The organism is Streptomyces sp. NPDC050759 (assembly GCF_044456945.1).
Taxonomy (GTDB): Bacteria; Actinomycetota; Actinomycetes; order Streptomycetales; family Streptomycetaceae; genus Streptomyces.
This window is the reverse complement of sequence record NZ_JBITGI010000005.1, coordinates 78076-135746: the sequence shown is the minus strand read 5'-3', so window position 1 is coordinate 135746 and position 57671 is coordinate 78076. Positions and strand designations below refer to the sequence as shown.

General features: G+C 69.2%; 50 protein-coding genes, 1 tRNA gene and 1 riboswitch (1 of these 52 running past the window's edge). Of the genes, 22 read left to right on the top strand and 29 right to left on the bottom strand.

Annotation, left to right across the window (positions count from 1 at the left end; translation table 11 throughout):
• Positions 1-74: 74 nt before the first annotated feature.
• The gene (locus ACIBJB_RS17130) at positions 75-1412 is read right to left on the bottom strand and encodes an MATE family efflux transporter (RefSeq protein ID WP_398931232.1); all 1338 of its coding nucleotides are present in this window, start codon (positions 1410-1412) and stop codon (positions 75-77) included.
• Between the two features lie 459 nt (positions 1413-1871).
• On the opposite strand from ACIBJB_RS17130, the gene dnaB reads away from it, so the two are divergent.
• Positions 1872-3350: a replicative DNA helicase gene (dnaB, locus tag ACIBJB_RS17125; protein WP_398931230.1), complete on the top strand. Its 1479-nt coding sequence runs from the start codon at positions 1872-1874 to the stop codon at positions 3348-3350.
• Positions 3351-4160: 810 nt separating this feature from the next.
• Positions 4161-5546, top strand: a complete 1386-nt coding sequence (locus ACIBJB_RS17120) for a serine hydrolase domain-containing protein (protein ID WP_398931228.1) — start codon at positions 4161-4163, stop codon at positions 5544-5546.
• A gap of 83 nt (positions 5547-5629) precedes the next feature.
• Here the strand turns inward: ACIBJB_RS17120 and ACIBJB_RS17115 are convergent, their stop codons facing one another.
• Positions 5630-6082 (bottom strand): GNAT family N-acetyltransferase, encoded by a 453-nt coding sequence (locus ACIBJB_RS17115; RefSeq protein WP_398931226.1) that lies wholly within the window; start codon positions 6080-6082, stop codon positions 5630-5632.
• 233 nt (positions 6083-6315) lie between these two features.
• On the opposite strand from ACIBJB_RS17115, the gene ACIBJB_RS17110 reads away from it, so the two are divergent.
• Entirely contained in the window at positions 6316-7524 is a 1209-nt protein-coding gene (locus tag ACIBJB_RS17110) for an MFS transporter (RefSeq protein ID WP_398931223.1), read from the top strand.
• A gap of 82 nt (positions 7525-7606) precedes the next feature.
• Here ACIBJB_RS17110 and ACIBJB_RS17105 read toward each other — a convergent pair whose 3' ends face one another.
• Positions 7607-8473, bottom strand: a complete 867-nt coding sequence (locus ACIBJB_RS17105; protein WP_398931221.1) for a GNAT family N-acetyltransferase — start codon at positions 8471-8473, stop codon at positions 7607-7609.
• 208 nt (positions 8474-8681) lie between these two features.
• On the opposite strand from ACIBJB_RS17105, the gene ACIBJB_RS17100 reads away from it, so the two are divergent.
• On the top strand, positions 8682-9314 hold the full coding sequence (locus ACIBJB_RS17100; RefSeq protein ID WP_398931218.1) for an HAD family hydrolase: 633 nt from the start codon (positions 8682-8684) through the stop codon (positions 9312-9314).
• Positions 9315-9738: 424 nt separating this feature from the next.
• Complete coding sequence (locus tag ACIBJB_RS17095) at positions 9739-11358, top strand: globin domain-containing protein (RefSeq protein WP_398931216.1); 1620 nt, start codon at positions 9739-9741, stop codon at positions 11356-11358.
• Between the two features lie 12 nt (positions 11359-11370).
• On the opposite strand, the gene ACIBJB_RS17090 is transcribed toward ACIBJB_RS17095, so the two are convergent.
• The 5 genes from ACIBJB_RS17090 to ACIBJB_RS17070 all read right to left on the bottom strand — a co-directional run bounded on the left by ACIBJB_RS17090 (position 11371) and on the right by ACIBJB_RS17070 (position 15100).
• Positions 11371-11853, bottom strand: coding sequence for an NUDIX hydrolase (locus tag ACIBJB_RS17090; protein ID WP_326666891.1), 483 nt, complete (start codon positions 11851-11853; stop codon positions 11371-11373).
• Between the two features lie 88 nt (positions 11854-11941).
• Positions 11942-12862, bottom strand: coding sequence for a LysR family transcriptional regulator (locus ACIBJB_RS17085; protein WP_398931214.1), 921 nt, complete (start codon positions 12860-12862; stop codon positions 11942-11944).
• A gap of 226 nt (positions 12863-13088) precedes the next feature.
• On the bottom strand, positions 13089-14228 hold the full coding sequence (locus ACIBJB_RS17080) for a cystathionine gamma-lyase (RefSeq protein ID WP_398931212.1): 1140 nt from the start codon (positions 14226-14228) through the stop codon (positions 13089-13091).
• The gene (locus ACIBJB_RS17075) at positions 14225-14716 is read right to left on the bottom strand and encodes a low molecular weight protein-tyrosine-phosphatase (RefSeq protein WP_398931209.1); all 492 of its coding nucleotides are present in this window, start codon (positions 14714-14716) and stop codon (positions 14225-14227) included. Before ACIBJB_RS17075 ends, ACIBJB_RS17080 begins: the two co-directional genes overlap by 4 nt.
• A 6-nt stretch (positions 14717-14722) precedes the next feature.
• Positions 14723-15100 carry a phage holin family protein gene (locus ACIBJB_RS17070; RefSeq protein ID WP_057609145.1) on the bottom strand — a complete coding sequence of 126 codons (378 nt, stop codon included), beginning with the start codon at positions 15098-15100 and terminating at the stop codon, positions 14723-14725.
• 58 nt (positions 15101-15158) lie between these two features.
• On the opposite strand from ACIBJB_RS17070, the gene ACIBJB_RS17065 reads away from it, so the two are divergent.
• The 4 genes from ACIBJB_RS17065 (at position 15159) to ACIBJB_RS17050 (ending at position 17590) form a co-directional block, all read left to right on the top strand.
• Positions 15159-15476, top strand: coding sequence for a cupin domain-containing protein (locus tag ACIBJB_RS17065; protein ID WP_031039972.1), 318 nt, complete (start codon positions 15159-15161; stop codon positions 15474-15476).
• Positions 15477-15635: 159 nt separating this feature from the next.
• Complete coding sequence (locus ACIBJB_RS17060) at positions 15636-15848, top strand: DUF5326 family protein (RefSeq protein WP_398931206.1); 213 nt, start codon at positions 15636-15638, stop codon at positions 15846-15848.
• A gap of 471 nt (positions 15849-16319) precedes the next feature.
• Entirely contained in the window at positions 16320-17054 is a 735-nt protein-coding gene (locus tag ACIBJB_RS17055) for an IclR family transcriptional regulator (RefSeq protein ID WP_398931991.1), read from the top strand.
• 98 nt (positions 17055-17152) lie between these two features.
• Entirely contained in the window at positions 17153-17590 is a 438-nt protein-coding gene (locus ACIBJB_RS17050; RefSeq protein WP_069759570.1) for an SsgA family sporulation/cell division regulator, read from the top strand.
• A 287-nt stretch (positions 17591-17877) separates the two neighbouring features.
• Here ACIBJB_RS17050 and ACIBJB_RS17045 read toward each other — a convergent pair whose 3' ends face one another.
• Entirely contained in the window at positions 17878-19590 is a 1713-nt protein-coding gene (locus ACIBJB_RS17045) for a YibE/F family protein (protein ID WP_398931204.1), read from the bottom strand.
• A 71-nt stretch (positions 19591-19661) separates the two neighbouring features.
• Positions 19662-19851: riboswitch (TPP riboswitch) on the top strand.
• Here ACIBJB_RS17045 and thiC point away from each other — a divergent pair.
• On the top strand, positions 19844-21622 hold the full coding sequence (gene thiC / locus ACIBJB_RS17040; protein ID WP_398931202.1) for a phosphomethylpyrimidine synthase ThiC: 1779 nt from the start codon (positions 19844-19846) through the stop codon (positions 21620-21622). (Overlaps the previous riboswitch by 8 nt.)
• 111 nt (positions 21623-21733) lie before the next feature.
• On the opposite strand, the gene ACIBJB_RS17035 is transcribed toward thiC, so the two are convergent.
• From ACIBJB_RS17035 to ACIBJB_RS17025, 3 genes are all read right to left on the bottom strand, one after another.
• Positions 21734-22597 carry a hypothetical protein gene (locus ACIBJB_RS17035; RefSeq protein ID WP_057609153.1) on the bottom strand — a complete coding sequence of 288 codons (864 nt, stop codon included), beginning with the start codon at positions 22595-22597 and terminating at the stop codon, positions 21734-21736.
• Between the two features lie 193 nt (positions 22598-22790).
• Positions 22791-23858, bottom strand: coding sequence for a metallophosphoesterase (locus tag ACIBJB_RS17030; RefSeq protein WP_398931199.1), 1068 nt, complete (start codon positions 23856-23858; stop codon positions 22791-22793).
• A 199-nt stretch (positions 23859-24057) separates the two neighbouring features.
• Positions 24058-25170 (bottom strand): LacI family DNA-binding transcriptional regulator, encoded by a 1113-nt coding sequence (locus ACIBJB_RS17025; RefSeq protein WP_266562480.1) that lies wholly within the window; start codon positions 25168-25170, stop codon positions 24058-24060.
• A gap of 438 nt (positions 25171-25608) precedes the next feature.
• On the opposite strand from ACIBJB_RS17025, the gene hisC reads away from it, so the two are divergent.
• The 4 genes from hisC (at position 25609) to cydD (ending at position 32922) form a co-directional block, all read left to right on the top strand.
• Positions 25609-26688 (top strand): histidinol-phosphate transaminase, encoded by a 1080-nt coding sequence (gene hisC, locus ACIBJB_RS17020; protein ID WP_398931196.1) that lies wholly within the window; start codon positions 25609-25611, stop codon positions 26686-26688.
• Positions 26689-26874: 186 nt separating this feature from the next.
• On the top strand, positions 26875-28383 hold the full coding sequence (locus ACIBJB_RS17015; RefSeq protein WP_398931194.1) for a cytochrome ubiquinol oxidase subunit I: 1509 nt from the start codon (positions 26875-26877) through the stop codon (positions 28381-28383).
• A gap of 18 nt (positions 28384-28401) precedes the next feature.
• Entirely contained in the window at positions 28402-29406 is a 1005-nt protein-coding gene (gene cydB, locus ACIBJB_RS17010) for a cytochrome d ubiquinol oxidase subunit II (RefSeq protein ID WP_398931192.1), read from the top strand.
• Positions 29407-29418: 12 nt separating this feature from the next.
• On the top strand, positions 29419-32922 hold the full coding sequence (gene cydD, locus ACIBJB_RS17005; protein WP_398931190.1) for a thiol reductant ABC exporter subunit CydD: 3504 nt from the start codon (positions 29419-29421) through the stop codon (positions 32920-32922).
• 14 nt (positions 32923-32936) lie between these two features.
• Here cydD and ACIBJB_RS17000 read toward each other — a convergent pair whose 3' ends face one another.
• From ACIBJB_RS17000 to ACIBJB_RS16970, 7 genes are all read right to left on the bottom strand, one after another.
• Positions 32937-33803: a Cof-type HAD-IIB family hydrolase gene (locus ACIBJB_RS17000; protein WP_398931188.1), complete on the bottom strand. Its 867-nt coding sequence runs from the start codon at positions 33801-33803 to the stop codon at positions 32937-32939.
• 102 nt (positions 33804-33905) lie between these two features.
• Positions 33906-34808, bottom strand: coding sequence for an LLM class flavin-dependent oxidoreductase (locus tag ACIBJB_RS16995; protein ID WP_398931186.1), 903 nt, complete (start codon positions 34806-34808; stop codon positions 33906-33908).
• 128 nt (positions 34809-34936) lie between these two features.
• Positions 34937-35509, bottom strand: coding sequence for an RNA 2'-phosphotransferase (locus tag ACIBJB_RS16990; protein ID WP_398931184.1), 573 nt, complete (start codon positions 35507-35509; stop codon positions 34937-34939).
• Positions 35510-35631: 122 nt separating this feature from the next.
• Complete coding sequence (locus ACIBJB_RS16985; RefSeq protein ID WP_398931182.1) at positions 35632-36570, bottom strand: MerR family transcriptional regulator; 939 nt, start codon at positions 36568-36570, stop codon at positions 35632-35634.
• Complete coding sequence (locus tag ACIBJB_RS16980; protein WP_398931180.1) at positions 36567-37436, bottom strand: metal-dependent hydrolase; 870 nt, start codon at positions 37434-37436, stop codon at positions 36567-36569. The genes ACIBJB_RS16985 and ACIBJB_RS16980 overlap by 4 nt, the downstream gene beginning before the upstream one ends.
• Complete coding sequence (locus tag ACIBJB_RS16975; RefSeq protein ID WP_398931178.1) at positions 37433-39190, bottom strand: SDR family oxidoreductase; 1758 nt, start codon at positions 39188-39190, stop codon at positions 37433-37435. The genes ACIBJB_RS16980 and ACIBJB_RS16975 overlap by 4 nt, the downstream gene beginning before the upstream one ends.
• Entirely contained in the window at positions 39187-40029 is an 843-nt protein-coding gene (locus ACIBJB_RS16970) for a M24 family metallopeptidase (RefSeq protein ID WP_398931176.1), read from the bottom strand. The genes ACIBJB_RS16975 and ACIBJB_RS16970 overlap by 4 nt, the downstream gene beginning before the upstream one ends.
• A 247-nt stretch (positions 40030-40276) precedes the next feature.
• Between ACIBJB_RS16970 and ACIBJB_RS16965 the strand changes: the two genes are divergently transcribed.
• The 6 genes from ACIBJB_RS16965 to ACIBJB_RS16940 all read left to right on the top strand — a co-directional run bounded on the left by ACIBJB_RS16965 (position 40277) and on the right by ACIBJB_RS16940 (position 44454).
• Positions 40277-41242 (top strand): ABC transporter ATP-binding protein, encoded by a 966-nt coding sequence (locus ACIBJB_RS16965; RefSeq protein ID WP_398931989.1) that lies wholly within the window; start codon positions 40277-40279, stop codon positions 41240-41242.
• Positions 41232-42137 (top strand): ABC transporter permease, encoded by a 906-nt coding sequence (locus tag ACIBJB_RS16960; protein WP_398931174.1) that lies wholly within the window; start codon positions 41232-41234, stop codon positions 42135-42137. The genes ACIBJB_RS16965 and ACIBJB_RS16960 overlap by 11 nt, the downstream gene beginning before the upstream one ends.
• Entirely contained in the window at positions 42134-43045 is a 912-nt protein-coding gene (locus ACIBJB_RS16955) for an ABC transporter ATP-binding protein (RefSeq protein WP_062041169.1), read from the top strand. The genes ACIBJB_RS16960 and ACIBJB_RS16955 overlap by 4 nt, the downstream gene beginning before the upstream one ends.
• Before the next feature lie 10 nt (positions 43046-43055).
• Positions 43056-43775 carry an ABC transporter permease subunit gene (locus ACIBJB_RS16950; RefSeq protein ID WP_062041172.1) on the top strand — a complete coding sequence of 240 codons (720 nt, stop codon included), beginning with the start codon at positions 43056-43058 and terminating at the stop codon, positions 43773-43775.
• Positions 43776-43901: 126 nt separating this feature from the next.
• Positions 43902-44099: a hypothetical protein gene (locus ACIBJB_RS16945; RefSeq protein ID WP_069759589.1), complete on the top strand. Its 198-nt coding sequence runs from the start codon at positions 43902-43904 to the stop codon at positions 44097-44099.
• A 267-nt stretch (positions 44100-44366) separates the two neighbouring features.
• Positions 44367-44454: transfer RNA gene (locus ACIBJB_RS16940), tRNA-Ser, on the top strand.
• Between the two features lie 255 nt (positions 44455-44709).
• Here ACIBJB_RS16940 and ACIBJB_RS16935 read toward each other — a convergent pair.
• The 9 genes from ACIBJB_RS16935 to ACIBJB_RS16895 all read right to left on the bottom strand — a co-directional run bounded on the left by ACIBJB_RS16935 (position 44710) and on the right by ACIBJB_RS16895 (position 54484).
• Positions 44710-45513 (bottom strand): HAD family hydrolase, encoded by an 804-nt coding sequence (locus ACIBJB_RS16935; RefSeq protein WP_398931171.1) that lies wholly within the window; start codon positions 45511-45513, stop codon positions 44710-44712.
• A complete protein-coding gene (gene serS / locus ACIBJB_RS16930; RefSeq protein ID WP_398931169.1) occupies positions 45510-46787 on the bottom strand; it encodes a serine--tRNA ligase in 1278 nt (425 codons plus the stop codon). Before serS ends, ACIBJB_RS16935 begins: the two co-directional genes overlap by 4 nt.
• 530 nt (positions 46788-47317) lie before the next feature.
• Complete coding sequence (gene pheA, locus ACIBJB_RS16925; protein WP_398931167.1) at positions 47318-48250, bottom strand: prephenate dehydratase; 933 nt, start codon at positions 48248-48250, stop codon at positions 47318-47320.
• Between the two features lie 125 nt (positions 48251-48375).
• Positions 48376-49677 (bottom strand): iron uptake transporter deferrochelatase/peroxidase subunit, encoded by a 1302-nt coding sequence (gene efeB / locus ACIBJB_RS16920; RefSeq protein WP_398931165.1) that lies wholly within the window; start codon positions 49675-49677, stop codon positions 48376-48378.
• A gap of 8 nt (positions 49678-49685) precedes the next feature.
• The gene (locus ACIBJB_RS16915; protein ID WP_398931163.1) at positions 49686-51587 is read right to left on the bottom strand and encodes a copper resistance CopC/CopD family protein; all 1902 of its coding nucleotides are present in this window, start codon (positions 51585-51587) and stop codon (positions 49686-49688) included.
• Positions 51588-51600: 13 nt separating this feature from the next.
• On the bottom strand, positions 51601-52053 hold the full coding sequence (locus tag ACIBJB_RS16910; protein WP_398931161.1) for a copper chaperone PCu(A)C: 453 nt from the start codon (positions 52051-52053) through the stop codon (positions 51601-51603).
• Complete coding sequence (locus tag ACIBJB_RS16905) at positions 52050-52706, bottom strand: SCO family protein (protein WP_398931159.1); 657 nt, start codon at positions 52704-52706, stop codon at positions 52050-52052. Before ACIBJB_RS16905 ends, ACIBJB_RS16910 begins: the two co-directional genes overlap by 4 nt.
• Positions 52707-52804: 98 nt before the next feature.
• The gene (locus tag ACIBJB_RS16900) at positions 52805-53542 is read right to left on the bottom strand and encodes a YcnI family protein (protein WP_398931157.1); all 738 of its coding nucleotides are present in this window, start codon (positions 53540-53542) and stop codon (positions 52805-52807) included.
• Positions 53543-53677: 135 nt separating this feature from the next.
• Entirely contained in the window at positions 53678-54484 is an 807-nt protein-coding gene (locus ACIBJB_RS16895; protein ID WP_398931155.1) for a hypothetical protein, read from the bottom strand.
• A gap of 230 nt (positions 54485-54714) precedes the next feature.
• Here ACIBJB_RS16895 and ACIBJB_RS16890 point away from each other — a divergent pair, with 230 nt between their 5' ends.
• Together ACIBJB_RS16890 and ACIBJB_RS16885 are read left to right on the top strand one after the other, a co-directional pair.
• Positions 54715-55158: an ATP-binding protein gene (locus tag ACIBJB_RS16890; RefSeq protein WP_398931153.1), complete on the top strand. Its 444-nt coding sequence runs from the start codon at positions 54715-54717 to the stop codon at positions 55156-55158.
• A 101-nt stretch (positions 55159-55259) separates the two neighbouring features.
• On the top strand, positions 55260-56132 hold the full coding sequence (locus tag ACIBJB_RS16885) for an alpha/beta fold hydrolase (protein ID WP_398931151.1): 873 nt from the start codon (positions 55260-55262) through the stop codon (positions 56130-56132).
• Positions 56133-56346: 214 nt separating this feature from the next.
• On the opposite strand, the gene fxsT is transcribed toward ACIBJB_RS16885, so the two are convergent.
• A protein-coding gene (gene fxsT / locus ACIBJB_RS16880) for an FxSxx-COOH system tetratricopeptide repeat protein (protein WP_398931149.1) crosses the window boundary here: on the bottom strand, positions 56347-57671 show its end. It continues 2641 nt past the right edge of the window; 1325 of the gene's 3966 nt are visible here — the last part of the coding sequence; its start codon lies beyond the right edge, outside the window; its stop codon occupies positions 56347-56349.

The window sequence follows — 57671 nt, the reverse complement described above, 5'->3', positions numbered from 1 at the left end:
GGCGACCGGATCGCGGCCATGTTTCACGTGAAACGGTCAGTGCGGGCCGCCGGGGTGTGTTTCACGTGAAACGGTCACCGTGTAGCACCTGTCACCAACCAGTGGCCCGAGCGGGACCGCAGCCACAGGGTCAGCATCCGTATCGTCATCATCAAGGTCATGGCGGCCCAGAGAGCGGTCAGCCCACCGCCCAGCGTCGGGACGAGCAGGGCGACCGGGGCGAAGACCACCAGAGTCAGGATCATCGCCTTGGCCAGGTAGGGGCCGTCGCCGGCACCCATGAGCACGCCGTCCAGAACGAAGACGACACCGCATATCGGCTGTGAGAGAGCCACGATCACCAGAGCGGGTAGCGCGGCGTCCTTGACCGTGGAGTCACCGGTGAACAAGGGGAGGAACAACGGTCGGGAGAGGACGACCAGTACGCCGAGAGCGACTCCGACCGCGATCCCCCACTCCACCATCCGACGGCATGCCTGCCGGGCACCGTCGGTGTCATCGTCGCCCAGATAGCGTCCGATGATGGCCTGCCCGGCGATGGCGATGGCGTCGAGTGCGAAGGCGAGCAGACTCCACAGGGACAGGATGATCTGGTGGGCGGCGATGTCGGCGTCACCCAGGCGAGCTGCGACAGCCGTGGCGATCATCAGGATCGCTCTCAAGGAGAGGGTGCGGACCAGCAGAGGCACGCCGGCTTGGGCGGAGGCTCGGATCCCCAAGGCGTCGGGACGCAGGGACGCGCCGTGCCTGCGGGCACCGCGAACGACGACCACGAGATAGGCGGCGGCCATGCCGTACTGAGCGATGACCGTGCCCCAGGCGGAGCCGGCGATGCCCAGGTCGGCGCCGTAGACGAGGCCGACGTTGAGGACGGCGTTGGCTACGAAGCCGGCGATGGCCACGTAGAGCGGGGTCTTGGTGTCCTGTAGCCCGCGGAGTACCCCGGTCGAAGCGAGCACGACCAGCATGGCCGGAATCCCGAGGGCCGAGATCCGCAGATAGGTGGTCGCGTAGGGGGCTGCTGTGTCGGAGGCACCGAAGAGCTCCACGATCGACGGAGCGGTGGGCAGGACGACGGCGATGACGGCGGCACCGAGCAACAGCGCGAGCCAGATGCCGTCCATGCCCTGGCGGATGGCGGCCTGGAGGTCTCCGGCTCCGACGCGGCGGGCGACGGCGGCCGTGGTCGCGTAGGCGAGGAAGACGAAGACGCTGACGGCCGTCGTGAGAAGGGCGGAGGCGATGCCGAGACCGGCGAGTTGGGCGGTGCCCAGATGGCCGACGATCGCGCTGTCGGCCATGACGAACAGAGGCTCGGCGACGAGCGCACCGAAGGCCGGAACGGCGAGTGCGACGATCTCGCGGTCGTGCTGTCGCCGGGTGGCTTTGGGGGTCGCGGACGCCTGTGTCATGTGCACCAATCTAATCGTCCACAGGTAAGAGATGCAATGGAGAATAGACCCTTACCAAGGCTCGGGAGGGGTGCGCTGCTGTGTACAGTTCGAACTGATCTTGAGCCGACCGGGAAAGTTTTTCTTCTGCACAGCCGGTGGACGGCGAAGATGCAGGTCAAGTCACCCCTTCGAGGATGAGGCGCAGCTTGTTCACAGGCCTGTCCACCGAGTCGTGCACAGGTTTTGCGGAGTTCTCCACAGCATCAGGGCCGTCGTCCACATGGCCTGTGGATAACCAGATTGGCTGACGGTGCCGACGGGCCTACCGTGGTCCGGCGCCCACTCCGTTCGTCGGCTCGGAAATCATCACAAAACCGACGCGCTAGAACCGGAGTTGGGCGTCTCATTTGTCAGTGCCGTGCCGTAGAACTGAGAAGCACGGCGAGGTCCGCTCGGCGGACGGGAGGAGGTGGCTCGGTGAGCATTTCCGAGCCCTTGGACGACCCCTGGGCCGACAGCGGTCCCAGTGATCGTCTGCCTTCCTCGCGCCGCCGCGGCGACGGAGGCCGGGGCCGAGACGAACAGCACGACCGCGGCAGGGACACCAGCGAGTGGGACGGCGGAGGCACTGCCTTCGAGAGGGTCCCTCCCCAGGATCTGGATGCCGAACAGTCCGTCCTGGGCGGCATGCTCCTGTCCAAGGACGCCATCGCGGACGTCGTCGAGGTCATCAAGGGCCACGACTTCTACAAGCCCGCCCACGAGACGATCTTCCAGGCGATCCTGGACGTCTATGCCAAGGGCGAGCCGGCCGACCCCATCACGATCGCCGCCGAGCTCACCAAGCGCGGTGAGATCAACAAGGTCGGCGGCGCATCGTATCTGCACACCCTCGTCCAGACCGTGCCGACAGCGGCGAACGCCGAGTACTACGCGGAAATCGTCCACGAGCGCGCCGTCCTGCGGCGCCTGGTCGAGGCGGGGACGCGTATCACCCAGATGGGATACGCGGCCGACGACGACGTCGACGAGATCGTCAACCGCGCCCAGGCCGAGATCTACGCGGTCACCGAGCAGCGCACCAGCGAGGATTATCTGCCGCTCGGGGACATCATGGAGGGCGCACTCGACGAGATCGAGGCGATCGGCTCGCGCAGCGGCGAGATGACCGGTGTGCCCACCGGTTTCACGGACCTCGACTCGCTCACCAACGGCCTGCACCCGGGCCAGATGATCGTCATCGCCGCCCGCCCCGCCATGGGCAAGTCCACCCTCGCGCTGGACTTCGCCCGCGCGGCTTCCATCAAGCACAACCTGGCCAGCGTCATCTTCTCCCTCGAAATGGGGCGCAACGAGATCGCGATGCGTCTCCTGTCGGCGGAAGCGCGTGTGGCCCTGCACCACATGCGTTCGGGCACCATGACGGACGAGGACTGGACCCGACTGGCGCGCCGCATGCCCGAGGTGTCCTCCGCACCCCTCTACATCGACGACTCCCCGAACCTGTCGATGATGGAGATCCGGGCGAAGTGCCGGCGGCTGAAGCAGCGCAACGACATCAAACTCGTGATCATCGACTATCTGCAGCTGATGCAGGCCGGTGGTTCGAAGCGCTCCGAGAGCCGTCAGCAGGAGGTCTCGGACATGTCCCGTAACCTCAAGCTCCTGGCCAAGGAGCTTGAGGTCCCGGTGATCGCGCTCTCGCAGCTCAACCGTGGTCCCGAGCAGCGTACGGACAAGAAGCCGATGGTGTCCGACCTGCGTGAGTCCGGTTCCATCGAGCAGGACGCCGACATGGTGATTCTGCTGCACCGCGAGGACGCCTACGAGAAGGAGTCACCGCGCGCCGGCGAGGCCGACATCATCGTGGGCAAGCACCGAAACGGGCCGACGGCGACGATCACTGTCGCCTTTCAGGGCCACTACTCGCGCTTCGTGGACATGGCGCAGACCTGATCCCCCCTCCGGCCACGCGGTGGAGCCAGCCACCACACCGCCCTACGCACCGCTGACGAAGCCGAGGCTCTTCCCTCCATCCTCCGCAAAGCCTCTACCGGCCCATACGCACAACAGCGGCTCTGGCGCTGCCTGGCAGCCCAATCCCACGCCACCCTCACCGAAGCAGCCCGAGACGTCGGCATCCCCCACTCGACCCTGGCGATCCAGCCCAACCGACTCGGGCGGACCTCGGACACCACCTCTTCGAACGAGCCGAACGCGGTACGGCCATGAAACCGACCCGATTCGGGAAGCGAGTCGCCGCGGCCGCGTAGAGGATCCCGGCTGAGGAAATGCCACGACGGTGAGAGAACACCCAGCCAAGCTGTGAGACAACGGGAAGCTGCTCAGCGCCTCGTCTCGTACCTGGTCACTCGCCGCGCGCTGACCAGAGGCTTTCCTGGAGGCGAACCTCCTGCCACATCATCCCGACCACCCGGACCTGCTCGATTCCCTGGCCGCGACGGTGGTCGAGGTCCACTGCACTTGTGCACCGGAGGAACCCACTCGTCGCTATACCGAACAGGCGGCCACGACTCATCTCACCCGAGGTCCTGGTCCAGTACGAGCGACCCCTCGGCTACCGCCCCGGAATCACGGTGGACACCGTACGTCCGATCGGTCCACCGGTCATCGCCGTCCAGCTCCGCCGAGCGTTCGACGCGGAGATGACCACGGCGTGAGACGGGCGCCGGTGGTCGACCCCCTGCAAGGCCCACGGGGCTAAAGAAGTCGACGTCCGCCTCCGCGGCGGGATGGACTGGGGGCATGACGACATCTCAGGGAGAGCTGTTTCCCAGTACACGCAGGGCGTTGCTGCACCGCATCGCCGTGGCCCAGGCCGAAGGGCGGGCACCGTCGCTGGTAGCGGCGGTCGTGCGGGGCGGACGGGCGGTCTGGCACGGTACGCGTACCTCGGTGGACGGGCACGGCCCAGACGAGAGCGTGCAGTACCGCATCGGGTCGATCACCAAGACCTTCACCGCCGTTCTCGTCATGCGACTGCGGGACGAGGGACTGCTCGACCTCGGTGACCGGCTGGAGAAGCATGTGCCCGGGACGGGAGCGGGGGAGGCCACGGTGGCCGAACTCCTCGCCCACACCAGTGGATTGGCGGCCGAGTCTCCCGCGCCCTGGTGGGAGCGCACTTCCGGGGGACTGCGCCCGGACATCGCCGACGTGCTGGGCGAGCAGCCCTTCCTGCACCCCGTCGGACGCCGCTTCCACTACTCGAACCCCGGCTACACCCTGCTGGGCGCACTCGTCGAGAAGCTGCGCGGGGCTCCGTGGGAGGACGTGCTCCGACGTGAAGTGCTCGGACCTCTGAGCCTGGACCGCACAAGCGTCCGCCCGGAAGCACCGCACGCGGGCGGCTGGGCAGTACACCCGTGGGCCGATGTGATGCTGCCCGAACCCTCCGAGGACCTCGGACGGATGTCCCCCGCTGGCCAACTCTGGTCCACCACTGCCGACTTGGCCAGATTCGCGGTCTTCCTCGCCAACGGCGACGATCGCGTACTGAGCGCGGAGACCGTGAGGGAAATGCGCATGCCCGCGGCTCCGGCCGGGATGGGGGATCTCGCCGACGGCGCCTCTTACGGGCTCGGACTGCAGGTGCAGCACCGCGACGGACGACTGCTCGTGGGCCATTCGGGCTCTCTGCCGGGCTTCCTGGCGAATCTCACGATCGGTGTGGCGGACGATGTGGCCGCAGTGGTGCTGGCCAACTGCACCTCCGGCCCGCTGCTGTCCGTCGTAGGGGCCGATCTCGTACGGATCGTCGCCGAAGCCGAACCCAGAATCCCCGAGCCTTGGCGCCCGATGCGCGAAGCCGACTTGCCCTCAGTGGAGTTGGCGGGTCAGTGGTACTGGGGAACGAACGGATTCGCCCTACGGCTGACTGCGGACGGACTCGCCTCGCTGGAGCCTTTGTCGGGCACAGGTCGGCGCTCGCGATTCCGGGCCAACGGTGACGGTACCTGGACCGGGCTGGAGGGCTATTTCCATGGGGAGCTCCTGAAGGCCGTACGGCGGCCTGACGGGTCCGTGGACCACCTCGACCTCGGCTCGTTCGTGTTCACTCGGCAGCCGTACGACGAGGGGTCTTCCGTGCCGGGTGGGGTCGATCCGAAGGGGTGGCGCGGCATCGGCTAGACGCCTCCGTCAGCTGACCGGCGCCTTGTTTCACGTGAAACAAGGCGCCTGGCTGTGCCGCGAGCGAGTGGCCATGGGGGAGGTCACAAGGCCAGCTTGAAGCCCACATGCGAGGCCGTAAAGCCGAGCCGTTCGTAGAAGCGATGGGCGTCCGTGCGTGTGCTGTCCGACGTCAACTGCACCAACTGGCAGTTCTGACGCCGGGATTCCTCGATCGCCCACTCGATGAGCCGGGTCCCGAGCCCACTGCCACGCTCGTCGGCGCGGATGCGCACCCCTTCGATGATCGATCGGGTGGCACCACGTCGGGACAGTCCCGGAACGACCGTGAGCTGAAGTGTGCCGACCACACGACCCTCCCGCGTGGCGACGACCAGATGCTGGTTCGGGTCGGAGGAGAGGCGCTCCAGCGCGCCCACATAGGGCGCCAAGTCGTCCGGGGACTCGCGATGGGCGCCTAGGGGGTCGTCGGCGAGCATGCCGACGATCGCGGAGAGGTCGTCCAACGCGGCAGGCCGAATTTCAAGATCTCCCATGGCCGCACCCTATGCCGGGTGCTCTGGGTGGGGGTGAGTTCGCGGGTTGGTGACGTCCCGCCTCAGACGGCGATCGAGGCTCATATCGAGTGCCCTGCAGCCGGTACTCGCTGCTGTTGACCTGCCCAGGCGAGAGCACACCGAGATAGACGTCGCTTGCGAGTATAGAGCGTCTGCAATTATTGTTCCGGTGTGCAACACGCTCCTGCAATCTTCTGGAAGGTGTCACCCCCATGCCGCTCGCGCTTCTGGCTCTCGCGATCGGGGCCTTCGGAATCGGAACGACCGAGTTTGTGATCATGGGGCTGCTGCCCGAGGTCGCGGACGACTTCGGCGTGTCCATCCCCACCGCCGGCTTCCTGGTCACCGGCTACGCGCTCGGCGTCATGTTCGGCGCTCCGCTGATGACCGCCCTCGGTACCAAGGTCTCCCGAAAGCGGATGCTGATGCTGCTGATGGGGCTGTTCATCGTCGGCAATCTGCTCTCCGCGCTTGCCCCGGCGTTCAGCGTCATGCTGATCGGACGGGTGGTCGCCTCCCTCGCCCATGGAGCCTTCTTCGGCATCGGTTCGGTCGTCGCCGCCGACCTGGTGGCTCCGGACAAGAAGGCCGGAGCCATCGCAATGATGTTCACCGGCCTAACAGTCGCCAATGTCGTCGGCGTCCCGCTCGGCACCCTGATTGGCCAGACCGCCGGCTGGCGTCTCACTTTCACCATCGTCGCGGCCCTCGGTGTGGTCGGGCTGATCGGCGTCGCCAGGCTCGTCCCCGAGATGCCCAGGCCGGAGGGCGTGCGTCTGCGCCACGAACTGGCCGCCTTCAAGAATGCCCAGGTGCTGCTCGCCATGGCGATGACTGTCCTCGGCTTCGGCGGTGTCTTCGCCGCCATCACCTACATCGCGCCGATGATGACCCACGTGGCGGGCTTCGCCGACAGTTCGGTGACCTGGCTGCTGGTCCTTTTCGGGCTCGGCATGGTCGGCGGCAACCTTGTGGGCGGCAAGTACGCCGACCGCGCTCTGATGCCCATGCTGTACGTCTCCCTGGGCGCCCTGGCCGTAGTGCTCGCGCTCTTCACGCTCACCGCGCACAACAAGGCCCTGGCCGGCGTCACGATCGCTCTCATAGGTGCTCTTGGCTTCGCCGCCGTGCCGCCGCTCCAGAAGAGGGTCCTCGACCAGGCGCACGACGCCCCTACGCTTGCCTCAGCCGTGAACATCGGTGCCTTCAACCTCGGCAACGCCCTCTCGGCCTGGCTCGGCGGCCTGGTCATCTCTGCCGGCTTCGGCTACACCGCCCCCAACTGGGTGGGCGCCGCCCTGGCCGCAGGGGCTCTCCTCCTCGCGTTCCTCTCGGCTGCACTGGAGCGTCGGGACAGCGCTCCCAGCGCCGTGGTCGCAGGGACGACGCCCGCCGGACAGAGGACCGCAGCGCACCACTGAGCCGACCTGACCGGCAGCCAGGCACTACGACGCCGCCGGTTTCCCGGAGTCCGGAGAGCCGACGGCGTCGTACAGACGTGCCTCAGATCGCCGCCACGGTCAGCGGAGCGAACCGCCGCCTCCAGTCGCCCGGCAGCTCCGGGATTCCGTACGTCATGACGGAGTTGAGGCCTACCGGCGCCAGACCGCGTTCTCCGGCCCACGCCCGCAGCTCTTCGTGTCTTACGTCGATGTCGGTGCGCAGCGGACGGTCGGTGCCTGCGGCGAGCGTGGTGAGGAGTGCCTGTGCCGTCTCGGTGTCACGGGCGATCAGTGGGCCTACGACATGGGTGTTCATGTTGGGCCAGGCGGCCGCGTATCCGATGATCCGGCCCCGCTCCTCGGCTACACGCAACTGGTCGGCGAAGGCGGGCAGCCGGGTGATGAGGTGCGTGCGATCCGTGCCGAGCACCTCCTCGTCGAGCCGGAGGATCGTGGCGAGATCCTCAGCGGTGGCCGCACGCGTGCTCACCGTCGGCGCCGGGCCGCCCGGAGTGAAGTGCCCCTGGAGCATCTCCGCCCGGCCGGTGCGCTTGAAGCCCAGTTCCTCGTAGAGCGGACGGCCATAGGGCGTCGCATGAAGAGTCAGAGGGGTTGTGCCCATCGCGGAGAGAACGTGATGCATGAGCCGACGGCCGATGCCCTGTCGGGCGTGCCGCTCGGCGACCAGCACCATCCCGATCGCTCCCAGATCGGGCTCACTGTAGGGGCCGTACTCAGTGACCACGCAGGCGGTGACGAGCCCTCCGTGGGGGTCGTCGATGCCGTAGCCTTTTCCGGCCGCGAGCAGGAGGCCCCACTTGTGTTCCTCGCGCGGCCACCCCCGGTCCTCTGACAAGTCCGCGCAAGCGGTGAGATCACGAAGCGTCAGACGGCGGATGGGAAGAGCGGCGAGGGAAGGAGTCGGCACGCAGGTCAGGCTGTCCGATGGGTGCCCTCGGCGTCCACCTGTTTCCCGGGGTGCGTACGAGCTTTTGGCCATGTCGTAGCCAAGCGCACAACAGGCGATCAGATGCCGGGTGTTTCACGTGAAACATCGTTGAACGGCGACCGTCCGGTGATCGACCGGGAGCGCCCCTGACGCTTCACCGGGTTCATGGACCACTAGCCTCAAGACCATGGCGAGACTTCATCTCTTCGACCTCGATGGCACTTTGCTGCATGGGACCAGCGCGCCCGTGCAGATTTCCCGGCAGCTCGGGCTCGAGGCCGAGACGGTGGCACTCGACGAGGCGATCGGGGCCGGGCTGATAGGCCCGCCCGAATATGCGCAGCAGGTGTACACGCTGTGGGCGTCCCTGACCGAGGCACACGTCGTCGCGGCCTTCGAAGGTGCCCCGTGGCTGGCCCGCATTCGCGAGGTCTGGGCGGAGATCAGAGGGCAGGGCGACTACTGCGCGGTCGTGTCGCTCTCGCCGTCCTTCTTCGTGGAACGGCTCATCAGTTGGGGAGCTCATGCCGCATACGGGTCCCGATTTCCGGCCGTCCCCTTCACCGAGCCCGTGGATCCTGACGGAGTCCTCAGCGCCGCCGCCAAGGTCCTGATCGCGGACCGGCTGTGTGAGCAGTTCGGAGTGACACGGGCGGACTGCATTGCCTATGGAGACTCGTCCTCCGACAAGGATCTTTTCGCTGCGGTGCCGATCTCCGTGGCGGTCAATGCGGACCATCATCTGTCCGATATCTCGACCCACTCCTACAAGGGCATGGATCTGTGGGAAGCCTATGAATTGGTGCGCCACGTCCGGTAATTGAGTCAATTCACAGTTCGCCCCGCGAACACCCCGCGAGTAATTCGTGGAGGAGGAGGGGGGACTTGTGTGCGGGGGCGTGACCGGTAGGGTCGACTCCGGTTCCTGTCCGTACGGGGGTGCGACCACCCCTGTGCGGCCGAGAGCGGGGCAATGCAGCCTAACGGGACGGAGAGATCGAAGACCCGCATTTGGGGTTATACAGCCAGGGCATCCGTAGGCGGTGGGACGCTGCGGTGAGGGTGATGCGGCCAATGTCACACTCTCGCCTACTTGTCCGTACAGACGGCGAATACGGGTTGAATGTGGCCGTGTTGGCCGTGACGCCGAGCGGGGAAAGCAAGCCGTCTGCGGGGGAAAGCAGGCATCTTCCGACCGAGGAAGTGCGCAGACCGACCGAAAGATGTTCGAGGCGAGGCACACCATGGACGCTCCGACCACCATGTCGGCCGACAACGGCATATCCGGGGGCGGGGGCGGCTGGTTCACTTCACGCAATCAGCCGACGGCGGCGCCCGGCGCCGAACAGCAGGCGACGGAAGGAAGCAGGCTGGCCGCGCTGCGCCCGGTCCGCAGGCCGAGGTCGGGTAACTCGCCAGGGCCCTCGACAGCCACCGAGCCGGACCCGTCGGGCCAGGCCGCAGCGCCGCCCGGCACGCAGACCGAGCACGAGGAAGTGACACCGGCCGAGGAGATGTCCGCCCCGGCGGACGAAGCACAGCTCTCGGCGCGGCCGGAGGAGATACACCCCCCGGAGCAGACCTCGCAGACCCCGGGTTTCGCCCCCGCTCAGCCCCCGAACGTGCCGGACGACACCCCCTCCGCGGGCCTCCGAGTGCCCGTTCAGCGCTCCTCCCCGCCCCAGGACGCCACCACCCCGCTCGGCACCAACCCGCCGCAGTTCCCGGGCCTGTCCCCGAGAGACCAACCGCCCTCCCCGGACGCCGTCCGCATCCGCCGGACCATGGCCGAGGTCGGCCCTGTCGCCGAGAAGGTCACGTCGTACTTCTACGCGCTGCTCTTCGTACGCCACCCTGATCTGCGCCCGCTGTTTCCCGCCGCCATGGACGCCCAGCGGGACCGCCTGCTCAGGGCGCTCCTGACGGCGGCCGAGCACATCGACAACACTCCTGTCCTGGTCGACTACCTGCAGAACCTGGGCCGGGGCCATCGCAAGTACGGCACCCGGCCCGAGCACTATCCGGCGGTCGGGGAGTGCCTCATCGGTGCGCTGAGCAAGTACGCCTCCGGCATCTGGGACACGGAGACGGAAGCGGCCTGGGTCCGGGCGTACACGACGATCTCGCAGGTGATGATCGACGCGGCGGCCGCGGATGAGCTGCGCGCCCCCGCCTGGTGGTATGCGGAGGTCGTGTCACACGACCTGAGGACCCCGGACGTCGCCGTCGTCACTGTCCGGCCCGACCAGCCCTACCCGTTCCTCGCCGGCCAGTACACAAGCCTGGAGACGCCGTGGTGGCCGCGCATATGGCGGCACTACTCCTTCGCCTCGGCGCCACGCTCAGACGGTCTGCTGTCGTTCCACGTGAAGGCCATCCCGGCGGGCTGGGTCTCCAACGCCCTGGTGCACCGGGCCCACCCCGGCGACATCATCCGGCTCGGTCCGCCGACCGGGTCCATGACCGTGGACCACACCACCGACAGCGGACTGCTTTGTCTGGGCGGAGGCACCGGCATAGCTCCGATCAAGGCGCTGGTCGAGGACGTGGCCGAACACGGCGCACGACGGTCGGTCGAGGTGTTCTACGGAGCCCGCACCGACAACGACCTGTACGACATCGACACGATGCTCAGGCTCCAGCAGTCACATCCCTGGCTGTCCGTCCGCGCCATCGTCGACCAGCAGGCCCATCTTCAGCTCCCGGACGCCGTACGCGAGTACGGCCCCTGGCACGAGTACGACGCCTATCTCTCGGGCCCGCCCGGCATGATCCGCAGCGGTGTGGACACGCTCAGGTCCATCGGGATCCCCTCGGAACGCATACGCCACGACTCCGTGGAGGACATCGTCCTGGCGCAGTGACCCGGCGAGAGGTCAGCCCAGATCCGGCGCATGCATGGCCCGTACGCCTTCGATGTTGCCGTCCAGATAGTGCCGCAGGGACAGCGGGACGAGGTGGACGGAGGCGATCCCGACGCGGGTGAACGGCACCCGGACGATCTCGTACTCTCCGATGGGCTCGTCCACTTCGGGCCCGTGCCGCAGGGACGGGTCCATCGACTCCAGGTGGCAGACGAAGAAGTGCTGCACCTTCACTCCCGTAGCCCCGCCGTCGTCACCAATGTGCTCGACGGTGTCCACGAAGCAGGGCACCACGTCGGTGATCTTGGCGCCGAGCTCCTCGTACACCTCGCGGTGCAGGGCGTCGACGACGGTTGTGTCCGTCGGCTCGACTCCGCCGCCGGGAGTCAGCCAGTAAGGATCCATGCCGGGCTTGGTGCGCTTGATCAGGATCAGGTCGTCACCGTCCAGCAGGACGGCACGGGCGGTGCGCTTGACCACGGGTCGGACGGTCATGGGGGGAATGTGGCCCGGATGGTTCCACGTGAAACATCGCATGTGGTGACCGGCCGGGATCTCTGCGTGAAGACCGCAAAGTACCTGGTCAACACCAGTCGGCAGCCGCCCGCAGTAACCACTCGTGCGCCCGTGCGATGTGTGGCATGGCCAGCGTTCCGGTGCGCACCACCAGGAAGTAGGTCCGAAGCGGCGGCACGGTGGGCTCGTGGAGGGCGACGACGTCACCCCGTTCCAGGGCTGCCGCGCACAGATAGCGCGGCAGTACCGCAAGCCCGGCGCCCGCGACCGCGCAAGCGAGCACCGCACGCAGATCGGGGACGACCACGGTGCCCGGTGCGGGCGGGCAGGAGTCGAAGACGGAGGCCCAGTAGCGCGAAACGAAAGGGAGCGACTCGTGCACCTCGATCACGGGGACGTGCTCGAGCGCGGGGGCTCGTCTAACCGACCGAACAGTCTTGAGCGCCTCCCCTGAGCCGATCTGATCGGCCCACTTCGGGGCGGCGACCAGGACGTGTTCCTCGTCGCAGAGCGTGCTCGCCGTGAGCAGCGCGCCCCGTGGACGAGCCGTGCTGATGGCCAGATCGTGATGCCCGGCAGCCAGACCCTCCAGTGTTTCCTCGGCGTTCCCGAAGGACGCCCGCAGAGCGTAGCCCTGGCCGTCCTCGCCGGTCAGCGCGGTGAGGGCGGGCAGCGCCCGCTCGGCGGTGAATTCGGGTGGCCCCGCGAGATGCAGCGTCCGCAGGGACGACTCGTCGTCGAGGCCGGTCTCGGTGATCTCCACCAGGGCGTCGAGATGGGGGGCGGCCTTGTGGGCGAGTTCGTCGCCGATGGTCGTCGGGGTCACTCCGCGGGCCTGCCGCAGGAAGAGGGGACGTCCCAGCTGCCGCTCCAGGGTGCGGATCTGCGAGGTGACGGCCGGCTGCGAGAGGCCCAGCAGCGCGGCGGCACGGGTGAAGGAACCGGCCCGGTGCACCGTCACAAAGGTGCGCAGCAAAGCCAGATCCATCGCGATGCCCCCCTTCCCTGCCCTTCTCCCGGCCTCGAGGCAGGGCCCAACTATAAATATGTCGATAGGTCTCTGTCGCTACTGTGATTGGACACTGACAGAGAGTCAACTAGCCTTGGTCGCGCGGTTCTTCGCGCGCAGAACCGGGGCGGTCCGAGCCACGAGGGGGGAGGCTCGGACCGTCCGTTGTACGTAGTCGGACACCTGTGAAGTCCTGAGGAATCGGTCAGTCCGTCGACTCGTCCAGCGCACGCAGCACATCCGCCACCAGGTCCTCGGGATCTTCCGCCCCGACCGAGAAGCGGATGAAGCCCTCCGGCACGTCGTCCCCGCCCCAGCGCCGACGCCGCTCGGCCGTGGAGCGCACCCCGCCGAAACTCGTCGCGTCGTCCACGAGCCGCAGGGCGTCGAGGAAGCGGTCGGCACCCGCGCGCGTGGGCAGCGTGAACGAGACCACGCATCCATAGCGGCGCATCTGCTGCGATGCAATCTTGTGCGAGGGGTCGTCGGGCAGTCCCGGATAGCGCAGACCGGTCACCTCCGGCCGCTCGCGCAAGGCCTTCGCGAGCACCAGCGCGGTCGCGTTCTGCCGGTCGACCCGCATCTGGAGCGTGGCGATCGAGCGATGCGCGAGCCAGGCCTCCATCGGTCCCGCGATCGCGCCGACGATCTTCCGCCAACGGCGTACGGCGTCCATGGCCTCGCCCTCGCGACCGGCGACGTACCCCAGGAGGACGTCTCCGTGCCCCGTGAGCTGCTTGGTGCCGCTGGCCACGGAGAAGTCCGCGCCGAGCTCCAGCGGGCGCTGTCCGAGTGGAGTGGCGAGCGTGTTGTCGACGGCTACGAGCGCCCCACGCGCGTGTGCCGCCTCGACGAGCCGCCGGATGTCGCACACGTCGAGGCCGGGGTTCGACGGCGTCTCGATCCACAACAGCCGTGCGCCATCCAGGAGGTCGAGCTGGGCGTCACCGGCGGTCGGAGCGGTGCGCACCCCGATGCCGTACGCCTCCAACTGTGCCTGCACAAGGGGCAGTGCCTGGTAGCCGTCGTCGGGCAGGACCACGGTGTCACCCGCGCGCAGCTGGGAGAAGAGCACAGCGGAAATGGCCGCCATGCCCGAGGCGAAGACCAGCGTCTCCACGCCGTCCTGCCCCGGCGCCTCCAACTCGGCGATGGCGCTTTCCAACAGGTTCCAGGTCGGGTTCGTGTCGCGGCCGTAGGTGTACGGGCCGTCCACCTCCCCGGGCAGATGGAAGTGGGCGGCGAAGGCCGGACCGGGCAGGGTCGGCTCGTTCTTGGCCGCCTCGGGCAGTCCGGCCCGGACCGCGCGCGTGCCCTCTCCCTTGTCCGCAGTCCTGTCGCTCATGCCACCCGTCCTTCCGTCTGCTCGCGCACCTCGGCGAGCAGACCCTCGCTGGCCGCCTCCACCATCTCAAGGCACTCCTCGAAGCCGTCCAGGCCCCCGTAGTACGGGTCCGGAACGTCGATCTCGTCGCCCGCGGCGGGGTCGTACGAACGCAGCAGCCGTACTTTCGCGGCGTCCTGCGGGGTGGGTGCGAGGCGTCGCAGGGCCTTGAGGTGGCCGGTGTCGAGGGCGATGACGAGGTCGAGGCGGGAGAACCAGGACGGCTGGAACTGCCGGGCCGTGTGGCCGCCGTCGTAGCCGTGCTCCTCCAGGACGGACACGGTGCGCGGGTCGGCGCCGTCGCCCTCGTGCCAGCCGCCCGTTCCGGCGCTGTCGACCTCGACCAGACCGTCCAGGCCGGCCTCCGCCACACGGGCGCGGAAAACCGACTCGGCCATCGGGGAACGGCAGATGTTGCCCGTGCAGACGAAACAGACGCGGTAGGTCATCCCTCCTCAGTCCTCGTCGGGCAGGACGACGTGCAGGGCCCAGGCCACGATCGAGATGATCAGGCCGCCCAGGACGGCGGTCCAGAACCCCTCGACGTGGAAGCTCAGGTCGAGCTTGTCGGCAAGCCACGAGGTGAGCAGCAACATCAGCGCGTTGACGATCAGCGTGAACAGGCCGAGCGTCAGGATGAACAGTGGGAAGGTCAGTACCTTCACGACCGGCTTGATCAGGAAGTTCACCAGGCCGAAGACCAGGGCGACGAGGATCAGCGTCCAGACCTTCTTGCCGGTGCTGTCACCGGTCAGGGTGATCTTGTCGAGCAGCCACACCGCGACCGCCAGAGCACCCGCGTTGGCGATCGTCTTGACTACGAAATTCTTCATGTGTCTGATCGTGACAGAAGAGATCGGTTACGGGCACTGGCGAGGGTGGACTAAGTCGATGAAGGCATTCCGGTTGGATGAACTGGAGGCGGAGCGTGCCGCCAACGACGGTGCTTACCTGCAGTTCCTGCGTGAGCGGAACATGTCCGTCGGCCTGTACGCACTCGACGCGGGCGCCCAGGACCCGCAGCAACCGCACCGTCAGGACGAGGTCTACTTCGTGGTCAGCGGCCGCGCAGCGATCACCGTGGGCATGGAGACCACCCAGGTGTCGCGCGGCAGCGTGGTCTACGTGCCCGCCGGTGTCGCCCACAAGTTCCACCACATCAGCGAGGACCTCAGGGTCATGGTGGTGTTCTCTCCCCCGGAGAGCTGACCTGTGGCCTCGGGGTTCCCTAGGGGATCAGTCAGGGGAGGACAAGGGGTGCGAGGCCCCCGTGGAGGCACCTGTCGGCCCTAGCATCGAGTGCAGGACATTGATGGATCCGGTACCAGAAGGGCCGGACGGTGCAGGACTTCAGAGAGGTTGAGTGCGATGGGAGAGATCTTCGCGGGGTTGCCGTGGTGGGTGAAGTGGATCGCTGTGCCGGTCATTGCCCTGGTCGTGTTCGGCGGGCTGATAGCCACGGTCGTCGGCTTCGTCATCGGCCTGCTCTTCAAGCTGCTGGTCTTCGTGGCCCTGGTGGGCGGACTCGTCTACGTCGTACGGAAGTTCATGACGAGCTCCTCGTCGCGCAGCGACTGGTGAGCGTCCGGAGCGGGCGGGGCGACCGGTAACAGGAATCCCCCGTTCCCTCGGGGGAGGGAAGTTTCCCGGACGGGTCGTATACGCGCGGTGGCGGACCGTTAAAGTCCGGAACTCGACGCGGGGACGACCCCGCGAGCGGCGTACACCCCCTCCCGTGTTTCCCGCACGGGCTGCCCCCTCGCGCTCCGGGAGTGACCCTTGGCCACGGTTGACACCGCACCCGCACAGATCGACGCCCGTTCGACGACGGCTTCCGCACAGCCGACGGCCCCGGTACAGCCGACAGCTCCCGTACAGCCGTCTGCTCCGGTACGACCGTCAGCGCTGGTACGACCTCCGGCACGACCGTCTCCTCCCGTACGGCCGGCAGCTGCCGTACAGACATCCGCTCCCGTACGGCCGTCAGCCCCCGTCCAGCGCCAGGCGGCCCCCTCCTCCGAAGCGCCCGAACAAACCCACTCGGCGACCCTCATCGGGTCCGTCCAGCGTGCGATGCGCCTGCTCGAGTCCGTCGCGGAGCACGAGCACGGAGCCCCCGCCAAACAACTCGCCCGCGAGACCGGGCTTGCGCTCCCCACGGCGTATCACCTGCTGCGCACCCTCGTGCACGAGGGCTATCTGCGCCGCGACAAGGGCCTGTTCTTCCTCGGCGAGGCGGCCGAGCGGCTGAGCAGCAGTGGAGCCGAGCAGAAACGTCGCAGCACCGTTGTCGAGGCGCTCGCGCACTGGCGCGATCTGATCGGCGTGCCGGTGTACTACGCGCAGTACCGGAACGGCGAGATCGAGGTCCTCTGCGTCTCCGACAGCCCCGGCAACCCGGCGGTCGAGGAGTGGGCCGACTTCCGCGAGACCGGGCACGCGCACGCGATCGGACAGTGCCTCCTCGCCCAGCTGGACGACGAGGCCCGGCGCGACCACCTCGACCGGTACCCCGTGCAGTCCATCACCCCGTACACCGTGCGCGACGGGCACAGCCTGCTCCGGCGTCTCGAACGGACCGCGCGGATGGAGCCGGTGATCGAGCGTCAGGAGTACGCGCTGGGGACGGTGTGCGCGGCCATTCCGATCACATTGGGTAACGCCGCGGCAACGATGGCCATCTCCCTGCCCGCCCATCAGGCGGACCGGTTGTTGTCCGCAACCCAGCAACTGCAAGAGGAAATCGGGCGACTGATGGGCTCGCTGGCGATCTCTATCAGTATCTGAAAACTCACTCCTTGTGATCTGTCGTGCACGTTCAGCAAGATGCCACCAGTGTCAGAGGGATCATTCCCGGCCAACAAAGGCAGATGACGGGGTAGGCGATGCGCGAGTCCGTACAGGCAGAGGTCATGATGAGCTTTCTCGTCTCGGAGGAACTCTCCTTCCGCATTCCGGTGGAACTGCGCTACGAGGCCTGCGATCCGTACGCAGTCCGGCTGACCTTCCATCTCCCGGGCGACGACCCGGTGACCTGGGCTTTCGGCCGTGAGCTGCTGATCGACGGGGTGGGCCGGCCATGTGGCGAGGGCGACGTGCGGGTCTCGCCCGCCGGTTCCGACCTGCTGGGCGACGTCCTGATCAGGCTTCAGGTCGGCGGTGATCAGGCACTGTTCCGCTCGTCGACGGCGCCGGTCATCGCGTTCCTCGACCGCACCGACAAGCTGGTGCCGCTGGGGCAGGAGGCCGCCCTGGCCGACTTCGACACCCATCTCGACGAGGCGCTGGACCGGATCCTGGCGGAGGAACAGAGCGCGGGCTGACGCCTTACGGCAGTGAGGTGACGGCACGCTTCCTCGTGAGGCGGGAGGACGCAGGAACGCTTCTGCCGCTGCGGGACACTGGGCACGCACGGACGCTCGGGCACCGGGGAGCCCTAGGGTGCTTCTGGCGAGTCTCGAAGTCGCCCTCGCGCTGGAGTGGGTGGGCCTGACGGAGCAGTCGGCGCCTCATGAGACGCCCCGCGTGGGGCAGATCGGTCACTCGGTGCCCGTCCGACGGAGAGCGCCATCAGACGCGCCCCAGCCCCCACTTGGCCCCCGGGCCCATCTCAGCGCCTGCGCCGCCGCCCCTTGCCACTGCGTGCCACTGCCGGCCGGCTGTCGGCCGTACCCGCGCTCGCGCTTGTCGCCGGTACGGGCACGGACCCCCCTGCTCCCGCACCCCCTGCTCCCGCACCCACCGCCTCCGCCTCCGGCCGGTCCGCCGAGACCACCAGGGCCGCGAGGACCGTGGTGACCGGAACCGAGGCGACGAGGCCGATCGAGCCGACCAGCGTGCGCACGATCTCCTCCGCCACCAGCTCACTGTTGGCGACGGTCCCCACGCTGGACTGCGCGATGGAGAAGAGCAGCAGCAGCGGCAGCGCGGCACCCGCGTAGGCGAGGACGAGGGTGTTGACGACGGAGGCGATGTGGTCGCGACCGATCCGGATACCCGCGCGATAGAGCCCGCGCCAGCCCATCGTCGGGTTGGCCTCGTGCAGCTCCCAGACGGCCGAGGTCTGTGTGACCGTCACATCGTCGAGGACACCGAGCGAGCCGATGATGACGCCGGCGAGCAGCAGGCCGCTCATGTCGATCGACGGATACAGCCCGTGGATGAGCCCGGTGTTGTCGTCCGTGTTGCCCGTGAGAGCGGCCCAACCGATGAACTGCGATCCGAGGATGCCGATCAGAATCAGGGAGATCAGCGTGCCCAGCACCGCCACGGAGGTTCTGGCCGACAGACCGTGGCACATGTAGAGGGCGATCAGCATGATGGCGCTGGACCCGACCACCGCCACGAGGAGCGGGTTCGAGCCCTGCAGGATCGCGGGCAGGACGAAGAAGTTCAGCAGCAGGAAGCTGATGGCCAGCGCGACCAGCGCCATGACGCCGCGCATTCGCCCGACGATCACCACGGCGAGCGCGAAGATGCCGGCGAGCAGCCCCATGGGGAGCCTGCGGTTCACGTCGGCGACCGAGTACTGCAGATCCCTGGGGGCCGAGGGCTCGTACGCGACCACGACCTTCTGGCCCTCGTGCAACTGCCGGGACTGGTCCGGCTGGACGATCTCCGTGAAGGTGCGGCCCTTGTCGTTGCCGGTGTCGACCCGGATCGTCGCTTTCTTGCAGGTGCCGTTCGCCTGCTGCTCGGCGGAGGAGCCCTCGGCCGTGGAGGTGTCCCCGGTCGGGGCCTCCCCCGAGGCGTTCACCGACTTGCAGCTGACGCTCACGACCTTGCTGACCGTGGCCTGCTGGGTCTGCCGGTCGAAGCCGACCCCGGTGCGTTGGTGCGCCGGGGCTCCGCCGGGCCACAGCACGGCGAGCCCCACCACCACGGCTACGCCGAACGGGATGAGGATCGCCGCGATGACCTTGCGCAGGTGTTTGGAGACGGGAGCTGCCGGTCCGTGGCTGTGACTGTGGCCGTGCCCGCCACCGCTGCCGGACCCGGAACCGCCCCCTCGCCCGTGTCCGTGCCCGTGTCCGTCGCCGGGTTCGTGCCCATGGTCGTCACCACTGCTCCGGCCCCCGCCGCCCTGACCACCACCCTGGCCGCCGCCCAGGTCACCGCCACCGCCCTGGCCTTCACCACCGGCTCCGGGCCCATACCCGTAGCCCTGTCCACCGTGCCCGCCGTGCTCGTGCCAGCCGTCGGCGGCGCCGTTTCCGTAGCCCCCGCGGGAGCCGTTGCCGGGACCGAGCCGGGGGCCGTTTCCGGAGCCCGGCCGGCGCGGAGGCTCGGGAGGCGGGTACGGGGGCTGATGCGTCGTGGTCACCGACCGATCATCGCAAGAACGACAGGGGCCCTCTGTTCACCGCGCCCGAATTGACGCTAGCGTGGAGCCACCTTTGTACACGCGGGAGCTCGGAGCACCGGGCTGAGAGGGCGCTGACCTCCGTCCCAGCGATGTTTCACGTGGAACGTCATCTCAAGCGAGTGACGTTCCCCACGAAACGTCGGCAGACGGAAACCGCTGCGTCGACCGCCGAACCTGTTACCGGGTAATGCCGGCGTAGGGAGTAGGTCTCATGACCATCAAGGACGCGCGCACGCCTGCCTCCGATCAGCTCGACGGGGAGGCCGGGAAGTCCATCGGCTGGCACAAGGCGTACATCGAGGGCTCGCGCCCCGATCTGCGGGTGCCGGTTCGCCAGGTGCACCTCACCAACGGGGAGTCGGTCACGCTGTACGACACGTCCGGTCCGTACACCGATCCGCTCACCGAGACGGATGTCCGACGGGGCCTTGCGCCACTGCGGGACAACTGGATCATCGCCCGCGGGGACACCGAGGAGTACGCGGGACGTCCCGTGCGTCCCGAGGACGACGGGATCAAGCACACCTCACCGCGGGGTGGCCTCCGCAACCTCGACGCGGTCTTCCCGGGGCGGCCACGCCAGCCGCGCCGCAGCCGTGACGGCAACGCGGTCACGCAGCTCGCCTATGCCCGTCGCGGTGAGATCACACCGGAGATGGAGTACGTGGCCATCCGGGAGAACGTCTCTCCCGAGGTCGTCCGCGAGGAGATCGCGGCGGGTCGCGCGGTGCTGCCGGCCAACGTCAACCACCCGGAGATCGAGCCGATGATCATCGGCAAGCGGTTCCTGGTGAAGGTCAACGCCAACATCGGCAACTCCGCGGTGACGTCCTCCATCGAGGAGGAGGTGGAGAAGATGACCTGGGCGACCCGCTGGGGCGCCGACACGGTCATGGACCTGTCCACCGGCCGCAACATCCACACCACCCGCGAGTGGGTGCTGCGCAACTCCCCCGTCCCCATCGGCACGGTGCCGCTCTACCAGGCGCTGGAGAAGGTCGACGGCCGCGCCGAGGAGCTGACCTGGGAGATCTACAAGGACACGGTCATCGAGCAGGCCGAACAGGGCGTGGACTACATGACGGTCCACGCGGGCGTGCGCCTGCCGTACGTACCACTGACGGCCAACCGCAAGACCGGCATCGTCTCGCGCGGCGGCTCGATCATGGCGGCCTGGTGCCTCGCGCACCACAAGGAGTCGTTCCTGTACGAGAACTTCGAGGAGCTGTGCGAGATCCTCGCCGCCTACGACGTCACGTACTCGCTGGGCGACGGCCTCAGGCCCGGTTCGATCGCGGACGCCAACGACGAGGCACAGTTCGCGGAGTTGCGCACGCTCGGGGAACTCAACCGGATCGCGAAGCGTTTCAACGTACAGACCATGATCGAGGGCCCCGGGCACGTCCCGATGCACAAGATCAAGGAGAACATCGACCTTCAGCAGGAGATCTGCGATGAAGCTCCGTTCTATACGCTCGGCCCGCTGACCACCGACGTCGCGCCGGCCTACGACCACATCACCTCCGGCATCGGCGCCGCGATGATTGCCTGGTGGGGCACGGCGATGCTCTGCTACGTCACGCCCAAGGAGCACTTGGGCCTGCCCAACCGGGACGACGTCAAGACGGGTGTCATCACCTACAAGATCGCCGCCCATGCGGCCGACCTGGCCAAGGGACACCCCGGTGCCCAGGAGTGGGACGACGCCCTCTCCGACGCCCGCTTCGAGTTCCGCTGGGAGGACCAGTTCAACCTGGCCCTCGACCCCGACACGGCCCGCGAGTTCCACGACGAGACCCTCCCGGCCGAACCGGCCAAGACGGCTCACTTCTGCTCCATGTGCGGGCCGAAGTTCTGCTCGATGAAGATCTCCCAGGACATCCGCCGCCGCCACGGCGACAGGCAGGGGGAGATCGAGGAGGGCATGGCCCAGAAGTCGAAGGAGTTCGCGGCGGCGGGCAACCGGGTGTATTTGCCGATCACGGACTGACATGGGCGAATCGCCGACGGGCGTGGCGAATCGTCGGCGGTGGGCCCGCGGCCGGGTCTTCGGCTTGCGCTCCCCGTGGTGGGGGCGCAAGCCGAGGGGCTGTGCCGGGTGCTACTCCGGCTGGTGTTCCGGCCCCCCGAAGTCCGGGCTGGTGTAGTCCGGGCTGCTGAAGCTCGGGCGGGCACCGGACGCTCCGTCGTCCGGGCTGCTGAAGCCCGGGCGGTCGTAGCCGAGGCTGGGCATCCGGCTGGTCGGTGCGGGCGGAGCCGTGTGGTGCAGTGCGGCGGTGCCGGGGTCGGCCAGGGCCTCCCTGAGGAAGGGGAGGATGCCCCGTTCCAGCAGGGCCTCGCGCCAGGCGTCCCTGGCCCGTGCCACCTCCTCGCTCAGTTCGCCGTACCCCGCGTCCGGCGAGGGCCGGTTGCGCAGGGCGGTGAGCAGCAGCCCGACGGCGGCGACCAGGATCGCGGCCGCGGTCAGGGCACCGAACACCCATCCGATGGTGATCATGGCGTGGGCGAACGCCGGCGGTGGGCTGAGCATCTGGAGGATGTAACCCACGAGCAGGAAGATCGCCGCGGCTATTCCGGCGAGGACGGGCGTCAGGACCGCGGCGACGGCGACGGCGCCCGCACCGGCGGTCTCGGCGACCTCTCCCATGGTGGTGGCGAGCCCCATCGCACCCGTGCCCGACTCGGCGGGACCGGGTTCATGCACGGACGACAGGGTGGACGGCGCCGCCGGGCGGCGCTGTTCCTCGCGGACCTTCACGTAGTGCTGGTACTCGGTCGCCGCGGCCGCCGTGACGAGTGCGGTGGCGTTGAGCGCCATGGTGCGCAGCTGTTCGGGATTCAGCCGCTGTCCGACAGCGGCCAGTTCGGGACGGTGTGGTGCGGAGCGCAGCGCCTCATCGAGGATCCGCTCGTACTCCTGGCGGTCCTCGCTGTGCAGGTGCTGCGGAACGCTGTTCATGTGCATCCCCCGATGCTCCGTAGGGCTTGGGGCTCGCATGCCAACGAGCCGTCGGGCAGAAACGGAGGGGAGCCTGCTACGGATAAGCCGATGGTAGAGCGGTGACGGCACAGGGTGACAGGGGGTTTCCAGAAATTGGCCTCTGGCCTGCGCGGTCGACGGTCGGTCCGTCCTGCGGGAACGACTGCCCCGCGAACGTTCAGATATCCAGGGGCAGTTGCTGGACCAGCAGTTTTCCGGCCATGGTCACCCCGCCGTCCATCGCGATGGCCAGTCCGTCGGCGTAGACGTGCGGTCCCTCGACCACCGGACCGGATTCGTCCTCGTCGTCCTCGGAACCCACTTCGCCGAGCAGATAGGGGATCGGGCTGTGGCCGTGAACGATGCGGATGCCGCCGTACGTGTCGAGCAGTGAACGCACATGGTCGGCGCCGCCCTCGTCGCGGAAGGAGAAACGCTTGGTCAACTTGCGGAACAGATCCCACACCTCGTCCGCGTCGTTGCGCGTGAGGGTCTCGCGGATGGTGTCGTTGACCGCCTCGATCGAGTCGCCGTAGTCGAGGTAGGCGGTGGTGTCGGAGTGGACGAGCAGATGTCCGTCGACCTCCTCGACGGCGTCCAGCCGTGCCATCCACTGCAGATGGTGGTCCTGGAGGCGGTCCATGTCGGTCTTCTGTCCGCCGTTGAGCAGCCAGGCCGCCTGGAAGGTGGCGGTGCCCGCGCCGGAGTTGACGGGGGTGTCGCCGAACCGTTTGGCGCCGAGCAGCAGCAGTTCGTGGTTGCCCATGAGGGCCTTGCAGTAGCCGCCGGCCGCGGCGGCCTCCGCGGACAGCCGCATCACGAGGTCGATGACGCCGATGCCGTCGGGCCCGCGGTCGGTGAAGTCGCCGAGGAACCACAGCCGGGCGGTGCCCGCGCACCAGTTGCCGGCCGCGTCGACGAGGCCCTTCTCCTGGAGTGCGGACGTCAGTTCGTCGAGGTAGCCGTGGACGTCGCCGACGACGAACAGCGGGCCGGGACCGTCCACCGCCTGTGACGCGGGGTCGGCGGCCGCCTGGAGCTCGTCGTCACCGGGATGGATGACGGGCAGGTCCTGTTCGGTGGGGGTGTACCCCTCCGGGTAGGCCTCCTCGGCGGCCGGTACGACGTCTCCGGGGTGCGTGCTGTGGCCGTACGGACCGGTCTCGTTGACGTACGCGGGCACCCGGAAGTCGCGCAGCACCGCCGTGCGCTCCACCTCGGGTCCCTGACCGGCCCCCTGAGTCATCAGACCCCTCCACCATCGCGCCGCATCTGCACCGCTTCGGACTGCCTGGTCGCAGCGGCCCGCGGTGTCGTGGGCCCATCATAGGAATGCGGATCGCGCCGTGTGATGACCCAGGGGTAGTGAATCGGAGCAAGACTCCCGTTCACCGCGGCATTCGCCCCGATTGGCCGGGCTTGGACCCTCGCCCGGCCGCTTCCTGTTACTTCTCCTCGGGCGACCGCGGTGAGCTGACCGTCGTGCGCGGGGCTCGCCGCTGGGAGGAGGTGCGCACGATCAGCTCGGTCGGTATCACCTGCTCGACCGGTTGGTCCGATTCGACCCCCTCGATGGCGTCGATGAGGAGTTGGACCACCGCCGTACCGATGCGGCGCGGCTTGAGGGAGAGCGTGGTGACGGGCGGCTCGGTGCTGGCGTACACGGTGGACTCGCTGCAGCAGACGATCAGCAGGTCGTCGGGGACGCGCAGCCCGTAGCGGCGGGCGGCGGCCAGCAGGTCGGTGCCGTTCGGGTCGAACAGTCCGTAGACGGCGTCCGGCCGGTCCGGGCGGGCGAGCAGCCGGTCGGCGGCGACGGCGCCCGCGCACGGATCGTGCGCGGGATAGGCCTCGTACACCGGGTCCTGCCCGACCCGCTCGCACCACCGCAGATACGCGGTGGTCGACAGATGGGTGTACGTGTCCGTCGTCGTCCCTGTCAGCAGGCCGATGCGGCGGGCGCCGGCGTCGGCCAGATGGTCGAGGATGCCGAGGACGGCGGCCTCGTGGTCGTTGTCGACCCAGGCGGTGACCGGGAGGGCACCGGCCGGGCGGCCGTCGGACACCACCGGTAAACCCTGCCGGACCAGCTCGCTGACGACCGGGTCCTGGTCGGACGGGTCGATGACCACGGTGCCGTCCAGGGCGACGTTCGACCACACGTCGTGGCGCGAGGTCGCGGGCAGGATGACGAGGGCGTAGCCGCGGGCGAGCGCGGCGGAGGTGGCGGCCCGCGCCATCTCGGCGAAGTACGCGAACTCGGTGAAGGTGAAAGGTTCATCCCCGTATGTCGTCACGGTCAGGCCGATGAGTCCCGACTTGCCGGTACGGAGGGTTCTGGCCGCGGCCGAGGGCCGGTAGCCCAGCCGGTCTGCGACCTCCCTGACATGGCGGCGGGTGGCGTCCGGGAGCCTGCCCTTGCCGTTCAGGGCGTCGGAGACGGTCGTGATGGAGACTCCGGCGGCGGCGGCCACGTCTCTGATGCCCGCCCGGCCCGGCCGGCTGCCTCGACGGGAGGTTTCCGCGCGGCTCACCTGGTGCTTCCCTGCTGCTGTCATGGCGAGCCGATAGTAGGGCTCATGCGGTGGGGTAGGGCGGACGCATATGCACGCGTTGACAGGCACGTTTCTGCAAGGTCATCTTGCGTCAACTACCTTTGAAACAAAGACAGTTAAACGATCCCATGGCATTACGTGACTTGTCGGCACGCATGGGCCTGCCAAGTCCTCGATGTTTCGAAGAGGTCTCAACTCACCTTCACGGGTGACGCGCGCCACGGCGCGAGCCACCGGCGCATAGATATATGTGACCGCGCCCCCTGATTCGTCTGCCTTCGTACGGTGATGCCCCTGATGCCTGTGGGACGGACGAGGTTCGCTCTGACCTGTACGCAGTGGCGCTCAATCCTCATAAGGTGAGCAGTATTGGATGCCGGCTGCCGGAGTCGGACGCCAGGAGTCGGTGGTCATGAATCGGTGGTCATGAGGAGGACTGCGGTGAGCGAGACGAGCCCCAAGCTGCGCGCCGAGCTGGAGGGTATCCCCACGTACAAGCCGGGCAAGCCCGCCGCTTCCGGCGGTCCGGTGGCCTACAAACTGTCCTCCAACGAGAACCCCTATCCGCCGCTGCCGGGGGTGCTGGAGACCGTGACGGCCGCCGTCTCCTCTTTCAACCGCTACCCGGACATGGCCTGCACAGGGCTGATGAACGAGCTGTCCGACCGCTTCGGCGTCCCGCTCTCCCATCTGGCCACCGGCACCGGCTCCGTCGGCGTCGCCCAGCAGCTGATCCAGGCGACCTCGGGACCGGGCGACGAGGTGATCTACGCCTGGCGCTCCTTCGAGGCGTACCCGATCATCACGCAGATCAGCGGTGCCACCTCGGTGCAGGTGCCGCTGACGGCGGGTGATGTGCACGACCTGGACGCGATGGCGGAAGCGATCACCGAGCGGACCCGGCTGATCTTCGTCTGCAACCCGAACAACCCGACGGGCACGGTCGTGAAGCGGGCCGAGCTGGAACGGTTCCTCGACCGGGTGCCGAGTGACGTGCTGGTGGTGCTCGACGAGGCCTACCGCGAGTTCATCCGTGACCCCGAGGTGCCGGACGGCGTGGAGCTGTACCGCACGCGGCCGAACGTCTGTGTGCTGCGCACCTTCTCCAAGGCGTACGGCCTCGCGGGCCTCAGGGTCGGCTTCGCGATCGCCCACGAGCCGGTGGCCGCCGCGCTGCGCAAGACTGCGGTGCCCTTCGGGGTGAGCCAGGTCGCCCAGGAGGCGGCGATCGCCTCGCTGCGGGCCGAGGACGAACTCCTGGGCCGGGTCGGCTCGCTGGTCTGCGAGCGCAACCGCGTGGTGGAGGGACTTCGAGCCCAGGGCTGGACGGTGCCCGAGACCCAGGCCAACTTCGTCTGGCTGCGGCTGGGGGAGCGCACGGTCGACTTCGCGGCGGCATGTGAGCAGCACGGCGTGGTCGTCCGGCCGTTCCCGGGCGAGGGCGTGCGGGTGACGGTCGGGGAGACAGAGGCGAACGACATCTTCCTGAAGGTGGCGGAGGGGTTCCGCAAGGAGCTCTAGCTCACACCGACCGCGCATCTGTGCAGGTCAGCGCAGTCCATCAAGGGGGGTTCCGGTGGTAACCGGGACCCCCCTTCATCTATCGAAAGCAGGTGCGGCATACTGGGCTTGTGAATGTGAACGCTTTCACAAGCGGTCGCTTCGCACGCATTTGTTCCACAAGCCTGTGAGGTAAGGAGCGGCGACGTGGACCTGGCTCTGGCGCCGGAGACCCTGGCGCGCTGGCAGTTCGGCATCACCACCGTCTACCACTTCCTGTTCGTCCCCCTGACGATCTCTCTGGCCGCCCTCACGGCAGGCCTTCAGACCGCCTGGGTGCGCACGGAGAACGAGAAGTACCTCAGGGCCACCAAGTTCTGGGGCAAGCTCTTCCTGATCAACATCGCGATGGGTGTGGTCACCGGCATCGTGCAGGAGTTCCAGTTCGGCATGAACTGGTCCGACTACTCGCGCTTCGTCGGCGATGTCTTCGGCGCCCCGCTCGCCTTCGAAGCCCTGATCGCCTTCTTCTTCGAGTCCACCTTCATCGGCCTGTGGATCTTCGGCTGGGACAAGCTGCCCAAGAAGATCCACCTGGCCTGCATCTGGATGGTCTCGATCGGGACGATCCTGTCGGCGTACTTCATCCTCGCGGCCAACTCGTGGATGCAGCACCCCGTCGGCTACCGGATCAACAAGGAGAAGGGCCGCGCCGAACTCACCGACTTCTGGGCGGTGCTGACCCAGAACACCGCGCTCACCCAGGTCTTCCACACGATGTCGGCCACCTTCCTGACCGGTGGTGCCTTCATGGTGGGCATCGCGGCCTTCCATCTGTTCCGCAAGAAGCACATCGCCGTGATGAAGACCTCGCTGCGCCTCGGCCTGGTCACCGTGGTCATCGCCGGCATGCTCACCGCGATCAGCGGTGACACCCTCGGCAAGGTCATGTTCAAGCAGCAGCCGATGAAGATGGCGGCCGCCGAAGCCCTGTGGGACGGCCAGGACTCGGCACCCTTCTCGATCTTCGCCTACGGCGACGTGGAGAAGGGCCACAACAGCGTGGCCATCGAGATCCCGGGCCTGCTGTCCTTCCTCGCCGACGACGACTTCACCTCGTTCGTCCCCGGCATCAACGACGTCAACAAGGCCGAGCAGCAGAAGTACGGGCCGGGTGACTACCGGCCCAACATCCCGGTCACCTTCTGGGCCTTCCGCTGGATGATCGGCTTCGGCATGGCGTCCTTCGCCATCGGCCTCGCCGGACTCTGGCTGACCCGCAAGAAGTTCATGCTCCCGCAGCACCTGCGCGTCGGCGAGGACGAGGTTCCGCATCTGGTCCTCTTCAAGAACAAGGCCCTCAGCCCCAAGCTCGGCCGACTCTACTGGCTCGTGGCGATCTGGACCCTTGGCTTCCCGCTGATCGCCAACTCCTGGGGCTGGATCTTCACCGAAATGGGCCGTCAGCCATGGGTCGTCTACGGCGTCCTGCAGACCCGGCACGCGGTCTCACCCGGCGTCTCCCAGGCCGAGGTCCTCATCTCGATGCTCGTCTTCACGACGCTGTACGCCATCCTCGCCGTCGTCGAGGTCAAGCTGCTCGTGAAGTACGTCAAGGCCGGCCCGCCCGAACTCACCGAGGCCGACCTCAACCCGCCCACGAAGATCGGCGGCGACACCAGTGACGCCGACAAGCCGATGGCCTTCTCGTACTAGGCCGAGGGAGATCGAGTCATGGAACTTCACGACGTCTGGTTCGTGCTCATCGCCGTGCTGTGGACCGGCTACTTCTTCCTGGAGGGCTTCGACTTCGGGGTCGGTGTCCTCACCAAGCTGCTCGCCCGCGACCGGGCCGAGAAGCGCGTCCTGATCAACACCATCGGTCCCGTCTGGGACGGCAACGAGGTGTGGCTGCTGACGGCGGGCGGTGCGACCTTCGCCGCCTTCCCCGACTGGTACGCCACGCTCTTCTCCGGCTTCTATCTGCCGCTGCTGGTCATCCTGGTCTGCCTGATCGTCCGCGGGGTCGCCTTCGAGTACCGGGCCAAGCGGCCCGAGGAGAACTGGCAGCGCAACTGGGAGACCGCGATCTTCTGGACCTCGCTCATCCCGGCGTTCCTGTGGGGCGTGGCCTTCGGCAACATCGTGCACGGGGTGAAGATCGACCAGCACTTCGAGTACGTCGGCACCCTCTGGGACCTGTTCAACCCGTATGCGCTGCTCGGTGGACTGGTGACGCTGACGCTGTTCACCTTCCACGGAACGGTCTTCACGGCCCTGAAGACCGTCGGGGAGATCCGGGAACGGGCGCGGAAGCTGGCGCGCTGGGTCGGTCTGGTGACCGCAGGTTTGGCACTGCTCTTCCTGCTCTGGACTCAGGTCGACAACGGCAACGGCAAGAGCCTGGTCGCGATGGTCGTGGCGGTCGCCGCCCTGGTTGCCGCGCTGGTGGCGAACCGGGCCGGACGGGAAGGCTGGTCGTTCGCGCTGTCCGGCCTCACCATTGTGGCCACGGTCGCGATGTTCTTCCTGACGCTGTTCCCGAACGTCATGCCGTCCTCGCTCGACGCGGACTGGAGCCTGACGGTCACCAACGCCTCGTCGAGCCCGTACACCCTGAAGATCATGACGTGGCTGGCGGCCATCGCCACTCCCCTCGTGATGCTCTACCAGGGCTGGACCTACTGGGTGTTCCGCAAGCGCATCGGCACCCAGCACATCGCTGAGACCGCGCACTGAGGTGTGTTTCACGTGAAACCAATCGATCCGCGCCTGCTCCGATACGCCCGGGCCACCCGCCTCTTCCTGGTGGCCGTGGTCGGCCTGGGCGGCCTCGGTGCCCTGCTGGTCATCGCCCAGGCGATGCTCGTCGCCGAGGTCGTGGTCGGCGCGTTCCAGCATGGTTCTGCGGTCGCGGAACTCAGCACTCCCCTGCTGCTGTTGGCCGCCGTCGCTGTCGGGCGTGGGCTCGTCTCCTGGCTCACCGAGCTCGCGGCGCACCGCGCGAGTGCCGCAGTGAAGTCGGAACTGCGGGGGCGGCTGCTGGAGCGGGCCACGGCGCTGGGGCCCGGTTGGCTGAGCGGGCAGCGGACCGGGTCGCTGGTCGCCCTTGCCACCAGGGGGGTCGACGCCCTCGACGACTACTTCTCGCGCTACCTCCCGCAGTTGGGACTGGCGGTGGTCGTGCCGGTGGCGGTACTGGCGCGGATCGTGACGGAGGACTGGGTCTCGGCGGCCATCATCGTCGGGACCCTGCCACTCATCCCCGTCTTCATGGTGCTGATCGGCTGGGCCACCCAGTCCCGGATGGACCGTCAGTGGCGGCTGCTGTCCCGGTTGTCGGGGCACTTCCTGGACGTGGTCGCGGGACTGCCGACGCTGAAGGTGTTCGGCCGGGCCAAGGCGCAGGCCGAGTCGATTCGACGCATCACCGGCGAGTACCGGCAGGCGACCATGCGGACGCTGCGGATCGCCTTCATCTCCTCCTTTGCCCTGGAGTTGCTGTCGACGCTGTCAGTGGCGCTGGTCGCCGTGACGATCGGGATGCGGCTCGTCCACGGCGAGATGCACCTGTACGACGGCTTGGTCATCCTCATCCTGGCCCCTGAGGCCTATCTGCCCCTGCGGCAGGTCGGCGCGCAGTATCACGCGGCGGCGGAGGGGCTGGCCGCCGCCGAGGAGATCTTCTCGGTGCTGGAGACGCCGGTGCCGACGTCGGGTACCGCTGCGGTGCCCGAGGGTGCGCTGGCCTTCGAACAGGTCACGGTCACCTACCCTGGGCGCTCGGATGACGCCGTCGCGGACGTGTCCTTCGAGGTCGCGCCCGGGGAGACGGTCGCGTTGGTCGGGCCCAGCGGCGCGGGCAAGTCGACGCTGCTGAACGTCCTGCTGGGATTCGTGCGGCCGGCCGGGGGACGGGTGCGGATCGGGGGAGCCGATCTCGCCGAGGTCGATCTGGCGGAGTGGCGGTCGCGCATCGCGTGGGTGCCGCAACGGCCGCAGCTGTTCGCCGGGACGATCGCCGAGAACGTACGGCTGGCCCGGCCCGACGCCGACGAGGCCGCGGTACGAGGGGCTTTGGGGGACGCGGGGGCGCTGGAGTTCATCGACGCGCTGCCCCTGGGGGCCGACACCGTGCTCGGCGAGGACGGGGCCGGGCTGTCCGCCGGGCAGCGGCAACGGCTCGCGCTGGCCCGGGCGTTCCTCGCGGATCGGCCGGTGCTGCTCCTCGACGAGCCGACGGCGGCGCTCGACGGAGGCACCGAGGCGGAGGTCGTGGCGGCGGTACGGCGACTCGCGGCCGGGCGGACGGTGCTCCTGGTGGTGCACCGGCCGGCGCTGCTGGGGGTGGCGGACCGGGTGGTGCGGCTGGCGGAGCCGGCGGTACCGGCTCCGGTGGAGGCCATGGTCAAGGCGTCCGCGGCACGTACGGTCGAGGTCAGCAGCCCTGCTTCGGCGGAGCCCGGGACGATCGAGCCGCCGGCAGAGGCGCGCGGCGTTCTCTCCCGTGTCCGCGCCATGTCCGGCCCCCGACGAGGCCGACTCGCGCTCGCGCTGCTGCTCGGGAGCCTTGCGCTCGGCAGTGCCGTGGGTCTGATGGCCACCTCCGGGTGGCTGATCTCGCGGGCCTCGCAGCAGCCGCCCGTGCTGTATCTGATGGTGGCTGTGACGGCGACCAGGGCCTTCGGGATCGGCCGGGCCGTGTTCCGGTACACGGAGCGCCTGGTCTCGCATGACGCCGTGCTGCGGATGCTCGCGGACACCCGGGTCGCCGTGTACCGGCGCCTGGAGCGACTCGCGCCGGCCGGTCTGCGTACGGCCCGCCGGGGTGATCTGCTCTCACGGCTCGTCTCCGACGTGGACGCCCTCCAGGACTACTGGCTGCGCTGGCTGTTGCCCGCCGGTGCCGCCCTCGTGGTGTCCACGGCCTCCGTGGGGTTCACGGCCTGGTTGCTGCCGGAGGCAGGTGCCGCGCTCGCCGTGGGCCTGCTGGCCGCCGGTGCCGGTGTCCCGCTCGTCACAGCAGCCGTGGCTCGCCGCGCCGAACGCAGGCTCGCCCCAGCCCGCGGGGAACTGGCGACGCGGGTGACCGATCTCCTCACCGGGACCGCGGAGCTGACCGTCGCCGGTGCTCTGCCCGCCCGTACCGCCGAGGCACGTCGGGCGGACGGCGTCCTCACCCGGATCGCCTCCCGCGCCGCCACTGCCACCGCCCTCGGTGACGGACTCACCGCTTTGATCTGCGGCCTGACCGTCACCGCCACCGCCCTCGTCGGCGCCCAGGCGGTCGCCTCCGGGCGGCTCGGCGGGGTCGCCATGGCCGTCGTCGTGCTCACTCCACTGGCAGCCTTCGAGGCCGTGCTCGGGCTGCCGCTCGCCGTGCAGTACCGGCAGCGGGTGCGCAGGAGCGCGGAGCGCGTCCACGAGGTGCTGGACGCGCCCGAGCCGGTACGGGAACCGGAGACCGCCGGGCAGGCGCCCGCCTCCCCGTTCCCGGTCGTCCTCGAGGGACTGACGACTCGGTACGAGGGCCAGGACCGGGACGCGCTCACGGGCCTCGACCTGAGCCTGACGGAGGGCCAAAGGATCGCCGTCGTCGGCGCATCCGGCTCCGGCAAGACCACGCTCGCGCAGGTGCTGCTGCGCTTCCTGGACGCGGACGCCGGCACCTACACGCTGGGCGGCGTGGACGCCTACGGGCTGCACAGCGACGACGTACGGCGGCTGGTGGGGTTGTGCGCGCAGGACGCACATCTCTTCGACAGCTCGGTGCGCGAGAACCTGCTCCTCGCCAAGAAAGACGCGACCGAGGAGGAGCTGTGGGACGCGCTGAAGCGGGCCCGCCTGCTCGACTGGGCCGAGAGCCTGCCCGATGGGCTCGACACCCTGGTCGGCGAGCACGGGGCGTGGCTGTCCGGCGGGCAGCGGCAGCGGCTCGCGCTGGCCCGGGCACTGCTCGCCGACTTCCCGGTCCTCGTCCTGGACGAGCCCGCCGAGCACCTCGACCTGCCCACCGCCGACGCGCTCACCGCCGATCTGCTGGCCGCCACCGAAGGCCGTACGACACTCCTCATCACGCACCGGCTGGCAGGACTCGAGTCGGTGGACGAGGTGGTCGTACTCGATGAGGGACGGGTCGTGCAGCGGGGTCCCTACGCGGAGCTGACGCGCGTGGCGGGGCCGCTGCGGGAGATGGCCGAGCGGGAGGCGGAGTCGGAGTTGCTGGTGGCGGCACGCGGGGCTCTGGTCGGCTGAGCCGCAGCAGCCCCCTACAGCCGTTCCAGCATCCTCTCGATCACGACGGCCACTCCGTCGTCGTTGTTGGCGACGGTCCGGCCCGAAGCAGCGGCGATCACGTCCGGGTGGGCGTTGCCCATCGCGTACGACTGTCCGGCCCAGGTGAGCATCTCGACGTCGTTGGGCATGTCCCCGAACGCGACGACCTCCTCATGCGAGATGCCGCGCTCGGCGCAGCACAGGGCGAGCGTGCTGGCCTTGGAGACGCCGGGTCCGCTGATCTCCAGCAGGGCGCTGGGGCTGGACCGGGTGACGTTGGCGCGGTCACCGATGGCGAGGCGCGAGAGGGTGAGGAAGGCGTCCGGATCGATCGAGGGGTGGTAGGCGAGGATCTTCAGCACCGGCTCGGCGGCACCGGGACCGTCCTCGGCCAGCAGTTCCTCGGCCGGTGCGAGGTTGTCGGGGATCTCCATGTGCAGCTTGGGATAGTCCGGCTCCTGGTAGAAGCCGTACGTCTGCTCCACCGCGTACACCGTGCCGGGCGCCGCCTCCCTCAGCAGCCCTACGGCGTCGAGGGCGTTCTCCCGGGCCAGCTCGCGTACCTTCACGAACCGGTGGGCGCCGGGGCCACCGTGCAGGTCGACCACCGCGGCGCCGTTGCCGCAGATGGCGAGGCCGTGGCCGTGGACGTGGTCGCTGACGACGTCCATCCAGCGGGCCGGGCGGCCGGTGACGAAGAAGACCTCGATGCCCGCCTCCTCGGCGGCGGCGAGAGCCGCGACCGTGCGCGGGGACACCGACTTGTCGTCACGCAGCAGAGTGCCGTCGAGATCGGTGGCAATCAGGCGCGGAGGTATGTCGGCGGCCGGGGTCTCGGGCTGTCGAGTAGCTGAGGTCACCCGCTCATTCTCCCGCACATGCCTGCACGACCGGACGGGTGCCCGCACAGGTGAGACATACCTGACCCAGGAGCGGACCCCACCCGCCCCGGTGCTGCCGCCTCAGCCCAGCTGTGCCGGTGCCTCCATGGCGATCTGCTCGAAGACCTTCTCGTCGGCGGCGAAGTCGGAGTCGGGGATCGGCCAGTGGATCACGAGCTCCGTGAAGCCGAGCTCCCGGTGGCGGCCCGCGAAGTCGACGAAGGCGTCGAGGGACTCCAGCGGGCGCCCGCGGTCCGGGGTGAAGCCGGTGAGCAGGATCTTGTCCAGCGAGTCCACGTCCCGCCCGAGCGACGCGCAGGCGTCGGCGAGCTTGTCGACCTGGCCGCGGAGGGCCTGGAGGGACTGCTCGGGCGTGCCGTTCTCGTAGAGCTTCGGGTCGCCGGTGGTCACCCATGCCTGCCCGTGGCGTGCGGCGAGCCGCAGGCCGCGGGGACCGGTGGCGGCCACGGCGAAGGGCAGCCTGGGCCGCTGGAGACAGCCGGGGATGTTGCGGGCCTCGTGCGCCGAGTAGAAGTCGCCCTCGTAGGACACCGAGTCCTCAGAGAGCAGGCGGTCGAGCAGCGGGACGAACTCGGCGAGCCGGTCGGCACGCTCGCGCGGGCTCCACGGATCCTGGCCGAGCGCGGTGGCGTCGAAGCCGGTGCCGCCCGCGCCGATACCGAGGGTGACGCGGCCGCCGGAGATGTCGTCGAGGGTGATCAGTTCCTTGGCCAGGTTCACCGGGTGCCGGAAGTTCGGCGAGGTCACCAGGGTGCCCAGGCGCAGCCGGTCGGTGACGCCCGCGGCGCCGGTCAGTGTGGGCAGGGCACCGAACCAGGGGCCGTCGCGGAAGGTGCGCCAGGACAGGTGGTCGTAGGTGTATCCGGTGTGGAAACCAAGCTGGTCCGCGCGCTGCCATGCCTCGCGGCTCCCCTCGTTCCAGCGGCGGTAGGGGAGGATCACGGTACTCAGGCGCAGACTCATGTGTCCGAGCGTATGCGGTGGGCACTGTTTCACGTGAAACAGTGACTCACGGCGGCTCGGTGGTGGCGAGGTGGTCCATGCCACGGTCCATGCCGTGGTCCATGGCGTCGATCATCTCCCGCCGAGGCTCAGTGCTGCTCGGGAAACCGCAGGTAGCGCGGTGGGACGGACTGGGTCAGCCACACGCCGTTCGCGCTGACGTGGAAGACATGGCCGTCGCGGTGCATGGCTTCCGCGTGCACGGAGAGCACGACGGGCCGGCCGCGGCGGGAGCCGACCCGGGTCGCTGTCTCGCGGTCGGGCGAGAGGTGTACGTCGTGCCGGTTCATGGGGCGCAGTCCCTCGGCGCGGATCGCGTCCAGGTAGCGCGCCACCGTGCCGTGGTAGAGGTACGGCGGCGGGGTCGCCGGTGGCAGGCCGAGGTCGACGTCGATGCTGTGGCCCTGGCTGGCACGGATGCGCGTGCCGTCGATCGCGAAGCGCTGTTTGTCGTTGGCGGCGACCACGTGGTCCAGCTCGTCCCGGGTGAAGCGGAAGCCGTGCTCGGTGGCCGCGGCGATCAGTACGTCGATCTCGACCCAGCCGGCCTCGTCGAGTGTGAGCCCGATGCGTTCAGGCTGGTGGCGCAGATGCTTCGAGAGGTACTTCGAGACCTTCACGGTGCGTCTCTCGTCCCTCTCGCGTGGCTTGTTCTCGTTCATCCCGCCAGGGTGCCGGGAGAGACGTGAATCACGCGAATGATTTTGGACCGGATGTTTGATCCACAACCAAGTGTAGTTATCCACAGGCTACTTGGCGTTTCTGTGGACAACTCCCTGTCATGTCAGCCCCCTTCGTCAAGATCGACTGGGGGCCGTCCATTTGACGTGAGCGCATCCAACGCCCTTGCCCGCACCTCCCGTTCAGCCGCCAGCACAAAGAACTCCGCCGCCCGCTCCACCCCAACCAGCCCTTCCACCGCCCGCATCGTCTCCTCGGGCACGGACACGGAACGTGACGCCCGACGCCCATCCGACGTCTCCTCGGAACCGAGGTGCTGCCGCAGCTGTCGTACCGCCAACGTCCGCATCGCGCGCGCGAGTTCGGCGTCCACGGTCTGCTGCGCGAGCGGCCGCAGCCGGCGGACGAGTGAGGCGGCTTCGGCGGCGTCCGCGTCGGTCGGCTGGTGCGGTCCTTGCAGGTAGCGCGCGAAGACGTGCTCGGTGGTGAACTCAAGGAAACGGGCGGCGATGTGCTCGACCTGTCCCCTCAACTCCCGCAGGTGGCCGGAGATCGCGGAGAGCGGGACCCCGGCCGCGTACAACTCGGCGGCCACGGCGAGCTCTTGGGGGCTCGGCACGAGGAAGGTGCTGTCGTCGCCGGGTACCGGCTCCAGTACGCCGAGCTCCACCGCCTCGGCGACCGCGGTCTCGTCGGGGGTGCCGCCGAAGCGGGCGTCCAGTTCGGCGCGGGAGATCCGGACGGCCTCCTCGTCGGTCCACGGACCGTCGACCTCGGCGACAAGACCGAGGATGCCGCCGAGGCCACGGCCGGAGTCGTAGGCCTCCAGGAGCTCCTTGATGGAGGCCAGGCCGTAGCCGCGGTCGAGGAGGTCGGCGATCTGGCGCAGCCGGACGAGGTGGGTGTCGGTGTAGATGTTGGCCCGGCCGCGGCGCTCGGGACGGGGGAGCAGTCCGCGGTCCTGGTAGGCGCGGATGGTGCGGACGGTGGCGCCGCTGAGGCGGGCGAGGTCCTCGATCCGGTGGGCGGGGGTGTCGCTCACGCGGCGGCCCGCGCCGCCGGTGACCGCTTCAGGTACTCCACCGCACGGCTCAACGACCCCTCCTGCGACGGGTGGTAGGACCGCCGGAGGTACCGCGGTATGGCCGCGCCGAGCTCTCGCCAGGCAGGCAGCAGCCCTTTTCGTACGGCCCTCTCGTGCTCCTTGAGGGAGTAGCGCAGGCGGCCCGCGAGCTGTGGGTCGTGGCGGATCAGGTAGGCGGTCCCCCACAGCCACAGGTGGAGCATCACCGGGGCGGTGACCGCCATGCCCGCGATCCGGCGGGCGTATCGGGGCGTTCCGGTGCCGCCACAGTGCTGGTACATGTCGAAGGCGACCGCGCGGTGTTCGACTTCTTCGGCGCCGTGCCAGCGCAGCAGGTCGAGCATGACCTCGTCGGCGCAGGCCCGGTCGAGTCCGTCGGCGGCCAGCACCCAGTCGCCGAGCACGGCGGTGAACTGTTCGATGGCGGCGACGACCGACAGCCGGAAGCGCAGCCACTCGCGCGCGGGAATGGGCGCGTTGAGGGGCGGGCGCTCGCCGAGCAGCCGCTCGAAGAGGAAGTCGACGTACTTGGTGAAGTCGGCGGTGTCGAGCCGCTGCGCCGCCAGGTGGTCCAGTACGTGTGTGTGCTGGACGCTGTGTGTGGCCTCCTGGCCCATGAACCCCTTGACGTCGGCGCGGAGTCCGGGGTCGCTGACCAGCGGCAGGCCTTCCTTGAGGACTTTCACGAACCAGCGCTCCCCCGCCGGCAGCAGCAGGTGCAGCACGTTGATGACGTGGGTCGCGGTGGGTTCGCCGGGGATCCAGTGCAGGGGCGTGCGGGACCAGTCGAAGGACACCCGGCGCGGGGCGATCTCGTGGCTCACAGCGGCGGCTCCAGCCGTGCGATCGCCCGGAGTGCCTTCGGCGCCCACCGGGCCATGACGCGTGCGCCGCGGGCCTCGGGCGTGACCGGTACGACGGCCTGGTTGCGCACGACCGCTCGCAGGATCGCGTCGGCGACCTTCTCGGGCGGGTAGTTCCGCAGCCCGTAGAGGCGGGCCGTGCGTTTCTGGCGGCGTTTCTCCTCGTCGGCGTCGACGCCCGCGAAGCGCGCGGTGGAGGTGATGCTGGTGTTGACGAAGCCGGGGCAGATCGCGCTCACGCCGATGCCCCGGCCCGCGAGTTCGGCGCGCAGGCTCTCGCTGAGCATGAGGACGGCCGCCTTGGAGGTGCCGTAGGCGGACAGCGCCTTGGAGGGCTGATAGGCGGCCGCCGAGGCGGTGTTGACGATGTGTCCGCCCTGTCCGCGCTCCACCATCTGCTTGCCGAAGAGCCGGCAGCCGTGGATGACGCCCCACAGGTTGACGTCGAGGACCTTCTTCCAGTCCTCGGTGGTGGTGTCGAAGAAGGAGCCGCCGAGTCCGATGCCCGCGTTGTTGACCAGGACGTCCACCACGCCGTACTCGGCGGCGACCTTGCCGGCGAGTTTCTCCATGGCCTGTTCGTCGGAGACGTCGACGGTCTCCGCCCAGGCCTCGGGGGCGCCGACCAGCCGGGACAGTTCCGCGGTGCGGGCGGCGGCCTCGGCGTCCCGGTCGACGGCGACCACGCGCGCGCCGGCCTCCGCGAAGGCGAACGCCGTGGCGCGGCCGATGCCGCTGCCCGCGCCGGTGACCAGCACGAGCTGTCCGCCGAACCGGTCGGCGTACTTCCCGGTCGCCCGCACAGCGGTCCGGCCGCCTTCGACGGACGTCACGAACTCCGTGATCCACGCGGACAGCTGGTCCGGGCGTGAGCGCGGGACCCAGTGCTTGGCGGGGAGGGTGCGCCGGGTCAGCTGGGGTGCCCACTGCTCCAGGCCGTCGCAGAGCTTCTCCGAGAGGAACGCGTCCCCCAGGGGCGTGATGAGCTGCACGGGCGCGTGTGCGTACGCGTCGGTGCGCGGGCGGCGCAGCCGGGCCCGGACGTTGTCCCGGTACAGCCACGCGCCGTGGGCCGCGTCGGTGGGCAGCGAGGAGGTCGGGTAGCCGTCGGCGGGGACCTTCTCGGCGCGCTCCAGGAGCCGCGGCCAGGCCTTGCCGAGCGGGCCGCGCCAGGCCAGTTCGGGCAGGCCGGGGGTGTGCAGCAGGTAGACGTACCAGGATTTTGCGCTCTGCCCGAGCAGCTGGCCGACCCGGCGCGGGGTGGGGCGCCTGAGGCGTCCCGCGATCCAGTGGCCGAGGTGGTCGAGGGACGGTCCGGACATCGAGGTGAAGGACGCGATGCGCCCCTCGGTGCGCGGGACGGTGACGAACTCCCAGGACTGCACCGAGCCCCAGTCGTGTCCGACCAGGTGCACGGGCCGGTCCGGGCTGACGGCGTCCGCGACGGCCAGGAAGTCGTCCGTCAGCTTCTCCAGGGTGAACCCGCCGCGCAGCGGCTTCGGTGCCGTCGACCGGCCGTGGCCCCGGACGTCGTAGAGGACGACGTGGAACCGGTCGGCGAGCCGGGCCGCGACCTCGGACCAGACCTCCTTGCTGTCCGGGTAGCCGTGCACCAGGACCACGGTCGGCTGCCCCGGGTCGCCCAGTTCGGCCACGCACAGTTCGACGCCACCGGTTCGCACCCGGCGCTCCCGCGCACCTTCCAGCAAGCTCACTTCGCCTCCGCCCAGCGCCGCACGTGCGGCAGATCGTCGTCCAGCCAGAAGGCGCTCTGCTCGGGGTCCCTGGAGTCGGTGACGACCAGGATCTCCTCGAACTTCGCGCCCGTGCCCCGGAATCCGAGGTGGGGTTCGACCGCCCACAGGCCCGGTCGCGGCGGGTGGTCGGAGAAGCGGTACGGCGACCACAGGGGCGACCAGCCCTCGCGGTGGCCGTGCAGCGCGTCGGCGGCCAGGCCCTTCAAAGACTGGGTGCCGAACCCGAAGACGTGCGGTGACCAGCGGCGCTGCTTGACCTGGTCGACCTTGTGGGCGATCACGCCGAAGGGGTACGCGCGGTGCCGGTTGGCGTAGCCCTGGCGGACCATGAGGCGGTCCACATCCTCGTAGATCTCGCGCAGCGACCGCCGCTCACGGACCTCGCGCAGGATCAGCTCGCGGTGCGCCTCGAGGTCGGCCATCAGTCTCTCCTGGACGGGGTTGATGCCCAGCGAGCCGGAGTAGCCGATGTCGGCGGTGAAGCCCTCGTACACCGGGGCCATGTCCAGGATGAACGGCATGCCGGGCGCCAGGCGGCGGTCGGTCGGGAAGAACTGCAGCGGAACGCGGAAGCCCGTGAACGCCGTGCGGTCACCGAACCAGGCGAACGGCAGGTGGAACCAGTCCCGTACGCCCCGCTCGCGCAGCCACTCGCGCTGCATCCGGGCGGCCTGCCGCTCGCTCACGCCGGGCTCCAGACGGGCCGCGACCGCCTCCGCGCACTCGTACGCGAGCCGCTGGACCTGCCTGAATCCCCGCAACCGGGCGGAGAGTCCGCTGTTCACTGCCGTCGTCATGCCGCCTCGTCCCCGTCGACTGCGGTACGTGCCCGTAACGTGACACTGGCGAATGTGACAGTTGTTAGAGGCTGCGTCAATAGGCCGGTTCGGGCTGTGGAAAAAGCTGCCGATGTGGAAAACGGAGGCCGCGTTGTTCTACTTCAGGGTGACCCCTAGGTGCCCGTACCTCTGGAGTCTGATGCCAATGCAGCTCTGCGGGGTGACGACCTGAGTGGTCCGCGTCACTACTGTCGACGACGTGACTGTGATCGCGACCGAAAGCCTGAGCAAGCGGTTCCCCCGGGTGACCGCTCTTGACCGGCTCTCCTTGGACGTCGGACCCGGTGTGACCGGACTCGTCGGAGCCAACGGAGCCGGCAAGTCCACCATGATCAAGATCCTGCTGGGTCTGTCCCCCGCCTCAGAGGGCCGTGCCGAAGTGCTCGGGCTCGACGTCGCGACCAAGGGCGCCGCCATCCGCGAGCGTGTCGGCTACATGCCGGAACACGACTGCCTGCCGCCGGACGTCTCGGCCACCGAGTTCGTCGTGCACATGGCCCGTATGTCCGGTCTGCCGCCCACCGCCGCGCGCGAGCGCACCGCGGACACCCTGCGCCATGTCGGCCTGTACGAGGAGCGCTATCGCCCCATCGGCGGTTACTCCACCGGCATGAAGCAGCGCGTGAAGCTCGCGCAGGCCCTGGTGCACGACCCGCAGCTGGTCTTCCTCGACGAGCCGACCAACGGCCTCGACCCGGTCGGCCGCGACGACATGCTGGGCCTGATCCGCCGCATTTACACCGACTTCGGCATCTCGGTCCTGGTGACCTCGCACCTCCTGGGCGAACTGGAGCGCACCTGCGACCACGTCGTCGTCATCGACGGCGGCAAGCTCCTGCGCTCCAGCTCCACCACCGACTTCACCCAGACCACGACGACCCTCGCGGTCGAGGTCACCGACACCGACCAGCACCCGGACGGCACCCGCGCGGTGCGCGAGGCGCTCCACGCGCGCGGGATGGAGGTCCTCGACTCCCAGAGCGGTCTGCCGGGCGCCGGTCACATCCTGCTGCTGACCGCAGAGGGCGAGGAGACCTACGACCTCGTCCGGGACGTCGTCGCCGACCTCGGTCTCGGCCTGGTGCGCATGGAGCAGCGCAGGCACCACATCTCGGAAGTCTTCACGAACGAGGACGAGCAGCGGAAGGAGGCCGTCAGCCATGGCAGTTGAGAACCCGGCCGCCCCCTCGGGCGACCAGACCCGCATCCACAACATCGGCTACCGCACCTACGACGGACCTCGCCTCGGCCGTTCCTACGCCACCCGCTCGCTCTACTCGCAGTCCCTGCGCGGCGCCTACGGCCTCGGCCGCTCGGTGAAGTCCAAGGTGCTGCCGATGCTCCTGTTCGTCGTGATGTGCGTGCCCGCGGCCATCATGGTGGCCGTCGCGGTCGCCACGAAGGCGAACGACCTGCCCGTCGACTACACGCGCTACGCGATCATCATGCAGGCCGTCATCAGCTTGTACGTCGCCTCACAGGCCCCTCAGTCCGTCTCGCGCGACCTGCGCTTCAAGACCGTGCCGCTCTACTTCTCGCGGCCCATCGAGACCGCGGACTACGTGCGCGCGAAGTACGCGGCTCTGGCCTCGGCGATGTTCATCCTGACCGCCGCCCCGCTGATCGTGCTCTATGTGGGCGCGCTGCTGGCCAAGCTGGACTTCGCCGACCAGACCAAGGGGTTCGGACAGGGACTGGTCTCCGTGGCGCTGCTCTCGCTGCTCTTCGCCGGTATCGGCCTGGTCATCGCGTCGGTCACCCCTCGCCGCGGCTTCGGTATCGCGGCGGTGATCGCCGTGCTGACCATCTCCTACGGCGCGGTCTCCACCGTCCAGGCGATCGCCGACGCTCAGGGCAGTTCCAGCGCCGTCCCGTGGATCGGCCTGTTCTCGCCGGTCACGCTCATCGACGGACTGCAGTCGGCGTTCCTCGGCGCGAACTCGGCGTTCCCGGGAGCGGTCGGCCCGTCGAGCGGCGAGGGCGTGGTCTACGTCCTGGCCGTCCTCGGCCTGATCGCCGCGAGCTACGGCATCCTGATGCGCCGCTACAAGAAGGTGGGACTGTGACCACGCTCCAGATCGACCATGTCTCCCGCTGGTTCGGCAACGTGGTCGCCGTCAACGACATCACCATGACGATCGGCCCCGGCGTCACGGGCCTGCTCGGCCCCAACGGCGCCGGAAAGTCCACCCTCATCAACATGATGGGCGGCTTCCTCGCCCCCTCCACCGGCACCGTCACCCTCGACGGACAGCAGGTGTGGCGCAACGAGGCGATCTACCGGCACATCGGCATCGTCCCCGAGCGCGAGGCGATGTACGACTTCCTCACCGGCCGCGAATTCGTCGTCGCCAACGCCGAGTTGCACGGCCTGGGTGCCAAGGCCGCCCAGAAGGCGCTGGCCACCGTCGAGATGGAGTACGCGCAGGACCGCAAGATCTCGACGTACTCCAAGGGCATGCGCCAGCGCGTGAAGATGGCGTCCGCCCTGGTCCACGACCCCTCGCTGCTCCTGCTCGACGAACCGTTCAACGGCATGGACCCGCGCCAGCGCATGCAGCTCATGGACCTGCTGCGGCGCATGGGCGACGAGGGCCGTACCGTGCTGTTCTCCTCGCACATCCTCGAAGAGGTCGAGCAGCTCGCCTGGCACATCGAGGTCGTCGTCGCGGGCCGGCACGCGGCCAGCGGTGACTTCCGCAAGATCCGCCGTCTGATGACGGACCGTCCGCACCGCTACCTGGTGCGTTCCAGCGACGACCGGGCCCTGGCGGCCGCGCTGATCGCCGACCCGTCGACCTCCGGCATCGAAGTCGACCTGGCGGAGGGCGCGTTGCGCATCCAGGCGGTCGACTTCGGCCGTTTCACCGCGCTGTTGCCCAAGGTCGCGCGCGACCACGGCATCCGGCTGCTCACGGTCTCGCCGTCCGACGAGTCCCTCGAGTCCGTCTTCTCGTATCTTGTCGCGGCGTAGGAGGCCGAAGATGTACGACCCCACAGTCGCCCGACTCACCTACCGGGCTCTGCTCGGCCGCCGTAGGGCCCTCATCCTGGGCGCCCTGCCCTTGCTGCTGATCGCGATCTCCGTGATCGTGCGCGCCCTCGTCGGCGCCGACGACCAGACCGCCTCCGACCTGCTGGGCGGGCTCGCGCTCGCCACCATGGTGCCGATCATCGGTGTCATCGCGGGAACCGGCGCGATCGGCCCGGAGATCGACGACGGCTCGGTGGTGTACCTGCTGTCCAAGCCGCTCAAGCGGCCGACGATCATCTTCACCAAGCTGATCGTGGCGATCGCCGTGACGATGGTGTTCTCGGCCCTGCCGACGCTGATCGCGGGATTCATCCTCAATGGCAACGGCCAGCAGATCGCCGTCGCCTACACGGTGGCCGCGCTGGTCTCCTCGATCGCCTACGCGGCGCTCTTCCTGCTGCTCGGCACGGTGTCCCGGCACGCGGTGGTCTTCGGGCTCGTCTACGCGCTGGTCTGGGAGGCCCTGTTCGGCTCCCTGGTCGCCGGGGCGAGGACTTTGAGCGTCCAGCAGTGGTCGCTGGCCGTCGCCCACAAGGTCGCGGGCGGGGATCTGGTCACCTCGGACGTCGGACTGCCGACGGCCACGGTGCTGTTGGTCGTGGTGACCGTCCTCGCCACCTGGTACGCGGGACAGAAGCTGCGGTCGCTGACGCTGGCGGGCGAGGAGTAGGCGCCCCCTGACATACCACTGTTGTCTGACGTACCACTGATGTCCCGCTTACTGACAGGGACTTCATCTTTGTCCGGGCAGACTGGACAAAGGGGAACGTTCGGCTGCGAGTCGAAGGGAACGGGCATGGCAGACGACTGGGACGACCTCGTCCTGGACGAGGACTTCATACAGTCCGCAGGGACGACCGAGCCGTCTGCCCGCGCCCGGATGCTGGCGGCGCGCTGGCGTGACGAGGAACCCGAACCGCAGCCCTGGCGCTCCGACGAGCCGCCCGCGGGGTGGTTCTTCAGCAAGCGCCGACGGCGCTGGCGGCGCCGATAGCCTCGAACGCACGGCCGTATTTAATCGGTGGCGCCCAACTCGTCGTACAGGCAGAGTGGTTGTGTCCACACCGCCGGACGACGGTCCGGCGCCACGTTCTGGGGAGGAGCCGGGCGATGTCCATGCACGACAGTACGTCCAGCTCCCGTCAGGGCAGCACGCGGAGGCCTCCGGTGTAGTTACGCCACCGTCGAGTCCACCCGCAGGAACTGCCCGGGGCGGCCGCTTCGAGCACGCGATGTCGCTCTCGCGTGAGGCCGCCCACCCGGAGGATTGGCCGAGTGGTAAGGCACTGGCTTGCTAAGCCAAGGTCGGGCCTGGAAAGCCCGCGCACGTTCGATTCGTGCATCCTCCGCGAGACGTTGTCACTGGGACCTGGCCGGGCTTCTTGGCCGGAGTACGTCAAGAAGGGCCGACGGGTTCTGAACCTGCCGGGGCAGGCGGCCGTCGTCGGCGAAGAGTGCGGCGGTGCGCCGGCCGGTTGCAGCCTGATCGTCGACCCGCTCGGCCCCGGCGGCGCAGCGGCCGTGGGACCAGTGCACGCGTTGCCGGCCATCGACGACCTCCGGCCTTTGACGAGCTTCCGGCCCAGCCGGACAGTGCGCAGCCGTCAGCCCAGCAACCGCTCCAGCACCACCGCGATCCCGTCCTCCTCGTTGGAGGACGTCACCTCGTCGGCGACCGCCTTCAGTTCCTCGTGCGCGTCCGCCATCGCCACGCCGTACGACGCCCAGGCGAACATCGGGAGGTCGTTGGGCATGTCGCCGAAGGCGATCGTGTCCGCGGCTTTCACCCCCAGGCGGCGGGCGGCCAACGACAGGCCCGTGGCCTTCGACAGGCCCAGCGGGAGCAGTTCGACGATGCCCTGGCCCGCCATCGCGACCGTGACGAAACCGCCCGCTGCCCGAACGGCGGCCCGCGCCAACTCGTCGTCCGACAGCTCCGGATGCTGGATGTAGATCTTGTTCAGCGGGGCGGCCCACAGATCCGACGCGTCCGTGAACGGCGTCGACGGCAGGGCGCCCGTCACCGCGTACCCCGGCCCGACCATCACGTCGCCGTCGAGGCCGTCGCGGCTCGCCGCCAGGTACAGCGGGCCGACCTCCGCCTCGATCTTCGCGAGGGCCACGCCGGCCAGCTGCCGGTCCAACGTCACCGACGTCAGCAGACGGTGCTCGCCGGCGTGGTACACCTGCGCGCCCTGGGCGCAGACCGCGAGGCCGTCGTAGCCGAGGTCGTCGAGGACGTGCCTGGTCCAGCGGGCCCCGCGTCCCGTCACGACGATGTGGACGGCGCCCGCCGCGGTGGCCGCGGCGAGCGCGTCACGGGTGCGCTGCGAGACCGACTCGTCGGAGCGCAGGAGCGTTCCGTCGAGGTCGGTCGCGATCAGCCGGTACGGAAAGCCACTGCTCACTTGGCGACCGGTTCCAGCAGCTCCCGGCCGCCCAGGTACGGACGCAGCACCTCGGGCACCCGCACCGAGCCGTCGGCCAGCTGGTGGTTCTCCAGGATCGCCACGATGGTGCGCGGTACGGCGCACAGCGTGCCGTTGAGCGTCGCCAGCGGCTGGATCTTCTTGCCGTCGCGCATGCGGACGGACAGGCGGCGCGCCTGGAAACCGTCGCAGTTGGAGGCCGAGGTCAGCTCGCGGTACTTGCCCTGGGTCGGGATCCACGCCTCGCAGTCGTACTTGCGGGACGCCGAGGCGCCGAGGTCGCCCGAGGCCACGTCGATGACCTGGAACGGCAGCTCCAGACCGGTCAGCCACTGCTTCTCCCAGTCCAGGAGCCGCTTGTGCTCGTTCTCCGCGTCCTCGGGGGCGACGTACGAGAACATCTCGACCTTGTCGAACTGGTGCACGCGGAAGATGCCCCGGGTGTCCTTGCCGTAGGTGCCGGCCTCGCGGCGGAAGCACGGCGAGAAGCCGGCGTAGCGCAGCGGCAGCTTGTCGGCGTCGAGGATCTCGTCCATGTGGTACGCGGCGAGCGGGACCTCGGAGGTGCCGACCAGGTAGTAGTCGTCCTTCTCCAGGTGGTAGACGTTCTCCGCGGCCTGGCCGAGGAACCCGGTGCCCTCCATGGCGCGCGGGCGGACCAGCGCGGGGGTGAGCATCGGGATGAAGCCCGCCTCGGTGGCCTGCGCGATCGCCGCGTTGACGAGGGCCAGCTCCAGCAGGGCGCCGACGCCCGTCAGGTAGTAGAAGCGGGAGCCGGACACCTTGGCGCCGCGCTCGACGTCGATGGCGCCCAGCGCCTCGCCGAGCTCCAGGTGGTCCTTGGGCTCGAAGCCCTCGGCGCCGAAGTCGCGGATGGTGCCGTGCGTTTCCAGGACGACGAAGTCCTCCTCGCCGCCCACGGGGACGTCGGGGTGGACGAGGTTGCCGAGTTGCGACGCGAGGCGCTTGGTCTCCTCGTCGGCGTCGTTCTGCGCGGCCTCGGCTTCCTTGACGTCGCCCTTGAGCTGCTCCGCCTTCTTCAGGAGCTCGGCGCGCTCTTCCGGAGTGGCCTTGGGGATGAGCTTGCCGAGCGACTTCTGCTCGGAACGCAGCTCGTCGAAGCGGGCGCCGGACGACCTGCGCCGCTCGTCGGCAGACAGGAGGGCGTCGACGAGGGCGACGTCCTCTCCACGGGCGCGCTGGGAAGCGCGCACTCGGTCGGGGTCCTCACGGAGCAGGCGAAGGTCAATCACGCGGTCAAGGCTACCGGTGCGGGGATACGGCTCACGACTCACTATTCCCGGACGTGGCGAATCGCGGCTTACGTTCTGTTATGGGTGAATTGCGGTACGTGTCAATGAAAAGTACCTGGATCGCCGGGAGGAAGCATGTACGAGGAGCGGGGTTGACTCGACTCCCTTGTGGAGAGCGGGACTTGGCGCACGGTTGTCCACAGGGATCCACACCCCTCGAGAAGTTATCCACAGGCTGTGCGGAGGATCTGTGGATTTCGGAATTGATCACTCCGAAACTTGGGGGTCACGCCGACGATTCCCGTCGCAAACCCACATCTATCCCTACTTTCGAGTGGAAAGCGGTCGCTCCAAAGAGTTAACCAAGGGAAAAGGATGGACGAAGGGTGATGCGGGCGTCTGTGAACGCCGGAGAGGCCTGTAGGCCGATTTGTCGACAGGGTCGCGCTTTGGTGTCGACTTGTCCCCAGGTCGAGACACATACCTGTGGATAACTTCTGTGGATAACTAAGATCTGCAGGTAGGACAGGTCAGAAGCGCCCGTCCTGGCATCGGGCCACCCAGTCCGAGGCCGCCATGAACTCCTCGTCCGAGGTGCCGGTCAGGGGCGCCCGCAGGTCCGCCGGTTCCTTGTCCGCACGCGGGTACGAACCGAGGAAACGCACCTCGCGGCAGATCCGCTTCAGCCCCATCAGCGCCTCCGCCACCCGGCGGTCGGTGATGTGGCCCTCGGCGTCGATGCAGAAGCAGTAGTTGCCGATGCCCGCACCCGTGGGCCGGGACTGCAGCAGCATCAGGTTGATACCGCGGGTGGCGAACTCGCCCAGCAGGTCACGCAGCCCGCCGGGGTGGTCGTCGCGCTGCCACAGCACGACGGAGGTCTTGTCGGCGCCGGTCGGTGCGGCGGGCCGGGCCGGGCGGCCGACCAGCACGAACCGCGTCTGGGCGTTCTCGGCGTCGTGGATCCCGGTCTCCAGCGCCTGAAGGCCGTAGCGGGCGGCCGCGAACTCGCCGGCGAAGGCCGCGTCGTACTGACCCTCCTGGACCAGCCGGGCCGCGTCCGCGTTCGAGGCGGCCGACTCCCAGTGGGCGTCCGGAAGATGCGTCTTCAGCCAGTTGCGCACCTGCGGCTGGGCGGCCGGGTGCGCCGAGACCGTCTTGATGTCGGTGAGCTCCGTGCCCGGCCTGACCAGCAGCGCGAAAGTGATCGACAGCAGCACCTCGCGGTAGATCATCAGTGGGGCGCCCGCGACCAGTTCGTCGAGGGTGGTGGTGATGCCGCCCTCGACGGAGTTCTCGATCGGCACGAACGCGGCTTCGGCCTCACCCGCGCGCACCGCGTCCAGCGCGGACTGCACCGACACGTAGGGGATCAGCTCCCGGGTCGCCGCCTCGGGAAGCGTCCGCAGCGCGACTTCGGTGAAGGTGCCCTCAGGGCCGAGATAGGCATAGCTGGCTGGCATGACCTCACCCTAATGGCCCTTGTGGAACAGGACGCGGATGTCTCACGACTGCCCCTCCGCTGAGTGAAACGGCGTGACCTAGGGCCGCCCCCAGACGTTCGCGTGACCCCGCCCCGCCCGCACCCTCACCCCTCCAGCAGCGCCTGCCCCACGTACTCCCCCTCCGCCGCCCCGCCCGGCACCGCGAACAGACCGCTCGCCTCGTGCCGGATGTACGGGGAGAGTGCGTCGCCGCGGTCGAGCTTGCGCTGGAGCGGGACGAAACCGCGCAAGGGGTCGGCCTGCCAGCAGACGAACAGGAGCCCGGCGTCCGGCACCCCGTCCGCGTCGATGCCGTCGTGGTACGAGAACGGACGGCGCAGGATGGCCGCACCCCCGTTCTGGTCGGGCCGGGTGATCCGGGCGTGCGCATTGATCGGCACCACCAGATCCCCCTTCGCGTCCGTCTTCTCCAGGTCCATCGGCGTCGTCTCGGTGCCCCCGGACAGCGCAGCGCCGTTCGCCTTCCGGCGCCCGATGACGGCCTCCTGGGCCCCGAGGGAGAGCTTCTCCCAGTCGTCCAACAGCATCCGAATCCGTCGTACGACGGCGTAGGAGCCGTTCGCCATCCACGCGGGCGTGCCGGACTCCGGGACGAAGACGCGCTGGTCGAAGTCGGGCTCGTTCGGCTTCGGATTGCGCGTGCCGTCCAGCTGGCCCATGAGGTTGCGGGCCGTCATGGGGTGGGCCGTGGCCCCCGGCGTGCGGTTGAAGCCGTTCATCTGCCAGCGGACCTTCGCCGCGCTGCCCGCGTCCTTCTGGACCGCGCGCAGGGCGTGGAAGGCGACCAGGGCGTCATTGGCGCCGATCTGCACCCACAGATCGCCGTTGCTGCGGGCCTTGTCGAGCTGGTCGGAGGAGAAGTCGGGCAGCGGGTCGAGGGCGACCGGCCGCTGCTTCTCCAGCCCGGTGCGGGCGAAGAAGCTGTGCCCGAAGCCGAAGGTCAGCGTCAGCGAGGAGGGCCCGGCGTCCCGGGCGACATCCGTGTCGTCGGACCCGGAAGCCTCCCCCGCCATCAGCCGTCGAGCCGTCTGTGACCAGCGGCGCAGCAGCGCGGCGGCCTCCTTGCGGCCTGCGCCCGCCGCCAGGTCGAAGGCGACGAGATGGCCGCGGGCCTGGAGGCCCTCGGTGATGCCGGGCTGATGTTTCACGTGGAACATCACCTCGGTGCTGCCCACGGAGGTCAGCGGAGTCGCCCCGGCGGGCGCGGAGGCGTACCCCACGGCTCCGCCGGCCGCGCCCAGGACGAGCCCGGTGGCGCCGGCGGTGCCGAGCAGGGCGCGCCGCGAGATGCCGCCTCCGGCCGGGACGCCCCCCTCGGTGGAGGTGCCCCCCTCGACGGAGCCGCCCCCTTCGGTGCCGGCGACGGGAATGGACTGTTCAGCCATGGTGCGGTTCAGCCGATCTGCGCGTTCTTGGAGACGGTCGTCTGGTCGATGTCGGAGGTCCGTACGGTCACGGCGACCTTCCAGTCCCCCGCCATGGGGATCTGCACGTTGCTCGCCGACCAGTGGCCCGTGGCGATGCGGTCCGGGGTGATGGCCAGCGGCCCGATCTTCTTGGCCTCCAGGGTGAGGGCGACCTTGACCTCGGGGATGTCGAAGGCGCGGCCGTTGGGCCGCTGGACGTAGACGTGCATCTCGTTGCCGCCTACGCGTGCGGGGTCGAAGTCGACGGTCACGACGCCCTTGCCGTCCGTGCCGCCGGTGTCGAAGGACATGTCCAGGGTCACCGCCCCGGATCCGGCCGACGAGGACGAGGAGGACGAGGAGGTCGCCTTGGCCGCCTTGGCGTCCTCCTCCGTACGGCCGGGCTCGGTCTGCGTCAGCACGGTCGTGACCGCCAGCAGCACGACCGCGACACCGGCCTCGGCGAGCACCGAGCGGCGCAGCCCGAACCGGTTCGGATCGGCGTCCCGGGTCCGCTTCTGCCGCGCGGTGTCCATCGCGGCCTGCTGCCGGGCGAGTTGAGCGGCCCGCTTGGAGCCGGCGCCCTTGGACTTGCCGGAGCCGGACGCACTCGCAGCGACCCGCTCCTTCTGAGGCGCCCGCTTGTTCTGCTTCTGCCGCACGACGGTGTCGGCCAGCTGGGCTGTCCACCGACGCGAGATGAACGCGATGCCGACCAGCAGCGCCACCAGTCCGATCTTGACCAGCAGCAGCTGCCCGTACCGGGTCTCGGTGAACGCGGACCAGGAGCCGAGCTGCCGCCAGGACTGGTAGACGCCGGTCGCGACCAGCGCGAACACGCTGCCGAAGGCGACCTGGGAGAACCGTCGTACGGCGGCCGACTCGATCGGCGCGTCGGAGCGGTACAGCGCGACGAGCAGCGCGGTCAGCCCGCCGAGCCAGGTGGCGACGGCCAGCAGGTGGACGACGTCGACGGGCATCGCGATGCCCGCCTGGAGCCCGACCGAGGCGTGCTCGGCCATCGCCCAGCTCGCCGCGAGTCCGGCCGCGACGACGGTCCCGCCGATCGCGAGCCCGAAGGTGAGGTCCCGCTTCTCCTCGTCCTCGCGCTTGTCGTAGGCCCCGAAGAGCACGGAGATGAACAGCGCCGCCGCCGCGAGCAGGAGCAGCCGGGAGACCAGGGCCGCGCCCGCCTTGGTCTGGAGCACGTTTCCGAGCAGGTCCAGGTCGAAGACGTCCCCGACCTTCCCGGAGCCCGTGTAGGAGCCGCGCAGCAGGAGAAGCAGCAGGGTGGCCGAGGTGAGCGTGAGCCAGCCGCCGACGACGAGCCGCTGCATGGGCTTCACTCCGGCGCCGCGCTGCCAGCAGCCGAGCACGAACGCGGCGCCGCCGACCAGCACGATGAAACCGGCGTACGACATGTACCGCCCGAAGCCGTACAGCCAGCCGACGACCCCGCCGCCCGCGGTGTCCCCGGAGACGGAGACGGAGGTGGTCGAGGGGGCGCCGACGGAGAAGGTGTAGGCGCCGGCGACGGGATGGCTGTCGGCGGAGACGACCTGGTAGGTGACGGTGTAGGTGCCGTCCGGCAGGCCGCTGTGGACCTTGATGCCGTATGTCGTGCCGCCGGCCTCGAACGGCTTGCCCTGCTGGACGGCCTTGCCCTTGGGGTCGAGGACCCGCAGCGAGTCGTTCGACAGGGCGACCTTCTCGGAGAAGGTCAGAGAGACCTGGTCGGGCGCCTTGTCGACCACCACCCCCTGCTGGGGGTCGCTGCCGGTGAGCGCGGCGTGCGCGGAGGCCGGCCCGGCCGTGGTCAGCAGCAGGCCGCACGCGGCCAGGAGCAGCAGTACCAGGGTCCGGACGCGGGGGGCGATGGTCTGCGTCAAGGTGATCCCTCCCTCAGTGTCCGGTCTTCGGGACGTACGTCGCCGACTTCACCGGCATCTTCACGACGACGGGGTCGGACTGGGCGAAGTGCAGTTCGACGGTGATCGTCTGCCCCTGCTTCGGAGCCTGCTTCAGCTTGTCGAACATCAGATGGTTGGCGCCGCTTTTGAACACGAGTTGACCGTGGGCGGGGACGGAGAGGCGGGAGACCTCCTCCATCGCGCCGCCGGTCGTCTCGTGCATGGTGACCTCGCCGTCGTCGCTGGTGACCGAGGTCAGCTCGGCCTTCGACGAGCCGGAGTTGGAGATGGTCAGGAACCCGGCGGCCATGTCGGCGGAGACGGGCTGCGGGATGTAGGCGCCGGAGACGGTGAGCCCTCCCGAGGAGCCGTCGGAATCCGAACAGCCGGCCAGCAGCAGGACCGCTCCCGTCAGTACGGCGAGCCCGGTGGACGAACGCTTCACGGGTTCTGCCCCTTGATGAGCTTGGGCAGGTCCTTGGTGTAGTCGTCGACGGTGGCGTCCTCACCGTAGAGGACGTACCCCTTGTCGGTCTTCGGGGAGAAGGCGACGACCTGGGTGCCGTGCACCGAGACGGTCTTGCCGGTCTTCTTGTCCTTGTGGGACGGCTCGATGGAGATGCCGAGGGTGCGGGCGCTCGCCTGGATGGTGGCGAAGTCCCCGGTCAGGCCCACGAACGCGGTGTCGATGCCCTTGAGCCACTTGCCGAGTTCGGCGGGGGTGTCGCGGGCCGGGTCGGTGGTGACGAACACGACGGTCAGCTTGTTCTGCTCGGACTTGGACAGCTGCTTCTTGGCGACGGCGATGTTGTTCATCGTGAGCGGGCAGATGTCGGGGCAGTGGGTGTAGCCGAAGTAGATCAGGGTCGGCTTGCCCGCGGTCTCCTTGCGGAGGTCGTACTTCTCGCCCTTGGTGTCGGTGAGGACCAGGTCCGGCTTCTCGAACGGCTGGTCGAGGACGGTGGCGGCCTTGTCGGATCCGGCCTCCTCCGAGACCACGGAGACGGGCGAGCTGCTGTCGTCACCGCTGCCACAGGCGGAGAGGGTCAGGGTGGCGGCGGCGATCAGCGCGGCCGCGGCGAACGTCTTCTTGCGCATATCAAAATGTCCCAGATGTAAGAATTTCGGTGTGCGCCGGGGTCGTACGACCCCGGCGCGTCCCGCGAAACAGGTCAGGCGAACGTCCCGCGAACGGGTCAGGCGTCGCTGCGCCGACGGCCGGCGAGCACGCCGTAGGCCACGCCCAGGGCGCCGACGACGATGCCCACCACGCCGAGGACGCGGGCGGTGGTGTCACTGCTGTCGCCGGCGGCGGCCTCGGTGGTCGCGGCGGCGTTCTCGGTCTTGGCGTCCGCTTCCTCGGCGGCCGTCGAGCCGTGGTGTCCGTCCTCGGAGGCCGCGGACAGGGCGAGGACGGGCGCCGGGGTCTCGGGCTCCTCCGCGCCGTCCTCCTGGACCTCGATCCAGCGCACGACCTCCTTGTTGGAGTACGTCTGGATCGCCTTGAAGACCAGTTCCTCGGCGTTCTCGGGCAGGGCGCCGATCGAGACCGGGAACTTCTCGAAGTAGCCGGGCCGGATGCCGCCGTCCTTGGTGGTGGCGGTCCAGGTGACCTTGGAGACGGCCTCGGTGATCTGTTCGCCGTGCAGTTCGAGCGGCTTGGCGAGCGTGGACTTGGTGATGTCGATCTTCCAGCCGGGCATCGGCTCCGGCATGACCGAGGCCAGCGGGTGGTCGGTCGGGAAGTTGACCTCGAGCTTGGTGGTGGAGGCGTTGTCGCGCTCGTTGGGGACCTTGAAGTCCACGACCGCGTAACCGCCCTTGGCGGCGGTGCCCTCGGCCTGGACGCTGACGTGCGCGAACGCGGGTGAGGACAGGACGATGACCGAGGTGACGGCGACGGCACCGGCGGCGGCGAGACGAGAAGCCTTCATGAAGAGCACTCCGCTTCGAAAGGGGTTCCGTGAAGAGGGATGCGCGTGTGCACACGCGCGTGCCGCACGACGGCGGCCCCTTCCACACGTCCCTCAGGAATGTCCTTCAGGATGTGGATCGGTGATCGCGTCGCGTCAGGCGGCGAGAACGAGCTCGGCGGCGGCCGGCGGCCCGCGCCTGATCACCGTGTGCTGGAGTGCCGCGGTCCGCGGCCGGGGCGGCGCGAGCGACGCCGCCAGCGGGGCGCGTGGTCCCGCCTCGGGCGCTCCCGGCAGCCCCGCACGCAGGGCGCGCACCAGCGCGAGGGCCCCGCGCAGGGACCGTACGAGCGCCCCTTCCGCGACCGAATGCGCCGAGCACGTGGACAGTTCGGCGAGCCGCAGCAACGCCAGGTCCCCGTGCCGCAGCAGCCACCCGGCGGCGACGGCCGCGAGGACGTGCCCGAGGACCATCGGCAGGGACGGCCAGACCGAGGAGCCGGTCATGGCGTCCGCGGAATGGTGCACCACGGTGGTGCCCGTCCCGGGCTGGAGCCGGGCGTCGGTGAGGATCTTCTGCGCCTGCGCCGGGCTGATCGCCGCGGCGGTGGTCCCGCACAGCAGCCGGGCGGCCTGCTGGACCAGAGCGGTGTCGGACGCCGGCGGCATCGAGGACATCGTCATCGTGGCCGTACCGTGCTGCCCGAGCCCGAACAGCGCATGCAGCACGGTCTGTCCGACCGCGAGCAGCGTCGCGATCCCCGCCAGTGAGCGCTCGCGCCCGGCAAGAGGTGCCACGACGAGAACGGCCCCGACGAAACCCGCACCGAGCGTCCACCACGGCACCGTGGCGCAGGAGGCGATCGAGTGACCGGCCGCGGCCAGCACGACGCAGACCGCGGCGAACACCGCGGCCCGCAGAACCCGGAGATCTCCTCCGGAGCGCGCGTGGGGGGCAGTCATGGCGGGCTCATCATCGCACTGGGCTTATGAGCGCCATACGGCAGGTCCACAAGATGACGTACGGGGTGTACGACCGGAAGGTCACTTCTGACCCGGCCTGCCCCACATACACCGCTCATTGCCCCCGGCGCATCCCCCGTATGGGCGGCATCACGTCAACGATGTGCTTACACCGGGGCGCGCGCGGCAATACGTAACGGTATGTCGAGCCGCGGCCAGGAGGCTGGAGCATGAGCATCTGGTGGTCACTCCATCTGCGGCGTGAGGCTGCGAGCGTCCCGCTCGCCCGGCGCCTGCTGCTCGGCACCATGGAGACCGCGGGCGTCGACCCGGACGTCTCCTACGATCTCTCCCTCGCCCTCAGCGAGGCCTGCGCCAACGCCGTGGAGCACGGCGGGGAGAGCGGGGTGCCGGACTCCTCGGCGGCGTACCGGGTCACCGCCTACCTCGACGGCGAGAAGTGCCGTATCGAAGTCACCGACTCCGGCCCGGGCTTCTCGCCCGTGCGGCCGCCCCGCCCCACCCCCATGGAGGCGGAGAACGGCCGCGGCCTGTGTCTCATCCGCGAACTCGCCGACCATGTCCAGATCGGCAACAAGCCGGGCCGTGGCGCCGTGGTGAGCTTCGACAAGATCCTCAAGTGGAGGAAGGACGCACCGCTGATGGCGGTCTGATCCGACGTCATGACTCCGGGGGGTTCCGGTCTGCATACTGACCGGTGCCGGTTGGTCTGTCGTCGAACGTCACGGCAACGCCGGTCGTGGGGGGACTGCCGATGGCGTGGACTGTATGCACGAAGGACGGGCGGCGGCTGTCGGCCGAGGAGCGGGGCGATCCGAAGGGCCGCCCGGTCTTCCTGTTGCACGGCACCCCGGGCAGCCGGCTCGGACCCGCCCCGCGGCCGTCGGTGCTCTACCGCATGGGGATCCGGCTGATCACCTTCGACCGGCCGGGATACGGCGGTTCGGACCGCAGCCTGGGCCGTACGGTGAGCGCGGCGGCCGAGGACGTGCGCCTGATCGCCGACGCCCTCGGGATCGGCCGGTTCGGAGTGGTGGGCCGCTCGGGCGGCGCCCCGCACGCGCTCGCCTGCGCGGCACTGCTCCCCGAACGCACCGCACGGGTCGGCGCCCTGGTCGGGCTCGCCCCTCAGGACGCCGCCGACCTCGACTGGTTCGACGGCATGACCGAGGCCAATGTCCATGCCTACGTCAACGCGGCCGCGGGCCGGCACCGGCTCACCGCCACGCTGGGAAGACGCTCACTGACGATCCGCGCCGATCCGGCGGCCTCCGTCGCCGAGATGCGCAGCGGGCTGCCCGAGTCGGACCGCCGGATCTTCGCGGACGCCGGCATCCAGGCCATGCTGGAGCGCAACTTCGCCGAGGGGCTGCGCAGTTCCGCCGACGGCTGGGTGGACGACGTCATGGCCTTCAGTACGGGCTGGGGCTTCGAGCTGTCGGGCATCGACGCCCCCGTCTTTCTCTGGCACGGCGAGGAGGACATATTCGCCCCGGTGGAACACACCCGCTGGCTCGGCCGCAACATCCCCGGGGCCCGCGTCGAGGTCGAACGCGGCGCCGCCCACTTCGGGGCACTGCGCGTGATGACCCGCATCATCGGCTGGGCCGCCCGACTCGACGGGTGACGACGGTCGCGGCATCAAGACCCATCCACGACGGTCGCGGCATCGACACCGGTTCATGGCGGCCGCGGCATCAACACCCATCCACCACGGCCGCGGCGCCGGCACCGGTTCATGACGGCCGCGGCATCAACACCCATCCACCGCGGCCGCGGCGCCGGCACCGGCCCACGACAGCGCGGGACCCCGCCCCGCCCCACCCCCGCCCCACCCCGGATCACACCTGCTGCGGCTCCAGATCCCGGTCGATCCGCTGCCAGGCGGTCGCTGCCTCGCTGAGCGGATGGGTCTCGCCCAGCCGCTGGATCAGACCGGTCTCCGCTTCCTGGTGGAGTCGCGTGGCCTCCTTGTCCCGGCCCAGCTCGCGGAGGGTGATCGCCAGGTTGGCCATGCTGCTGAGGGCGTCGGGATGGGTGGGCCCGAGCCGGTCGCGCAGCCCGGTCAGAGCTAGCCGCTCCCAGTGCTCGGCCTCTTCGAGACGACCGAGGTCCGCCAGTGCGTTGGCCAGGCTGGTCCCCGCGCTCAGGGTGGCCGGGTGGTCGTCGCCGAGGGCCGCCGCGAGGGCGGTGTGGGCCTGTTCGGCCAGTTCCGCGGCCTTCTGCGGCTCGCCGAGGGCCCGGTGGTAGGTCGCCAGGTTGTTGATGCAGAACATCGTGAACGGGTGGTCGGGGCCGAAGGAGTTCCGGTACCCCTCCAGCACCTCCTCGACCTGCCGTACGGCCCGCAGAGCACCCTGCTCGGGATCGGTGGCGAGGTAGTCGGCGGCGAGGTTGAGCTGGCAGGCCAGTTCCTCGGGAATGGAGCGGCCGTACCGGTCGCGGTAGCGGGTGTGGGTCTCCCAGGTCTGCTCGCTCAGCTGCAGCGCCTCCGCGGACCGGCCGGCCTTGCGCAGGGACACGGCGAGGCTCTTGTCGACCCGCAGCACCTCCGGCACGTACGGGTTGAGCACCTGGCCGAAGAGCTCGCGCACCTGACGCAGGATCTCCACCGACTCGTCGTACTCGCCGAGCTCCCGCAGGTCGCGGGCGTAGTGGCTGCGGGTGGTGAGTGTGTAGGGGTGCAGCGGGCCGACCAGCGCCGTGCGGCGGCGCACGGTGTCCTCGTCGAGCCGCCGGGCGGCCTCGCTGTGCCCGGTGAGGCGGTGGTCGATGGCGAGGTTGTTGGCGGAGCGGAGGGTTCGGGAGTGGTCCTCGCCGAAGATCTCGCGGAATCCGTTGTAGTTGCGCTGGTCCAGCTCCAGTGCCTCGTTGAAGCGGCCGAGCGCCCGCAGGTCGGCGGCCACGTTGCCGGAGGTGATGAGCAGGGACGGGTGGCCTTCGTCGAGGAGCCTGCGCTGCCGGGCCAGGGTGTCCTCGTCCATCTCCCGGGCGGCCTGGTACTCACCCTGCGAGCGCAGGATGTTGGCCAGTTCGAAGCGGAGGTTGAGTATCTGCTCGTCGTTGGAGTCCGGGAACTCGGTGCTCCAGAACTCGTCGAGCTGGGAACCCAGGGTGCGGGCGAGAAGCAGTTCGCCGCGCTTCCACAGGTAGCGCATGCGGTCCA

What these genes read in the sequence shown, in the direction of transcription:
- ACIBJB_RS17025 (WP_266562480.1), bottom strand. Translation starts at nt 25,170, where the DNA reads ATGACAGCAGCAGGGAAGCACCAGGTGAGCCGCGCGGAAACCTCCCGT.
- ACIBJB_RS16970 (WP_398931176.1), bottom strand. Translation starts at nt 40,029, where the DNA reads ATGACGACGGCAGTGAACAGCGGACTCTCCGCCCGGTTGCGGGGATTC.
- ACIBJB_RS16905 (WP_398931159.1), bottom strand. Translation starts at nt 52,706, where the DNA reads ATGCGCAAGAAGACGTTCGCCGCGGCCGCGCTGATCGCCGCCGCCACC.
- cydB (WP_398931192.1), top strand. Translation starts at nt 28,402, where the DNA reads ATGGAACTTCACGACGTCTGGTTCGTGCTCATCGCCGTGCTGTGGACC.
- ACIBJB_RS17065 (WP_031039972.1), top strand. Translation starts at nt 15,159, where the DNA reads ATGAAGGCATTCCGGTTGGATGAACTGGAGGCGGAGCGTGCCGCCAAC.
- efeB (WP_398931165.1), bottom strand. Translation starts at nt 49,677, where the DNA reads ATGGCTGAACAGTCCATTCCCGTCGCCGGCACCGAAGGGGGCGGCTCC.
- ACIBJB_RS17120 (WP_398931228.1), top strand. Translation starts at nt 4,161, where the DNA reads ATGACGACATCTCAGGGAGAGCTGTTTCCCAGTACACGCAGGGCGTTG.
- ACIBJB_RS16885 (WP_398931151.1), top strand. Translation starts at nt 55,260, where the DNA reads ATGGCGTGGACTGTATGCACGAAGGACGGGCGGCGGCTGTCGGCCGAG.
- ACIBJB_RS17130 (WP_398931232.1), bottom strand. Translation starts at nt 1,412, where the DNA reads ATGACACAGGCGTCCGCGACCCCCAAAGCCACCCGGCGACAGCACGAC.
- ACIBJB_RS16945 (WP_069759589.1), top strand. Translation starts at nt 43,902, where the DNA reads ATGGCAGACGACTGGGACGACCTCGTCCTGGACGAGGACTTCATACAG.
- ACIBJB_RS16995 (WP_398931186.1), bottom strand. Translation starts at nt 34,808, where the DNA reads ATGAGTCTGCGCCTGAGTACCGTGATCCTCCCCTACCGCCGCTGGAAC.
- pheA (WP_398931167.1), bottom strand. Translation starts at nt 48,250, where the DNA reads ATGCCAGCCAGCTATGCCTATCTCGGCCCTGAGGGCACCTTCACCGAA.
- ACIBJB_RS17100 (WP_398931218.1), top strand. Translation starts at nt 8,682, where the DNA reads ATGGCGAGACTTCATCTCTTCGACCTCGATGGCACTTTGCTGCATGGG.
- thiC (WP_398931202.1), top strand. Translation starts at nt 19,844, where the DNA reads ATGACCATCAAGGACGCGCGCACGCCTGCCTCCGATCAGCTCGACGGG.
- ACIBJB_RS17110 (WP_398931223.1), top strand. Translation starts at nt 6,316, where the DNA reads ATGCCGCTCGCGCTTCTGGCTCTCGCGATCGGGGCCTTCGGAATCGGA.
- ACIBJB_RS17050 (WP_069759570.1), top strand. Translation starts at nt 17,153, where the DNA reads ATGCGCGAGTCCGTACAGGCAGAGGTCATGATGAGCTTTCTCGTCTCG.
- ACIBJB_RS17085 (WP_398931214.1), bottom strand. Translation starts at nt 12,862, where the DNA reads ATGGATCTGGCTTTGCTGCGCACCTTTGTGACGGTGCACCGGGCCGGT.
- ACIBJB_RS16895 (WP_398931155.1), bottom strand. Translation starts at nt 54,484, where the DNA reads ATGACTGCCCCCCACGCGCGCTCCGGAGGAGATCTCCGGGTTCTGCGG.
- ACIBJB_RS16950 (WP_062041172.1), top strand. Translation starts at nt 43,056, where the DNA reads ATGTACGACCCCACAGTCGCCCGACTCACCTACCGGGCTCTGCTCGGC.
- ACIBJB_RS17090 (WP_326666891.1), bottom strand. Translation starts at nt 11,853, where the DNA reads ATGACCGTCCGACCCGTGGTCAAGCGCACCGCCCGTGCCGTCCTGCTG.
- ACIBJB_RS17035 (WP_057609153.1), bottom strand. Translation starts at nt 22,597, where the DNA reads ATGCACATGAACAGCGTTCCGCAGCACCTGCACAGCGAGGACCGCCAG.
- ACIBJB_RS17060 (WP_398931206.1), top strand. Translation starts at nt 15,636, where the DNA reads ATGGGAGAGATCTTCGCGGGGTTGCCGTGGTGGGTGAAGTGGATCGCT.
- ACIBJB_RS17070 (WP_057609145.1), bottom strand. Translation starts at nt 15,100, where the DNA reads ATGAAGAATTTCGTAGTCAAGACGATCGCCAACGCGGGTGCTCTGGCG.
- ACIBJB_RS16990 (WP_398931184.1), bottom strand. Translation starts at nt 35,509, where the DNA reads ATGAACGAGAACAAGCCACGCGAGAGGGACGAGAGACGCACCGTGAAG.
- ACIBJB_RS17030 (WP_398931199.1), bottom strand. Translation starts at nt 23,858, where the DNA reads ATGACTCAGGGGGCCGGTCAGGGACCCGAGGTGGAGCGCACGGCGGTG.
- ACIBJB_RS17080 (WP_398931212.1), bottom strand. Translation starts at nt 14,228, where the DNA reads ATGAGCGACAGGACTGCGGACAAGGGAGAGGGCACGCGCGCGGTCCGG.
- ACIBJB_RS16890 (WP_398931153.1), top strand. Translation starts at nt 54,715, where the DNA reads ATGAGCATCTGGTGGTCACTCCATCTGCGGCGTGAGGCTGCGAGCGTC.
- ACIBJB_RS17115 (WP_398931226.1), bottom strand. Translation starts at nt 6,082, where the DNA reads ATGGGAGATCTTGAAATTCGGCCTGCCGCGTTGGACGACCTCTCCGCG.
- ACIBJB_RS17075 (WP_398931209.1), bottom strand. Translation starts at nt 14,716, where the DNA reads ATGACCTACCGCGTCTGTTTCGTCTGCACGGGCAACATCTGCCGTTCC.
- ACIBJB_RS16900 (WP_398931157.1), bottom strand. Translation starts at nt 53,542, where the DNA reads ATGAAGGCTTCTCGTCTCGCCGCCGCCGGTGCCGTCGCCGTCACCTCG.
- ACIBJB_RS17095 (WP_398931216.1), top strand. Translation starts at nt 9,739, where the DNA reads ATGGACGCTCCGACCACCATGTCGGCCGACAACGGCATATCCGGGGGC.
- ACIBJB_RS16960 (WP_398931174.1), top strand. Translation starts at nt 41,232, where the DNA reads ATGGCAGTTGAGAACCCGGCCGCCCCCTCGGGCGACCAGACCCGCATC.